Source organism: Curtobacterium oceanosedimentum (genome assembly GCF_040545555.1).
In the GTDB taxonomy this organism is placed as follows: Bacteria; Actinomycetota; Actinomycetes; order Actinomycetales; family Microbacteriaceae; genus Curtobacterium.
Window position 1 is genome coordinate 1 of the sequence record NZ_JBEPMD010000009.1, and the last position, 55888, is coordinate 55888.

Annotated in this window: 61 protein-coding genes and 3 tRNA genes (1 of these 64 cut by a window edge); 24 read left to right on the top strand and 40 right to left on the bottom strand. The window is 70.2% G+C overall.

Annotated elements, in window-relative coordinates; all coding sequences use genetic code 11:
- Nucleotides 1-144: 144 nt before the first annotated feature.
- The 11 genes from lysS to tilS form a co-directional block, all read right to left on the bottom strand.
- Nucleotides 145-1680, bottom strand: coding sequence for a lysine--tRNA ligase (lysS, locus tag ABIC52_RS10950; protein ID WP_209675998.1), 1536 nt, complete (start codon nucleotides 1678-1680; stop codon nucleotides 145-147).
- Nucleotides 1681-1759: 79 nt separating this feature from the next.
- Nucleotides 1760-2452 carry a Rossmann-like and DUF2520 domain-containing protein gene (locus ABIC52_RS10955; protein WP_354027316.1) on the bottom strand — a complete coding sequence of 231 codons (693 nt, stop codon included), beginning with the start codon at nucleotides 2450-2452 and terminating at the stop codon, nucleotides 1760-1762.
- A complete protein-coding gene (locus tag ABIC52_RS10960) occupies nucleotides 2449-4212 on the bottom strand; it encodes a PH domain-containing protein (RefSeq protein WP_354027317.1) in 1764 nt (587 codons plus the stop codon). The genes ABIC52_RS10955 and ABIC52_RS10960 overlap by 4 nt, the downstream gene beginning before the upstream one ends.
- 8 nt (nucleotides 4213-4220) lie before the next feature.
- Nucleotides 4221-4742, bottom strand: coding sequence for a PH domain-containing protein (locus ABIC52_RS10965; protein WP_209824324.1), 522 nt, complete (start codon nucleotides 4740-4742; stop codon nucleotides 4221-4223).
- Nucleotides 4743-4764: 22 nt separating this feature from the next.
- Nucleotides 4765-5250 (bottom strand): DUF3180 domain-containing protein, encoded by a 486-nt coding sequence (locus ABIC52_RS10970; protein WP_209675989.1) that lies wholly within the window; start codon nucleotides 5248-5250, stop codon nucleotides 4765-4767.
- The gene (gene folK, locus ABIC52_RS10975; protein WP_354027318.1) at nucleotides 5247-5888 is read right to left on the bottom strand and encodes a 2-amino-4-hydroxy-6-hydroxymethyldihydropteridine diphosphokinase; all 642 of its coding nucleotides are present in this window, start codon (nucleotides 5886-5888) and stop codon (nucleotides 5247-5249) included. The genes ABIC52_RS10970 and folK overlap by 4 nt, the downstream gene beginning before the upstream one ends.
- The gene (gene folB / locus ABIC52_RS10980; protein ID WP_202976577.1) at nucleotides 5885-6274 is read right to left on the bottom strand and encodes a dihydroneopterin aldolase; all 390 of its coding nucleotides are present in this window, start codon (nucleotides 6272-6274) and stop codon (nucleotides 5885-5887) included. Before folB ends, folK begins: the two co-directional genes overlap by 4 nt.
- Complete coding sequence (folP, locus tag ABIC52_RS10985) at nucleotides 6271-7275, bottom strand: dihydropteroate synthase (protein WP_354027319.1); 1005 nt, start codon at nucleotides 7273-7275, stop codon at nucleotides 6271-6273. The genes folB and folP overlap by 4 nt, the downstream gene beginning before the upstream one ends.
- Before the next feature lie 6 nt (nucleotides 7276-7281).
- Nucleotides 7282-9270 (bottom strand): ATP-dependent zinc metalloprotease FtsH, encoded by a 1989-nt coding sequence (ftsH, locus tag ABIC52_RS10990; protein WP_354027320.1) that lies wholly within the window; start codon nucleotides 9268-9270, stop codon nucleotides 7282-7284.
- 167 nt (nucleotides 9271-9437) lie between these two features.
- Complete coding sequence (gene hpt, locus ABIC52_RS10995; protein ID WP_354027321.1) at nucleotides 9438-9989, bottom strand: hypoxanthine phosphoribosyltransferase; 552 nt, start codon at nucleotides 9987-9989, stop codon at nucleotides 9438-9440.
- A 16-nt stretch (nucleotides 9990-10005) separates the two neighbouring features.
- On the bottom strand, nucleotides 10006-11028 hold the full coding sequence (tilS, locus tag ABIC52_RS11000) for a tRNA lysidine(34) synthetase TilS (RefSeq protein ID WP_354027322.1): 1023 nt from the start codon (nucleotides 11026-11028) through the stop codon (nucleotides 10006-10008).
- Nucleotides 11029-11079: 51 nt separating this feature from the next.
- On the opposite strand from tilS, the gene ABIC52_RS11005 reads away from it, so the two are divergent.
- Complete coding sequence (locus ABIC52_RS11005) at nucleotides 11080-11571, top strand: inorganic diphosphatase (protein WP_126891758.1); 492 nt, start codon at nucleotides 11080-11082, stop codon at nucleotides 11569-11571.
- Nucleotides 11572-11702: 131 nt separating this feature from the next.
- Here ABIC52_RS11005 and ABIC52_RS11010 read toward each other — a convergent pair whose 3' ends face one another.
- Together ABIC52_RS11010 and ABIC52_RS11015 are read right to left on the bottom strand one after the other, a co-directional pair.
- Nucleotides 11703-13160, bottom strand: coding sequence for a C40 family peptidase (locus ABIC52_RS11010; protein WP_354027323.1), 1458 nt, complete (start codon nucleotides 13158-13160; stop codon nucleotides 11703-11705).
- A 33-nt stretch (nucleotides 13161-13193) separates the two neighbouring features.
- On the bottom strand, nucleotides 13194-14471 hold the full coding sequence (locus ABIC52_RS11015) for a M23 family metallopeptidase (protein WP_354027324.1): 1278 nt from the start codon (nucleotides 14469-14471) through the stop codon (nucleotides 13194-13196).
- A gap of 255 nt (nucleotides 14472-14726) precedes the next feature.
- On the opposite strand from ABIC52_RS11015, the gene ABIC52_RS11020 reads away from it, so the two are divergent.
- From ABIC52_RS11020 to ABIC52_RS11035, 4 genes are all read left to right on the top strand, one after another.
- Nucleotides 14727-14799 (top strand) — tRNA-Glu (locus ABIC52_RS11020).
- A gap of 50 nt (nucleotides 14800-14849) precedes the next feature.
- Nucleotides 14850-14926, top strand: a tRNA-Asp gene (locus tag ABIC52_RS11025).
- Nucleotide 14927: 1 nt separating this feature from the next.
- A tRNA-Phe gene (locus ABIC52_RS11030) sits at nucleotides 14928-15000 on the top strand.
- A gap of 146 nt (nucleotides 15001-15146) precedes the next feature.
- A complete protein-coding gene (locus tag ABIC52_RS11035; RefSeq protein ID WP_354027325.1) occupies nucleotides 15147-15785 on the top strand; it encodes a hypothetical protein in 639 nt (212 codons plus the stop codon).
- Between the two features lie 427 nt (nucleotides 15786-16212).
- On the opposite strand, the gene ABIC52_RS11040 is transcribed toward ABIC52_RS11035, so the two are convergent.
- From ABIC52_RS11040 to ABIC52_RS11100, 13 genes are all read right to left on the bottom strand, one after another.
- Complete coding sequence (locus ABIC52_RS11040; RefSeq protein WP_354027326.1) at nucleotides 16213-16341, bottom strand: type II toxin-antitoxin system VapB family antitoxin; 129 nt, start codon at nucleotides 16339-16341, stop codon at nucleotides 16213-16215.
- A gap of 3 nt (nucleotides 16342-16344) precedes the next feature.
- Nucleotides 16345-16731 (bottom strand): hypothetical protein, encoded by a 387-nt coding sequence (locus ABIC52_RS11045; RefSeq protein ID WP_354027327.1) that lies wholly within the window; start codon nucleotides 16729-16731, stop codon nucleotides 16345-16347.
- Nucleotides 16728-17852 (bottom strand): tyrosine-type recombinase/integrase, encoded by a 1125-nt coding sequence (locus tag ABIC52_RS11050; protein ID WP_354027328.1) that lies wholly within the window; start codon nucleotides 17850-17852, stop codon nucleotides 16728-16730. Before ABIC52_RS11050 ends, ABIC52_RS11045 begins: the two co-directional genes overlap by 4 nt.
- Nucleotides 17836-18069 (bottom strand): hypothetical protein, encoded by a 234-nt coding sequence (locus ABIC52_RS11055; protein WP_354027329.1) that lies wholly within the window; start codon nucleotides 18067-18069, stop codon nucleotides 17836-17838. The genes ABIC52_RS11050 and ABIC52_RS11055 overlap by 17 nt, the downstream gene beginning before the upstream one ends.
- Nucleotides 18059-19420: a replication initiator gene (locus ABIC52_RS11060; protein WP_354027330.1), complete on the bottom strand. Its 1362-nt coding sequence runs from the start codon at nucleotides 19418-19420 to the stop codon at nucleotides 18059-18061. Before ABIC52_RS11060 ends, ABIC52_RS11055 begins: the two co-directional genes overlap by 11 nt.
- Complete coding sequence (locus ABIC52_RS11065) at nucleotides 19407-19814, bottom strand: hypothetical protein (protein WP_354027331.1); 408 nt, start codon at nucleotides 19812-19814, stop codon at nucleotides 19407-19409. The genes ABIC52_RS11060 and ABIC52_RS11065 overlap by 14 nt, the downstream gene beginning before the upstream one ends.
- Nucleotides 19811-21139, bottom strand: coding sequence for an FtsK/SpoIIIE domain-containing protein (locus tag ABIC52_RS11070; protein WP_354027332.1), 1329 nt, complete (start codon nucleotides 21137-21139; stop codon nucleotides 19811-19813). The genes ABIC52_RS11065 and ABIC52_RS11070 overlap by 4 nt, the downstream gene beginning before the upstream one ends.
- A 74-nt stretch (nucleotides 21140-21213) precedes the next feature.
- Nucleotides 21214-21612, bottom strand: a complete 399-nt coding sequence (locus tag ABIC52_RS11075) for a plasmid replication, integration and excision activator (protein WP_111083803.1) — start codon at nucleotides 21610-21612, stop codon at nucleotides 21214-21216.
- 81 nt (nucleotides 21613-21693) lie between these two features.
- Complete coding sequence (locus tag ABIC52_RS11080) at nucleotides 21694-22473, bottom strand: GntR family transcriptional regulator (protein WP_354027333.1); 780 nt, start codon at nucleotides 22471-22473, stop codon at nucleotides 21694-21696.
- Between the two features lie 593 nt (nucleotides 22474-23066).
- Complete coding sequence (locus tag ABIC52_RS11085; protein ID WP_354027334.1) at nucleotides 23067-23498, bottom strand: hypothetical protein; 432 nt, start codon at nucleotides 23496-23498, stop codon at nucleotides 23067-23069.
- A 531-nt stretch (nucleotides 23499-24029) separates the two neighbouring features.
- A complete protein-coding gene (locus ABIC52_RS11090) occupies nucleotides 24030-25448 on the bottom strand; it encodes a hypothetical protein (RefSeq protein ID WP_354027335.1) in 1419 nt (472 codons plus the stop codon).
- Nucleotides 25449-25455: 7 nt separating this feature from the next.
- Nucleotides 25456-26070: a hypothetical protein gene (locus ABIC52_RS11095; RefSeq protein WP_354027336.1), complete on the bottom strand. Its 615-nt coding sequence runs from the start codon at nucleotides 26068-26070 to the stop codon at nucleotides 25456-25458.
- Nucleotides 26071-26602: 532 nt separating this feature from the next.
- Nucleotides 26603-27613, bottom strand: coding sequence for an aldo/keto reductase family protein (locus tag ABIC52_RS11100; protein WP_354027337.1), 1011 nt, complete (start codon nucleotides 27611-27613; stop codon nucleotides 26603-26605).
- 146 nt (nucleotides 27614-27759) lie between these two features.
- Between ABIC52_RS11100 and ABIC52_RS11105 the strand changes: the two genes are divergently transcribed.
- Nucleotides 27760-27936, top strand: coding sequence for a hypothetical protein (locus ABIC52_RS11105; protein WP_354027338.1), 177 nt, complete (start codon nucleotides 27760-27762; stop codon nucleotides 27934-27936).
- Nucleotides 27937-27994: 58 nt separating this feature from the next.
- Nucleotides 27995-28990 (top strand): SDR family oxidoreductase, encoded by a 996-nt coding sequence (locus ABIC52_RS11110; protein ID WP_354027339.1) that lies wholly within the window; start codon nucleotides 27995-27997, stop codon nucleotides 28988-28990.
- A gap of 70 nt (nucleotides 28991-29060) precedes the next feature.
- Here ABIC52_RS11110 and rocD read toward each other — a convergent pair whose 3' ends face one another.
- Both rocD and ddaH read right to left on the bottom strand, forming a co-directional pair.
- Nucleotides 29061-30332, bottom strand: coding sequence for an ornithine--oxo-acid transaminase (gene rocD, locus ABIC52_RS11115; protein WP_354027340.1), 1272 nt, complete (start codon nucleotides 30330-30332; stop codon nucleotides 29061-29063).
- A 2-nt stretch (nucleotides 30333-30334) separates the two neighbouring features.
- Nucleotides 30335-31222: a dimethylargininase gene (gene ddaH / locus ABIC52_RS11120; protein ID WP_354027341.1), complete on the bottom strand. Its 888-nt coding sequence runs from the start codon at nucleotides 31220-31222 to the stop codon at nucleotides 30335-30337.
- 235 nt (nucleotides 31223-31457) lie between these two features.
- Here ddaH and ABIC52_RS11125 point away from each other — a divergent pair, with 235 nt between their 5' ends.
- From ABIC52_RS11125 to ABIC52_RS11160, 8 genes are all read left to right on the top strand, one after another.
- The gene (locus ABIC52_RS11125) at nucleotides 31458-31895 is read left to right on the top strand and encodes an Lrp/AsnC family transcriptional regulator (protein WP_058729711.1); all 438 of its coding nucleotides are present in this window, start codon (nucleotides 31458-31460) and stop codon (nucleotides 31893-31895) included.
- A 111-nt stretch (nucleotides 31896-32006) separates the two neighbouring features.
- A complete protein-coding gene (locus ABIC52_RS11130) occupies nucleotides 32007-32378 on the top strand; it encodes a hypothetical protein (protein WP_354027342.1) in 372 nt (123 codons plus the stop codon).
- 28 nt (nucleotides 32379-32406) lie between these two features.
- Nucleotides 32407-33237 carry a nitroreductase family protein gene (locus ABIC52_RS11135; RefSeq protein ID WP_354027343.1) on the top strand — a complete coding sequence of 277 codons (831 nt, stop codon included), beginning with the start codon at nucleotides 32407-32409 and terminating at the stop codon, nucleotides 33235-33237.
- Nucleotides 33234-34016, top strand: coding sequence for a YqjF family protein (locus tag ABIC52_RS11140; protein ID WP_354027344.1), 783 nt, complete (start codon nucleotides 33234-33236; stop codon nucleotides 34014-34016). Before ABIC52_RS11135 ends, ABIC52_RS11140 begins: the two co-directional genes overlap by 4 nt.
- An 89-nt stretch (nucleotides 34017-34105) precedes the next feature.
- Nucleotides 34106-35848 (top strand): hypothetical protein, encoded by a 1743-nt coding sequence (locus ABIC52_RS11145; RefSeq protein WP_354027345.1) that lies wholly within the window; start codon nucleotides 34106-34108, stop codon nucleotides 35846-35848.
- Between the two features lie 100 nt (nucleotides 35849-35948).
- A complete protein-coding gene (locus tag ABIC52_RS11150) occupies nucleotides 35949-37220 on the top strand; it encodes a phosphatidylserine decarboxylase family protein (RefSeq protein WP_354027346.1) in 1272 nt (423 codons plus the stop codon).
- Between the two features lie 87 nt (nucleotides 37221-37307).
- On the top strand, nucleotides 37308-38303 hold the full coding sequence (locus tag ABIC52_RS11155; protein WP_126891769.1) for an SDR family oxidoreductase: 996 nt from the start codon (nucleotides 37308-37310) through the stop codon (nucleotides 38301-38303).
- A complete protein-coding gene (locus tag ABIC52_RS11160) occupies nucleotides 38300-38665 on the top strand; it encodes a hypothetical protein (protein WP_209675964.1) in 366 nt (121 codons plus the stop codon). Before ABIC52_RS11155 ends, ABIC52_RS11160 begins: the two co-directional genes overlap by 4 nt.
- 10 nt (nucleotides 38666-38675) lie before the next feature.
- Here ABIC52_RS11160 and ABIC52_RS11165 read toward each other — a convergent pair whose 3' ends face one another.
- Nucleotides 38676-38888: a hypothetical protein gene (locus ABIC52_RS11165; protein WP_126891771.1), complete on the bottom strand. Its 213-nt coding sequence runs from the start codon at nucleotides 38886-38888 to the stop codon at nucleotides 38676-38678.
- A gap of 35 nt (nucleotides 38889-38923) precedes the next feature.
- Entirely contained in the window at nucleotides 38924-42526 is a 3603-nt protein-coding gene (locus ABIC52_RS11170; RefSeq protein WP_354027347.1) for a proline dehydrogenase family protein, read from the bottom strand.
- Nucleotides 42527-42644: 118 nt separating this feature from the next.
- On the opposite strand from ABIC52_RS11170, the gene ABIC52_RS11175 reads away from it, so the two are divergent.
- The gene (locus tag ABIC52_RS11175) at nucleotides 42645-43109 is read left to right on the top strand and encodes a MarR family winged helix-turn-helix transcriptional regulator (RefSeq protein ID WP_209675961.1); all 465 of its coding nucleotides are present in this window, start codon (nucleotides 42645-42647) and stop codon (nucleotides 43107-43109) included.
- A gap of 46 nt (nucleotides 43110-43155) precedes the next feature.
- Here ABIC52_RS11175 and ABIC52_RS11180 read toward each other — a convergent pair whose 3' ends face one another.
- From ABIC52_RS11180 to ABIC52_RS11210, 7 genes are all read right to left on the bottom strand, one after another.
- Complete coding sequence (locus ABIC52_RS11180) at nucleotides 43156-43338, bottom strand: hypothetical protein (RefSeq protein WP_126891421.1); 183 nt, start codon at nucleotides 43336-43338, stop codon at nucleotides 43156-43158.
- A gap of 54 nt (nucleotides 43339-43392) precedes the next feature.
- Nucleotides 43393-44133: a M23 family metallopeptidase gene (locus ABIC52_RS11185; RefSeq protein ID WP_126891422.1), complete on the bottom strand. Its 741-nt coding sequence runs from the start codon at nucleotides 44131-44133 to the stop codon at nucleotides 43393-43395.
- A 139-nt stretch (nucleotides 44134-44272) separates the two neighbouring features.
- Nucleotides 44273-45148 (bottom strand): serine hydrolase domain-containing protein, encoded by an 876-nt coding sequence (locus ABIC52_RS11190; RefSeq protein WP_354027348.1) that lies wholly within the window; start codon nucleotides 45146-45148, stop codon nucleotides 44273-44275.
- A 7-nt stretch (nucleotides 45149-45155) separates the two neighbouring features.
- On the bottom strand, nucleotides 45156-45911 hold the full coding sequence (locus ABIC52_RS11195) for an anti-sigma factor (RefSeq protein ID WP_354027349.1): 756 nt from the start codon (nucleotides 45909-45911) through the stop codon (nucleotides 45156-45158).
- Nucleotides 45908-46423, bottom strand: a complete 516-nt coding sequence (locus ABIC52_RS11200; RefSeq protein WP_209675957.1) for a sigma-70 family RNA polymerase sigma factor — start codon at nucleotides 46421-46423, stop codon at nucleotides 45908-45910. The genes ABIC52_RS11195 and ABIC52_RS11200 overlap by 4 nt, the downstream gene beginning before the upstream one ends.
- Nucleotides 46420-47118 (bottom strand): YceI family protein, encoded by a 699-nt coding sequence (locus tag ABIC52_RS11205; protein WP_126891426.1) that lies wholly within the window; start codon nucleotides 47116-47118, stop codon nucleotides 46420-46422. The genes ABIC52_RS11200 and ABIC52_RS11205 overlap by 4 nt, the downstream gene beginning before the upstream one ends.
- A gap of 132 nt (nucleotides 47119-47250) precedes the next feature.
- Entirely contained in the window at nucleotides 47251-47934 is a 684-nt protein-coding gene (locus tag ABIC52_RS11210; RefSeq protein ID WP_126891427.1) for an ABC transporter substrate-binding protein, read from the bottom strand.
- Nucleotides 47935-48237: 303 nt separating this feature from the next.
- Here ABIC52_RS11210 and ABIC52_RS11215 point away from each other — a divergent pair, with 303 nt between their 5' ends.
- Nucleotides 48238-48423 carry a hypothetical protein gene (locus ABIC52_RS11215; RefSeq protein ID WP_126892119.1) on the top strand — a complete coding sequence of 62 codons (186 nt, stop codon included), beginning with the start codon at nucleotides 48238-48240 and terminating at the stop codon, nucleotides 48421-48423.
- Between the two features lie 59 nt (nucleotides 48424-48482).
- Entirely contained in the window at nucleotides 48483-49340 is an 858-nt protein-coding gene (locus ABIC52_RS11220) for an NAD-dependent epimerase/dehydratase family protein (RefSeq protein ID WP_354027350.1), read from the top strand.
- Between the two features lie 24 nt (nucleotides 49341-49364).
- Here the strand turns inward: ABIC52_RS11220 and ABIC52_RS11225 are convergent, their stop codons facing one another.
- The 3 genes from ABIC52_RS11225 to ABIC52_RS11235 form a co-directional block, all read right to left on the bottom strand.
- Nucleotides 49365-49877 carry a GNAT family N-acetyltransferase gene (locus tag ABIC52_RS11225; RefSeq protein ID WP_126892121.1) on the bottom strand — a complete coding sequence of 171 codons (513 nt, stop codon included), beginning with the start codon at nucleotides 49875-49877 and terminating at the stop codon, nucleotides 49365-49367.
- A 102-nt stretch (nucleotides 49878-49979) separates the two neighbouring features.
- Nucleotides 49980-50168, bottom strand: coding sequence for a hypothetical protein (locus ABIC52_RS11230; protein ID WP_058750533.1), 189 nt, complete (start codon nucleotides 50166-50168; stop codon nucleotides 49980-49982).
- A 64-nt stretch (nucleotides 50169-50232) separates the two neighbouring features.
- Nucleotides 50233-51132, bottom strand: coding sequence for a DNA-3-methyladenine glycosylase family protein (locus tag ABIC52_RS11235; RefSeq protein ID WP_354027384.1), 900 nt, complete (start codon nucleotides 51130-51132; stop codon nucleotides 50233-50235).
- 185 nt (nucleotides 51133-51317) lie between these two features.
- Here ABIC52_RS11235 and ABIC52_RS11240 point away from each other — a divergent pair, with 185 nt between their 5' ends.
- The 6 genes from ABIC52_RS11240 to ABIC52_RS11265 form a co-directional block, all read left to right on the top strand.
- Entirely contained in the window at nucleotides 51318-52346 is a 1029-nt protein-coding gene (locus ABIC52_RS11240) for a 6-phosphofructokinase (RefSeq protein WP_126892122.1), read from the top strand.
- 48 nt (nucleotides 52347-52394) lie between these two features.
- Nucleotides 52395-53372 carry an MDR family oxidoreductase gene (locus ABIC52_RS11245; protein ID WP_209675948.1) on the top strand — a complete coding sequence of 326 codons (978 nt, stop codon included), beginning with the start codon at nucleotides 52395-52397 and terminating at the stop codon, nucleotides 53370-53372.
- 90 nt (nucleotides 53373-53462) lie between these two features.
- On the top strand, nucleotides 53463-54155 hold the full coding sequence (locus tag ABIC52_RS11250; protein WP_209675946.1) for a GntR family transcriptional regulator: 693 nt from the start codon (nucleotides 53463-53465) through the stop codon (nucleotides 54153-54155).
- Nucleotides 54156-54208: 53 nt separating this feature from the next.
- Entirely contained in the window at nucleotides 54209-54994 is a 786-nt protein-coding gene (locus ABIC52_RS11255; RefSeq protein ID WP_209675944.1) for an ABC transporter ATP-binding protein, read from the top strand.
- A gap of 169 nt (nucleotides 54995-55163) precedes the next feature.
- Complete coding sequence (locus ABIC52_RS11260; RefSeq protein WP_126892126.1) at nucleotides 55164-55610, top strand: hypothetical protein; 447 nt, start codon at nucleotides 55164-55166, stop codon at nucleotides 55608-55610.
- A gap of 84 nt (nucleotides 55611-55694) precedes the next feature.
- On the top strand, nucleotides 55695-55888 hold the start of the coding sequence (locus tag ABIC52_RS11265; RefSeq protein ID WP_148113367.1) for a L,D-transpeptidase. It continues 703 nt past the right edge of the window; 194 of the gene's 897 nt are visible here — the first part of the coding sequence; it begins with the start codon at nucleotides 55695-55697; its stop codon lies beyond the right edge, outside the window.

Sequence of the window (55888 nt, forward strand, 5' to 3'; positions counted from 1 at the left end):
TTATGACCCGGGACCCCACACCATCGGCCCCGGGACCTTGTAACCCCCCCCGGGGGGGGCCCCCGGCCCCGGGGGGGGGGGGGGCGGGCGGGGGGGGGGGGGCCCCCCCGCCCCCGCCCCCCCCGTCCGACGTCCGCTCGCGTCCTACTTGACCAGCGGGAACAGGATCGTCTCGCGGATGCCCAGGCCGGTGATCGCCATGAGCAGGCGGTCGACGCCCATGCCCATGCCGCCCGACGGCGGCATCGCGTGCTCGAGGGCACGCAGGAAGTCCTCGTCGACGCGCATCGCCTCGGGATCGCCGCCGGCGGCGAGCTTCGCCTGCTCGACGAAGCGCTCGCGCTGCACGACGGGGTCGACGAGCTCGGAGTACGCCGTCGCGAGCTCGAAGCCGCGGACGTACAGGTCCCACTTCTCGACGACGCCCGGGCGGCTGCGGTGCTCGCGGGTCAGCGGTGAGGTGTCGACCGGGAAGTTCATCACGAAGGTCGGCGCGTGCAGGTCGTCCCCGTGGAAGTGCTCCCACAGCTCCTCGACGTACTTGCCGTGCGTGGCGTGCGCGACCTCGACGCCCTCGGCCTCGGCGAGCGCCACCAGCTCGGACAGCGGGGTCTCCGGGGTGATCTCGCGCCCGGCGGCCTCGGACAGCGAGCCGTACATGTCCATGCGCGCCCAGTCGCCACCGAGGTCGTACTCGGAGCCGTCGGCGAGCGTGACGACGAGGGACCCGCCGGTCACGGCCTTCGCCGCGTTCTGCACGAGCTCCTGCGTCAGGTCGGCCATCTGCTCGTAGTTGCCGTACGCCTGGTACGCCTCGACCATCGCGAACTCGGGCGAGTGCGACGAGTCGGCACCCTCGTTCCGGAAGTTCCGGTTGATCTCGAAGACGCGGTCGATGCCACCCACCACGGCCCGCTTGAGGAAGAGCTCCGGCGCGATGCGCAGGTACAGCTCGGTGTCGAAGGCGTTCGAGTGCGTGACGAAGGGTCGAGCCGAGGCGCCGCCGTGCTGGGTCTGCAGCATCGGGGTCTCGACCTCGAGGTAGTCGTGTCCGGTGAACGTCCGTCGCAGCGAGGACATCACGGCAGCACGGGCGCGGACGGTCTCGCGGGCCTGGTCGCGGACGATCAGGTCGAGGTACCGCTGGCGGACCCGGGTCTCCTCGTTGAGCTCGTTGTGCAGGTTCGGCAGCGGCAGGATCGCCTTCGCCGCGATCGCCCACTCGTCGACCATGATGCTCAGCTCGCCACGACGCGAGGAGATCACCCGACCGTGCACGAAGACGTGGTCACCGAGGTCGACGAACTCCTTCCACCGGGCGAGGGACTCGTCCCCGACCTCGGCCAGGGAGACCATCGCCTGCACGCGGGCGCCGTCGCCGGACTGCAGCGTCGCGAAGCACAGCTTGCCGGTGTTGCGGGAGAACACGATGCGTCCGGCGAGCCCGACGACGTCCTGCGTCTCCTCGCCGGTCTCGAGGTGCGCGTACTGCTCGCGCACGGCCGGGATGGTCGTGGTGATCGGCAGCTCGGCCGGGTAGGCCTCGATGCCGGCGTCCAGGAGCTTCGCCCGCTTGTCGAGCCGCACCTGTCGCTGTTCGCTGGTCTCGGCGGCAGCGAGCTCCTCGGCGGAGGGGCCGTCGCCCGAGGGCTCGGTGGCGGATGCGGTCTCGTCGGTCATGCTGTGCGGCTCCGATGGGGTCGTGGGGATGCATCGATGGTACCGGCCGCACCGCTCCGGCCCGGAACCGCAGGGACGGCTACAGGGTCGCCTGGCCGTCGGCTGCGGCGAGCGCGTTGTCGACGGCGGAGCGCACGAGGGCGCCCAGCACGCGACCGGGGTGCTCGACGCCGATGCCGGAGAGCGTCCCGGCGGACTGGTCCACGATCGCGGTCGAGAACGACACGGCTGCACGCACGGCGTCGGCGTACGCGGGCCGGTCCTGCTCGGTCACGACGAACGGCTCCGCGCCCATCTCGACGACGAGCGCCTGGGCGATCGGCAGCACGGGCGCCGGGGCGGTCACCGCGCAGTAGGCGTCGCGGAGTCGCGCGAGGTCGACGCTCGTGCCCGTGAACGCCATCGCGGGGTGGATCGCGAGCGGGATCGCGCCGGCGGCCAGGGCGGGCCGCAGGACCTCGACGCCGTGGTCGGGGCTGGTGTGCACGACGAGCTGCCCGGGCTGCCAGATCCCGGCGTCCGCCAGGCCCTGCACGAGCCCGGCGAGCTGGTCGTCCGGCACGGCGAGCAGCACGAGCTCGCTCCGCTCGACCAGGTCGGGGGTCGCGAGGACGGGAGCACCGGGGAGCATCGCCTCGGCGCGGTCGCGGCCCGCGTCGGACACCGCCGTCACGCCGACGACGGCGTGCTCGGCGTTCGCCAGGGCCGCACCGAGCACGGGCCCGACCCTCCCCGCGCCGACGATGCCGACGCCGAGTCGTCCGGCCCTCACCGCACCGCTCCGGGCGGCGGCACGTCGGACCACCGGCCGGGAGGCGCTGCCCGCGTCCCCCCGTCGGCCCGCCACGTTCCCGTGGGAGCGGCGTCGGCGCCGGTCGCCACCACCTGTCCGTCCGGGGCGTGCGTGGCGGGGGCGCGGCGGGCCTCCCGGGCGCGCCAGCGGTGCGTGGTGTCGGCCGCGGCTGCCTCGACGGCGCGGTGCGCGCTCTCCGACCAGAGACGCTGGGCGTCGAGCGCGTCCAGCGCGCCGATCCGAGCGGACACCGGGCCGGCCACGGTGTGCACGTGTGCGGTGGCGAGCCGGAGCAGCCGCTCGAGCGGCCCCTGCTCCACCTTCACGCTCTGCACGCGCGGCAGCGGCACGATCACGAGCGAGCGCCAGACGGCCCCGAGCCGGAGCAGCACCGCGCCCTGCACGAAGCGGTAGCCGTTGCGGCGGAACGAGAGCGGACGGAGCCAGGCGCCGCGCCGCGGGGAGTGCACGAAGCCGCCGCGGTCCCCGGTGGTCGTGAGGCTGTCGTCGACCACGTTGACGGCCTCGGACGAGCCCTCGCGGAGTTCCTCGCGTGATGCCGCCGGCCCGGCCACCGCGGTGCCGACGAGCCCCGGCAGGATGATGTCGAGCACCTGGCGGACGTCCTCGGCGCGGCCGACCGGCAGCACGATCGACGAGACCTGCTGGTTGGTCGACGCCCCGTTGCCGGCGTTCGTCGCCCGGTTGATGCGGACGTCCCACCAGCCGAAGGGACGCCAGAGCAGCGGCTGCGCGACGCTCACGGCGTGGATGCGGCCCGGCGGGAGGGTCTCGTTCGAGGTCGAGACGAGCCCGAAGCCGATGCGGATGCCGTCACGGGTCTCCGCGATCGTGTACTGCAGCGATCGCGAGAACTTCCGGACGGTGTAGCCGCCGGCGCCGATGACCACGGGGAACAGACCGATCAGGATGCCGTACTCACCGGTGATCGCGATGCTGACGATCATCGCCACGATCACCACGACGAAGAAGACCGTCGTCCCCGAGAGCAGCATCGACGCGATGAGGCGGCCGGGGTGCACCTTCACGACCCGCGTCGCGTGCACGGCGGCCTGGTCGAGCTCGGGCGAGAACAGTTCGTCCACGCGGTCCTGCAGCACGCCGTTCGACGCCCGCACGTCGGTCCGTTCGTCGTCCTGGGCGCCCGAGGCGAGCACGAGGATGCGCTGCCGGAGGTCGTCGGCTGCCCGTGCCCCGAGGTACGCGAGCTGCACGTTGGCGTCGTTACCGGCCTGCGCGATCTCGAGCTTCGCCGTCCCGAGGATGCGCGGGACCACCGGCCGCGAGATGTTGATGCCCTGGATGCGGTCGAGCCGAGCCTTGCGGTGGCTGCGGAACAGCACGCCGGAGCGGACCTCGACCACGTCGCCGGTCACGCGGAACTCGTGCATCCGCCACGAGACGTAGAACAGTCCGATCAACACGACCAGGACCACCACCACCCCGAGCAGCACCCAGCCGACCGCCCCGTGCTCGTACACGTAGCGGACGGGGTCGCCGTCCTCCTGCGGAGCCGGGCCCGGGACGAAGAACTCGAGCAGCTGGTCACGCAGGTTGCTCAGCGTGTAGCCGAGCACGACGATGAGGAAGATGCCGCCCTTGAGCAGCGGTGTCAGCGGGTGCAGGCGGTGCCACTCGCCGTCGGTCAGCGGGGCCGCTGCGGCAGCGTTGCCCTGCCGGGGCGGCGCGGGCGGAGGCGGTCCGGGTCGGAACGTCACGGCGCCCCCTAGAGTCCGGCGCGGCGGGACTCGGCGAGCTCCACGAGCCGGTCGCGCAGTTCGTCGGCGTCGGTGGCGGGGATGCCCGGGATGCGGACGTTCGTCGCGGCGGCCGCGGTGACGAACTTCAGCTCGCTGAGCCCGAGGACCCGGTCGAGCGGGCCGCGGTTCACGTCGACCAGTTGCATGCGGCCGTACGGCACCGCGGTGAAGCGCTGCCACATCAGCCCGCGGCGCAGCACGAGGTCGTCGTCACGCAGGGCGTACCCGATGGCGCGGACCCGACGGGGCGTCAGGACGGCGGTGACCAGCGCGACGAGGGCGACCACGATGGCGACGCAGCTCCACACCGTGCCGGCTGCACCCCCGAAACCGCCGAAGAGCACCGCGAAGAGCACGCACCCGGCCGTCACGACCACCCCGACCACGATCGTGCTGACGAGTTCCGTCCAGACGAGCTTCGGCGACACCCGCGTCCACCTGGTCCCGGTCAGGCCGAGGCCCGGCTCGTCGAGTCGTTCGAGCGGCATCGCGGCCTCCTGCGGTCGTCGGTCAGTTCGCCGTCGTCCCACCCCGCGGCAGGTCGTCGTCGTCCTCCGGTGGCGGCGCCATGCACATGCGCTCGGCCACCAGGGCACACACCACGAGCACGAGACCGCCCCCGACCGCGACGGCGTTCGGCAGGACCGAGCCTAGCGGCGGCAGGGCGGAGCGGGTCAGGAGGTACAGCAGCAGCCCGGCCGCGAACGCCCCGAAGAGCGCACCTGCCAGGCTCGAGGCCTTGGCGAGGACGACCACGCGGGTGGCGTAGAGGGGGTCGACGGGGTGCTGCCGGCCGGCACCGTCGCGCGCGTGGCGGCGGACGGGTCGGGCCATCGCGACGACCGCGACGCCGATCAGCGCGAGGGTGATGCCGAGGGGGGTCGACAGCAGCAGCGTCGGTTCCTGCCGCGAGGCCAGGACGGCGTCGAGGGCGAACCCGGCGACGGCGGCGACGACCGCGACGCTGATCAGGGTGGAGGCGCGGGTCGGCTTCACGCGGCGGACTCCGCTCCGGCGGCGGGTGCGGTTGCGGCGTCGGGTGCGGCTGCGGCGTCGGGTGCGGCTGCGGCGTCGGGTGCGGCGGCGGGTGCGGCTGCGGCGTCGGGTTCGGTCCGGGTCGCTGGCGCCGGGTCGAACAGCCGCGGCTCGTCGACGCGCTCGGTGTCGTCGCCGACTGCGTCGAGCAGGTCCGCGACGCGCCCGACCCCGGGCAGGACGGCGTCCGGGTCGGCATCGAGCCAGGGGGCGAGCACGAACGCCCGCTCCCCCGCTCGTGGGTGCGGGACGGTGAGCGTGTCCGTGTCGATCCGCAGGTCGTCGACCGCGATCACGTCCAGGTCGAGCGTGCGGTCGCCCCAGCGGACCTCGCGGGTGCGCCCGTGGTCGTCCTCGATCCGGTGCAGGGCGTCGAGGAGCTCCTGCGGTGCCAGGTCGGTGTCGACGACGACCACACCGTTGCGGTACCGGGGCTTGGTGTCGTCGAGCCCGTCGAGCGTCAGGGCGACGGACTCCACCTCGTGGCTCGAGGTCACCGGGCGGATGCCCGGAGCCGCGGCGATCGCCTGCGCAGCGGCCCGCAGGGTGCTCCCGCGGTCGCCGAGGTTCGCGCCGAGGGCGACGACCGCCCGGCTCACTCTTCTTCCTCGGCGGACACCGAGCCGCCGCGGGTGCGGCGGATGGTGATCGAGACGTCGGTGAACGGCACCGTGATCGGCGCCTGGGGCTTGTGCACCGTGACCTCGACCGCGAGCGCCGCACGGTGGGTGAGCACCGCGGCGGCGATGCGCTCGGCGAGGGTCTCGATGAGGTCGACCGGCCCGCCCTCGATCTCGGCGACGACCTGCTCGGCGACGACCCCGTAGTGCACGGTGTCCGCCAGGTCGTCGGACCCGGACGACACCCGGGCGTCGACCTCGACCGCGACGTCGACGACGAAGTCCTGGCCGTCGGCGCGCTCGTGGTCGAACACGCCGTGGTTCCCCCGGGCACGGACCCCGGTCAGTCGGATGGTGTCCCTCACGATCGTGCTGCCCTCCAGGCATCCCAGACGTCGAGCACCGCACGGGTCGGTGCGGGGTCGTGCACGCGCACCCCCCACGCGCCGCGTTCGGCGGCGAGCAGGCTGATGGCGGCGGTGGCGAGGTCGCGGTCACGCGGGGGTGCACCGGCAGCGCTGCCGACCCCGTCGAGGAACCGCTTGCGGGAGGCGGCGACGAGCACCGGCAGCCCGATCGAGGCGAAGCGTTCGTAGCCGGCCAGGATCTCCCAGTTCTGCGCGCCCTGCTTGGCGAAGCCGAGGCCGGGGTCGATGACCACCTGCTCCTCGCGCACGCCCAGGACGATCAGCTCGGCGACCCGGAGCTCGACCTCGCGGCGGACCTCGTCCACGGCGTGGGCGTACACGGCGTTCCGGTGCATCCGGTCGCTGTGCCCGCGCCAGTGCATCACGACGAAGCCGGCCCCGGTGTCGCGGACGACTCGGGCCATGTCGTCGTCGGCGAGACCGCCCGACACGTCGTTCACGATCGCGGCCCCGGCCTCGACCGCACGCTCGGCCGTCGATGCGTTCATGGTGTCGACGCTCACCGCGATGCCCTCGGACACGAGCTGCCTGACGACCGGCAGGACGCGCTGCTGCTCGACCTCGACGGGCACCCGGTCGGCACCGGGTCGGGTGGACTCCCCGCCGACGTCGACCAGGTCGGCACCCGCCGCGACGAGGTCCCGGGCGTGGGTGACCGCCGCGTCGACCGCCAGGTGCAGACCACCGTCGCTGAACGAGTCCGGCGTGACGTTGAGGATGCCCATCACGCGGGTGCGGTCGTCGGATCCGCCAGCGGCACCGCTCGGGGTGCGGTCACGCCGACGACCGGTCACGATCTCCGGCACCGGAGCCGGTGCACGGAGGTCGATCGCGACGGTCGGCGGTTCCGCCGCGGCTGCGCGCGCCGCCTGGTCGGCGGCGCGCGCGTGGTCCGCCTCGGCGAGGCGACGCGAGCGTCTCGTCGGCAGGTCGGTCATGCCGGCCTACGCGGGGGCGATACCGGGGTTGCCGAACGGGCGGCGACGGGGCTTCGACGACGCCTCGGTGTCGCCCTGCTCCGCTGCGGTCGACGCGGCCTTGCCCGGGAACTCGATCGCGGGCAGGTTCGAAACCGGCCGACGGTCGCTCGAGAGCCACTGCGGGCGCTCCGGGAGCTTGCGGACGTCCTTGAAGATCTCGACGAGCTCCGGCGCGTCCAGCGTCTCCTTCTCGAGGAGCTCGCCGGCCAGGCGGTCGAGGATGTCGCGGTTGTCGTTGAGCACCTGGTAGGCCTCGTCGTGCGCGGCCTCGAGCAGGGCACGGGTCTCGGCGTCGACCGTCTCGGCGATGTTCTCCGAGTAGTCGCGACCGCTGCTGCCGCCCATCTCGCGACCGACGAACGGCTCGCTGGAACCCGAACCGAGCTTGACGGAACCCACCGCACGGCTCATGCCGTACTCGGTCACCATCTTGCGTGCGGTCGACGTGGCCTTCTCGATGTCGTTCGACGCTCCCGTGGTCGGGTCGTGGAACACGATCTCCTCGGCGACACGGCCACCCATGGCGTAGGTGAGCTGGTCGAGGAGCTCGTTGCGGGTCACGGAGTACTTGTCCTCGAGCGGGAGCACCATCGTGTAGCCGAGGGCACGACCGCGCGGCAGGATCGTGATCTTCGTGACCGGGTCGGTGTGGCGCATCGCGGCGGCAGCGAGGGCGTGGCCACCCTCGTGGTACGCCGTGATCAGCTTCTCCTGGTCGGACATGATGCGCGTGCGGCGCTGCGGACCGGCCATGACACGGTCGACGGCCTCGTCCAGCGCACGGTTGTCGATGAGCTGCGCGTTCGAGCGGGCGGTGAGCAGGGCGGCCTCGTTGAGGACGTTCGCCAGGTCGGCACCGGTGAACCCCGGCGTCTTGCGGGCGAGGAGCTCGAGGTCGACACTGGCGGCGAGCGGCTTGCCCTTCGCGTGCACCTCGAGGATCTGCTTGCGGCCGGCCAGGCTCGGGGCGTCGACACCGATCTGGCGGTCGAAGCGGCCCGGGCGCAGCAGCGCGGGGTCGAGCACGTCCGGACGGTTCGTCGCGGCGATCAGGATGACGTTCGTCTTGCCGTCGAAGCCGTCCATCTCGACGAGCAGCTGGTTCAGCGTCTGCTCGCGCTCGTCGTTGCCGCCACCGATGCCGGCGCCGCGGTGACGACCGACGGCGTCGATCTCGTCGATGAAGACGATGGCCGGCGAGTTCGCCTTCGCCTGCTCGAACAGGTCACGGACACGACTGGCCCCGACACCGACGAACATCTCGACGAAGTCCGAACCGGAGATCGAGTAGAACGGCACGCCGGCCTCGCCGGCGACGGCGCGTGCGAGCAGGGTCTTGCCGGTGCCGGGAGGGCCGTACAGCAGCACGCCCTTCGGGATCTTCGCGCCGACGGCCTGGAACTTCGCGGGCTCCTGCAGGAACTCCTTGATCTCGTGGAGCTCCTCGATCGCCTCGTCCGAACCGGCGACGTCGGCGAAGGAGACCTGCGGGTTCTCCTTGTTGTTCATCTTCGCCTTGGACTTGCCGAACTGCATGACCTTCGAGCCGCCGCCCTGGGCGCTCGAGAGCAGGAACCAGAACAGGGCACCGATGATCAGGAACGGCAGGATGATGCCGAGGAGCGACAGGAACCAGTTGCCCTGCTGCACGGTGTCGTTGTACCCGTCGGGCAGGTTGGCGTCGTTGACGGCCTTGATGACCTCTTCGCCACGCGGCGTGGAGTAGTAGAACTGCTCCTTCGCGTTGCCGTCCTTCAGCGTGAGGTCGACGCGCTGCTCGGTCGAGTTGACGACCACGGACGAGACCTTGCCGTCGGCGAGCTGCTCGAGACCCTTCTGGGTGTCGATCTGCTGCGTGCCGGACTGCGCGATGACGCTCCAGCCGATGAAGATGCCGACCAGCGCGATGAGCACGTAGAGGTACGGGCCGCGGAAGATGCGCTTGAAGTTCATGTGATCCGGGCGCGAGGGCCCGACACCTTTCTCTGCCGGAGTTGCGTGGAGGTCAGCATACGGCGGTGACTCTGTGGCGAGAATGGGTGTCCTCTGCGGGCGAACTCCACCCGTGCCCGGAGGGAGCCGTGCGGGCCGTCCGGCTCCCGGGACGGCCCGGTGGGCCTTCAGGAGTAGACGTGCGGCGCGAGCACGCCGATGCCCCGCAGGTTGCGGTAGCGCTCGTCGAAGTCCAGGCCGTAGCCGACGACGAAGGCGTCGGGGATCTCGAAGCCGGCGTACTTCACGTCGACCTCGACCTTGGCGGCCTCGGGCTTGCGGAGCAGCGCGACGATCTCGACGCTCGCGGCGCCGCGGGACTCGAGGTTCTGCTTGAGCCAGGACAGCGTCAGGCCGGAGTCGATGATGTCCTCGACGATGATGACGTCGCGGCCGTGCAGGTCGGTGTCGAGGTCCTTGAGGATCCGCACGACGCCGGACGACTTCGTGCCGGAGCCGTACGACGAGACCGCCATCCAGTCCATGCGGGCCTGCATCTTCAGGTGCCGCGAGAAGTCCGCCATGACCATGACGGCGCCCTTCAGCACGCCGACGAGCAGCGGGTCCTTGCCCGCGTAGTCACGGTCGACCACCGCGGCGAGATCGGCGAGCTTCTCGTCGATCTGCTCGGGGGTGAAGAGCACTTCGGACAGGTCTGCCTGGACGTCGGAGAGTTCCACCGGTCCAGGGTAACCGTCAGGACGGGGCGCTGAACGCCAGCCGGTCGCCGTCCCGGGCGGCACGGACACCCGGCAGGTCGATCGGTCCCTGCCCCCGCCAGTCGGTGACCAGTCGGCAGACCTCGAGGGTCTGCGTCCGCGACAGCGTCACCCCGAACTCCCCCTCGACGGCCAGCCGCACGAGTCGCTGCCGGAGTGCCGGCGGGTTCGCCTGCAGCTCGGGCACGGACAGCGAGATGCCCGCCTCGGAGTGCTCGGCGAGGTCCTCCGCCATCTCCTCGGCGAAGTGGTCGAGCGCCGCGGCGTCCTCGCGGAGCTGCTCGGCGGTGCGGGCGAGCGCCTCGGGCACCCCGGCGCCGAGCTCGCGCTCCAGCACGGGCATGAGTGCGGTCCGCACCCGCACGCGGGCGTACGCGGGGTCGTCGTTCTGCGGGTCGTCCCACGGCACGAGCCCGGCGGCGACGGTCGCCTGCCGCGTGGTGTGCCGACGGACGCCGAGGAGCGGACGGCCGTAGGCCGGTCCGGCGGTCCGCCGCACCAGCGGTGGCATGCCGGACAGCGCGTCCGGCCCGCTGCCGCGCAGCAGGCCGAGCAGCACCGTCTCCGCCTGGTCGTCGAGCGTGTGCCCGAACAGCACCAGGGGCGACCCCGTGGCGGCGGCGACCTGCGCGATCGCGGTGTGCCGTGCCTCCCGGGCGGCGCCCTCCGGACCACCGTCGGAGCCGACCGCGACCCGGCGGACCGTCACCGGGTCGAGACCCAGCGACGCAGCCGTCCGGGAGGCGCGGCTCGCCACCGCCTCGCTGCCCGCCTGCAGCGCGTGGTCGACGACGACCGCGCCGGCCCGGAGATCCTGCTTCGGCGCCTCGAACGCGGTGGCCGCGGCGAGCGCGAGCGAGTCCGCTCCGCCGCTCAGCGCGACGGTGACCAGGTCGCCGGGGTGCAGCAGTCCCTCGTCACGCGCCCGGGACAGCAGCGTGCGGACCGCCAGCCGGGTCGCGGCGACGGCCGGGTCCAACCGGGGACGCGGAGTGTTCACCCGGTAACGTTAGCCGCGCTTTCTTCCCGCACATGAGACCAGGAGCGCACCATGACCGCGTACGACGTCGTCGTCGAGATCCCCAAGGGCAGCCGCAACAAGTACGAGGTCGACCACGAGACCGGTCGCGTGTACCTCGACCGCGTGCTGTTCACCTCGTTCGTGTACCCGACCGACTACGGGTTCTTCGAGAAGACCCTGGCCGACGACGGCGACCCCGTGGACGCGCTGCTGCTGCTCGAGTTCCCGACGTTCCCGGGTGTCGGCGTGAAGGTCCGCCCGGTCGGCGTCTTCAAGATGAGCGACGAGGCCGGCAACGACGAGAAGGTCCTCGTCGTCCCCGCCAAGGACCCGCGCTGGGCACACATCCAGGACATCTCGGACGTGCCGGAGCAGACCAAGGCCGAGATCGCGCACTTCTTCGAGCGCTACAAGGACCTCGAGCCGAACAAGTGGGTCAAGGCCGAGGGCTGGGGCGACGCCGCCGAGGCCGAGCGCATCGTGCAGGCCGGCCAGGCCGCGTACGTACCCGCCGGTCACTGACGCCCGCACACACGACGACGGCGCCCGCGCTCCCCTCGGGGAGTGCGGGCGCCGTCGTCCGTGCGGGGTCGGGGTCCCGGTCGCGGGTTGCGGGTCGCTCGTTGCGGGTCGCTCGTTGCGGGTCGCTCGGGCTAGACCGAGCCGCTCGGGCGGCCGACGTACGGCAGGAGCTGGTTCGGCAGCCAGATGCCGCGCTCGACGACGCCGACACCGGGCCGGGCGGCCTCGACCATCGTGCCGTAGCTCGTGACGATGCTGTCGTGGTAGGCGCCGGAGACGCTGCCGTTCGACGAGTAGAAGAGGATGTCGCCGGGCTGCCGCTGCGACAGCGGGACGAGCCGCCCGACCGACTTGAAGTAGTTGTACTGCCAGACGACGTTGTGGCCGCCGGTCGCGATGCCCTGCGAGTTGTACGCCATCATCACGAGGCCGGAGCAGTCCCAGGTGTTCGGGCCCGCGCCGCCCAGCAGGTACGCCTTGCCGAGCTGGTTCCGCGCGTACGCGATGGCGCCGGCGGCCTTCGACGGGCTCGAGACCGGCTTGGGGGCAGGCGCCGGGGCGGGTGCGGGAGCCGGGGCCGGAGCAGGCGCGGGGGCCGGCGCGGGCGCAGGAGCAGGAGCAGGGCGTGACGGGGTCGTGTTCGGCTGCGTGGTGCTCGGGCGCGACGGGCTCGTGTTCGGCTGCGTCGTGCTGGGCTGGTTCGTGCTGGGCTGGCTCGTGTTCGGCTGGCTCGTGCTCGGGCGGGACGGCACGGACGGCGACGCGGGGTCGGTGCTGCCGGCGGACGCGGTGTCCCGGGAAGCGGCGGCGGTCCGGGCGGCGAGCTGCTGCTCGGCGCGTGCCGCCTGCTGCTCGTTCCAGTACGCCGTTTCGGTCGCCTTGCTCGTGCCCTTGAGGAACGCCAGCTGGTCGAGCACCTCGGACTGCTTGTCCTGCTGCTGCTGCACGCTGGCCCGGGCCGAGGCCGAGGCGTCGTTGGCCTCGTCGAGCGCCCGCTCGGACTTCGACGTCGCCGCGGCGAGGGCCTTCGTCGCCGCCGACTGCTGTGCGGCGATCGACTCGACGGTGTTCTGGTCGGTCTGCGCCTGGGCGAGCACCCGGGCCGACCGCTCGGAGAGGTGCGAGACCGTCCCCACGCGGTAGAGCAGGTCTTTCGCGTCCGAGGCATCGACGAGCATCGAGGTTGACAGGTCGCCGCCACCGGTGCGGGAGAGCTCCACGACGAGCCCCGCGACCTGGGCCGCCGACTCGTCCGCCCGCTGCTCGGCACGCTTCGCCTGTGCCGTCAGGTCGTCGAGGGACGCCTGTGCCTCCTGCTGCTGCGACACCGCCATCGCGTAGTCCTGCGCCGCCTGGAGCTCCGAGACCTCGGCGCTGTCCGCGGCGTCCTGCAGCGTCTGCAGTCGAGCGCTCAGCTCGTCCACGGTCGACTGGGCCTGAGCCGTGTCGGCCTTCGCCTGGCGCACGTCGTCCCAGCTCGGGGCGGACGGGGCTGCCTGCGCGGGACCGGCGACGACGACCGACAGGCCGATGCCGAGGACGGCGACGACCGCGGTGCAGCCGGACAGGGTGCGGGAGGAGGGCTTCATGTCTGGCTCAGGGCCTCTCGACGGCGCTGTTGCTCATACCGAGATCCCCCGCGCTGCCATGAAGGGGACCGGGTCGACGGCGGAACCGTTCACCCGGGTCTCGAAGTGGAGGTGGCACCCCGTCGACCAGCCGGTGGAGCCGATCTTCGCGATCTGCTGCCCGGCCTCGACGTGCTGCCCGACGGAGACGAGGATGCCGCCGTCGACGATGTGCCCGTAGGCGGTGGAGATGCCGCCGCCGTTGTCCAGCACGACCTCGTTGCCGTAACCGCCGCCGTTCGCGGCGAACGTCACCGTACCCGAGTGGGCGGCGTAGATCGGGGCGTAGCAGGCGGGCGCGAGGTCGACACCGGCGTGCAGTGCCCGGTTGTGCGTGTACGGGTCGACGCGGTAGCCGTAGGGGCTCGTCTGGTACCCGCCGGCGGGACGGACCCAGCCGGAGGAGTTCGGCGCACCGCCGCCCGTGCCGCCCTGGCTCGTCGCCCCGGCCTGCGCTGCTGCCTGCGCCGCCGCAGCTGCACGGGCGGCTTCCTGCGCCTTCGCCTCTGCGACGCCCCTGTCGTACGCCGCCTCGACGTCCTGCGCGTTGGTGGTCAGCAGGGTGAGCTGGGCCTCGAGCCGGGACTTGTTGTCCGCCTGCGCGTCGACGGCGGTCTGCGCGCGATCAGCGGCGTCCTGGGCGGCCTGCATCTTCGCCTGGGCCGCGTCGGCGAGGGCGCCGAGGGCCTCCTTGGCCTGCTCGGAGCGGTCGGCGAGGCCCTGCGCGACCCCGCGGTCCTGTGAGGCCTGCGAGTAGATGCCGTCGGCCTGCTCGGTGAGCTTCGACATCGCGCCGAGCTCGTAGAGCAGGTCGCCGGAGTCGGACGGGTGCGTGAGGATGTCGGTCGTCACGTCGTTCGCGCTGGCGCGACCGAGCTGCGCGGCGAGCTGCCCGGCCTGCTCCTCCGAGCGCTTCGCCGTGCGGTCTGCTTCGTCCGCCTGCTGCTGCAGCGTCTGCTGCTCGAGGGTCGCCGCGTCGTACTTCGTCTGCGCCGTCTGGTACGCCGCGCCGGCCGCCTCGGACTCCTGCTGCGCGGCCGATGCCTTCGCGGTCAGGTCCTGGAGGAGCGCCTTGATCTCGGTGACCTTTGCCTGCTGGGCGTCCTTCGATGCCTTCGCCTGCTCGACGTCCGACCAGCTGGGGTAGCTCGTGGCCGAGGCCGCGGCGACCGGGCCGACTACGGCGAGGGCCCCGGCGGAGAGCACGACGGCGACCGCGGCGGCGAGGACGCGGCGGCGGGAGCGGGGGATGCGGTGGGGTGCAGGCGACATGGTCTCGATCTCGTAACGGTGCGGCGAGGCTCGGACACGCCACACTGTCAACAGACGCAACAGTAACAACACGGGTCACGGCAGGGACACCCCCGAGCGAGGGTCCAGGCCGCCCATGATGGTCGCACCGGACCCCCGCCCGAGCAGCATCGGCAGGGCGCGACACGCCGGGGATGCACGCTCGGGGGCGTTCGATTTGTGCATCACGCGGACCGTCCGTATGCTTGACTCCCGGTAGCGCACGGCGCAGCTTGCGGCCCTATCGTTTAGTGGCCTAGGACACCGCCCTTTCACGGCGGCAGCACGGGTTCGAATCCCGTTGGGGTCACTCCACGTGAGTGAGCAAGCAGCAGTACGACACCGAACACAACACAATATGGCCCTGTAGCGCAGTTGGTTAGCGTGCCGCCCTGTCACGGCGGAGGTCGCGGGTTCAAGTCCCGTCAGGGTCGCCACGGCTGGATAGCTCAGTTGGTAGAGCGTTCGACTGAAAATCGAAAGGTCCACGGATCGATGCCGTGTCCAGCCACAGCAAGAAGCCCCCGGTGAAGCCGGGGGTTTTCTTGTTTCCGGGGTCGGATTCGATGCCGCTCCGGTGACGCTGTGCCGGTTCTGTGCCGGTTGCTCGTCGCCAGGCAACTCCCCCAGGGCTCCCGATCGAGCTACCGTCGGAGCATGGAAGCCGCACGAAGAGCACCCGATGCTGGAGCTCCGACGTTCGACTTCGATGCCGTCGACTTCGTCACCGCAGACCATCACTTCGGACATGCGCGGATCATCGGCCATGCGAAGCGCCCGTTCGGTGACGTCGAGGCAATGAATGCCTACCTCGTTGAGCGGTGGAACTCGATCGTCCCGCCGCAGGCCATCGTGCTGCACCTCGGCGATCTCCTCATGGCCTCGATGAACGACGTCGGTGATGCTCTTGCCCTCACCCGTCAGCTGCACGGCCGTCGGCTGCTCGTCCCGGGCAACCACGACTGGGTCTCGCGAGCGACGCAGACAAGGACTCGCATCCAATCAATGACGCCTCTGTACGAAGCCGCCGGCTGGACGGTGCTCCCCGAGGTGCTGAATGGGTCACGACACGGGCAACTGCTCCGTGCTTCGCACTATCCGTACGACGCTGTCCCGATCGACAAGCTCAAGAAGGTCCGCCCGGTGGACGACGGTGTTCCACTGCTTCACGGGCACACACACTCGACGGCGGTCTTCACGAATGACGACGGGATGATGCATGTGGGCGTCGACGCTTGGACGTTCGCACCGGTCCCGATGAGCGCGGTCGACACCTGGCTCCGAGAACGCGTCTGAGCGCGGCCGTGCGGATCACCTAGCTGCTCGAGACTGGATGACGGGGGTTCCACTTACGCTCACACCATGTCTTGGACTGAGAGCTATGGACTCATCTGCCAGGCGTGCTCGTTCGACAGCTCGGTCGTCTCGTTCACGCCGATTGAGAACGGTGGGGTCGTCTGTTCTTGTGGAGCAGCTTGGAGGGCGGATGGATCGCGACGCAGCGACTACACGCCCCCGGCATCCTTCGGGGACTACCCCGACCTGACATTGGCGGAGTGGGTGTCTCGCGGAGACGCCGGGACGCTCCCTACCGCCGCACGACGGGCCGATTGACACAGAGCCGCAGTACCCCTGGTCCCCCGCGCAGGAGGCCGCGAACCACTGTTCCCCTGTACCGACCGTCGCAATCGCCGAATCTGATGCAGCCTGGCGATCAGAGCGGTTAGCTACTGGTCCGGTGGACCGCGATCAAGGTCTCGAGAGCCAGGACAAGCACTTCACGGTCAGACTTGCTACCCGTGATTTGCCTCGCCTCATCGAGCAGCTCTCGCTCGATCGACACTCGGGCCATGGGCTAAGCCCCCTGCCAATGGGCCGACTCCGGATCGAGCCCGTCACGGAAGCGGTCGATCAACGCTGCGTCATCAAAATCTGCAACTGGCCGGTGCGCTCCCAACAGGAGAGTCTTAACATCGCGGTCCCTCTTCGCGTCATACCGGACCTCCCACATCGCTTCACGGAGGGCCACCCCGCCGACCTGCGGAGACATCCGCCCGCTGCGTACAAACGCAAAAGCGGGCTCTACAGCACGGAAGAAGAACCAAACCGTATGTAGCTTGGCCGCGAACCCAGGCGTGCGGACCAAGTTCTCTCGCTCTACTCGCCGCAGGAAGCCGTCCACCTCGACCACGTCATCCGGGAAGTCCCGCAGCGACTCCGCGAGGGTCATCTCACCGTTCACGGGCCCGTCCCTCCGAGAAACAGCTGGTCAAGTGCACCGGTTGCTCGCACTGCGGAGTCGGAACGTGCACGACTGTAGCGCTCCGTGACCTGCATCGAAGAGTGTCCCAGGATCGCCTGCACGTCGTTGGCCGCGCTCCCGGCATCGAACAGGAGCGTTGCGAGAGTGTGTCGGAGGTCGTGTATGCGCAGATCTGGTCGGTCCAGGGTGCGTCGAAGGTTCGCCCAGTCGACAGCCCGACGGACGTTCGACACCTGCAGGCGTCCCCCCTTGGGACCGGTGAACACGAGATCGTTGCGGCGTTTACCCTCGATCTGTTCGGTTATCGAGGGCAGGAGCGTCCCTGGCAGCGGAACCGTTCGCTCCTTGTGACTCTTGGGACTCTGTTCGATCAACTCGCCATTGCGTCCAGGGGAGAAGCTCCGCCGGACGTGGATCACTCGTCCCGCGAGATCGACATCGGACACCCGCAGAGCGCTAGCCTCCCCCGCCCGCATACCGGTGAACACGAGTGCCGAGAGATATGCACGGTATGGACCGTCCTCCACAGCGGCGAGAAGCGTCCGGACCTCATCAGACGACAGCGCTCTGGACCGAAAGCTCCGTGCCCCGTCTTCACGAGGTCGGCGAACGAGCCGTGCTGGGTTCCCATCGATCACACCGAACCTGAGGGCACCGTCGAGAAGCCTGCTGAGCATCGCAAGAGCGTCGTTGCGCGTCGAAGCCGATCCGCTCCACTGTCCGATTGCCTCATCGATATCGCCGGCAGAAATCGTCTCCAACTTGCGGTGCCCGAACCACGGCTGCACGCGGCGCCTCCAAGCAACGTCGTAACCACGAGCCGTAGCGGGACGGATACTCGATTCGATCGTCGGCCAGTAGCGCGAGTGCCAAGCGTCGAGGGTCATACCGCCGTCTGGCTTGATTCGAGTTCGAGCCTCACTCCGCACACGCTTCGCTTCGGCAAGCGACTCAACGAGGAAGCTCCGCTCTCGATCCTCGCCGTTCAGACCTGTAGCCCATACACGGACCTGGTACTTCCCGCGGTCAGCCCGGTACCTGATTCCTTCGGGGAGCGGCTTGCGAGTCCGCGGGTCCAGCCGCTCAGTGCGCTCGGTCACTGGTACCACCCGATTCGAGGAAGCCGACGATGGTCGAGGTCTTCCAGAGCATGTGTTTCCCCATGCGCGCGTCCGGGTACGGAACCCTGGACTGGCGGCGGAGGGCATCGAAGGTCGAGAGTGGGACACGGCAACGCGCAGCCGCCTCACGTCGCGTGAGGTAGACGTCCTCCTCGACGAGTGTCGTCTCTTCGTGAGCTTCCTGATCAGCGAACATCGCCGTCTCCTTTGTCTGGCCTCTTGGTGTTTCGCGAGTCTCTCCATTCCCTCGCCGCACGGGCAGCCTCGATCGCGAGAGCCTTGTCGCCCTGCGAGGTCCACCCCATCCCGGCGTAGGACCAATTCCCAACGACGAGCACGCTCTCGACTTCTCCCGCGTCAGGCTCACGCGCAGCCGCCGCGATGCGTTCAAGTCGCCACTGATGTCGTGCGTCCCGGAGAGAGCCGAGCGTTACCGAGTAGCGCCTGGACTTCGTCGAGAAGTGGCCACGAAAGCCGAGCATCCGCGACCAGCGTTCAAGAAGCACGTAGGGCGACTGCGGTTCTGCAGCGACGCCGATCTGCTCGGCGATATCGCGGAGCATGACGAGGTGTGGACGGGGCGAGGCCCCCGCATCCAGATCCTCCGTCGCCTTGGTCGCGTACTTGGCGATGTAGGCCGCGACGGCACGATCCGATAGCCGTCCATCGAGACCTTCGCTTCGGACGATCGGCTTCACGTCGATCTGCCGCCCCCAACGGAGCACGTGCGGTAGGCGTCCGGAGGGAAGGCTGGGCGGTTGATAGCGCACCGCACGGGCGGCCTGGCGGATCGCTTGCGTCAGGTGAGCGGTCGTCATGCGATCATCTGGCGCTGGGAAAGCATCATCGCTGTCGACACCGTCGAGTCGGACGATCGCGTGGAAGTGGACGGCGCCCCGCTTCTGGAACTCCGCCACTTTCGCGAACTGTGGTCGAACGAGGGTGGAAGCCTCTCGCTGACTCATGCCGAGGACTCTGGCGAGCTCCCTTCGAAGCTGGATGGTGAATCGCCTCCACAGCTCGGACGCGAAGTACTGCCACACCACGTGGCCCTCGTAGTCGTAGCAGTCTGGGCAGATCGCATCGCCGAGCTCGGGACCGCCTCCTCCGTGTCCGGTCCCGCATTCCGATCGACGACCGTGTCTGCAGGGTTTGACCCGGGCGCAGGCCGCGCCGTGTACGGCTCCGAACGAAGGAGCGGTCAGTGTGAGGAAGACCATTGGGTGGGCCGCGACTGAGTTCGGGACGCCCTTCATGCCACCGGCTGCGCCAGCCATGATCATGTGCCAGGTGTCGCCCTTGTACTCGTGGCTGCACGAGGCGCAGCGTTGTGCGCGGCGGTTGCCGCAGCGAGTGAAGAGGACGTGGTCCGGCTGGTCGGCAGAGGAGAACCCGGCGCGCTCCTCCCCGGTCTCAGATCCGAAGGTCGTGGATGCTCCGACCAGCCGAACCGGGTTCGTGCAGAAGCCCACCCGGGCGGCACCCCGCATCCAACGGTCGAACTCCGGACTACGGAGACGGCGCGCGACTGACTCAGCGAGGCCCATCAGACACCACCAGTTCGGGGACCGCGCATCCGATCGGGTACACGTACCCAGTCACGTCGTCTGTGCGCAACACTGGACGGCAAACGTCGACCGCGGCGTGCTCCTTGCGTCGTTGATTGATCCAGTCGGTGAGCTGCGCGTCGGTGCACGACTGGTTCGCGATGTGCCCGTACCGCTGGACGAGTGAACGGTCTGCAGGACCTGGCGCAACGTAGATTGCGTGCTCTGCACCGTTCGTCGTGTCCCACGGGATGCGCAAGTTGCACATCGACGGTTTTGCCTCGTCCGCGGCTGGAGCGTGTTCCGCTGCAGTGAGGTGGCCGAGGATCGCACCGCCGGCGACGAGCACCCCAGCGACGACGATGACCAGTGCAGATCGTGCGATGTTCTTCATGACTCCTCCTTCGATTGAGCAGCGCTCCGCGTCCGACGTCGCGGACGGGCGGGCTCTCGAGCACTTTGTGTCTCAGGTACGACCACCGGCTTGAAGCGCGGCGCTGCGAAGGCTCGTGCCGTGTGCGTGATCAGGGCATCGTCCGCGTATCCAGCCCGCACCCGCTGCGGCGTCGCGAGCTCGTCGGACAGGACGTAGGCGGTGCCGGGCGCGCCGATCGGGATCTCGTGGCAGAGCGCACCGGCAGCGACAGAGCCGTCGCCGAGCACCATCGACGTTTCGGTCCGGTCACGGAGACGAAGCCCGATCGTCTGGGTGAAGAGCCCCCGCGCGGGCAGCGTCTCCTTGCGTGGATCCTGCAGGCACGCGATCACCACGAAGCCGACAGCACGCCCTTGTGACGCCAGCGATGCGATGCTGGCGTTCGCCCGGCGCTGCAGATCCCGGTCTGATTCGTACGCCGTCAGAGCAGCGAGTTCGTCGATCAGGACGATCACGAGGGGAGCCTCGGTGGAAGCTTGGTGCTGCCGAGTCGTCCCGGCGAGGTCGCGAGCCCGTGCCTGCATCTGAGCGACGGCCTCCTCGAGCATGGTCACCGCGTGCACCGAGTCGTTCGCGAAGCGAGTCAGGAGAGGCTTACCCATCCCGAGCTCCATGCCGCCCTTGAGGTCGACGCCCCACACTTCGACCATCCCGGATCGGACTGCGCCGGCGAGCCCCAAGAGGAGCGCCCAGACGATCGACGCTTTGCCGCTTCCCGAGGCACCAGCAACCAGCGTGTGCGGGCCAAGTCGGAGCCTCCAATCGTCGCCCTCTTCAGTCCGGCCCATCGTGACCGCTCGTCCGTCCCACTCATCGCTTGGAGCAAGTACGAACGGTTCGGCAAGAGGGTCGGAGTAGTACAGGCGAAGTTCGAGCTGATCGATCCGCGTCCCGGACAAGGTGGCGCGACGCGCCCCGAATGCTGCCGCGATCCGGTCCAGGTGAGCTCCGACATCCCCGGACGTGAGACCGCTCGGGAGATACAGCGGCACAAGACACGCGTCTGCGTCCCAGCTCGGTGAACCGATACCGGCTGCGATACGCGATCCACTCGAACCATGCGCTTCAAGCCGGAGTGTCTGCGCAAGAGCTGGCCAGGCGGCCACGATGTGCCGGGAGATCGAGCGCTGCTGCGCTCGGTGGACGGCTTCGTCGATGTTGCCCCACACCCGCAGACGGCGAAGCACGAAGATCAGTGCCACGAAGCCGTTGAGCCACCAGACGAGTGGCAACCAGGTGGTCAAGAGATCCACGAGGGTGAGGATCATCAGTCCGATCAGCACCCACCGGAAGCGTCGGGCGAACCCCTCGAACTCGTCAGCCCAGTAGCGGACCTCCTTACGAACGGACCAACTCATCACTCACCACCCCGTGGCTTCGCGGCGGCCTTCATCTCGCGAGCCCGGAGCGAGTACGCGACGCGTGGTCGACCGCCGTTCTCCTTCACGTACGGGGTGACCGACAGACCATCGAAGACGACCGGCCGGAACGGGAGGCCTTGGATCTCCGGCGGGGCAACCGGCTCGCTGATGCTGATGATCTTGACCGTGACCTCGTTCTGGCCCTTGCGCGCGTCAGGATCAGCGTCGATCACGCGCACCTGCCACATCGGCTGACCGGAGTTCTTGTCGAGGTCCTGTCCCTGACGCTGGCCGTCGTCGGACCACTTCACGACCGGCTCGACCTCACCCACCATGAACGCGCCCTTCGGGAAGTACGCGTCGAAGCTCACCGGGATTGCTGTCTGGAGTGCCATGGCATTCCTCTCTAACTTGGTCTATCTAGATAGGTTGCAGTAAGCGCCCACCGGCACCTACTGAGGCCAACGGTAACTTGTCTAGATAGGCAAGTCAACCAACGTGACCGGCGTACGGCCGTCACGAACGGTCTCCGACCGTATGACCTCAACCCCGTCGCTCAGTCCGACATGCCGCGTGACAAGCACAGGCTGCTCCCTCGGCAGAAGCAGATCCGCAGCCTCGCTCCGAGTCGGCATCCTGCTCAGGACCTCCTCGTGCAGTCCATCCACCGAGTCGGCCACCGCGCACAAAGTCGCTACGGATTCGGTGACAGCGTCGCCATGCGGCGAGGCCTCAGGGAGGACGTAGCGGCTCACGGCGAAGACCTGACTGGAGTGCTTGTGGAAGATCTCCAGCACTCGGCCCTCACCCAGCCACTGCGGAGCGGAAACCAGCCCTCCTCGATCAGACAACGCGCGCGAGTCGGTCAGTCGAAGATCACCCGCGGCGAGCATCGCCAGCACGTCAGCGAGGTCCGGCAGCTTCGGCAGCGCACCAGTCAGCGCAGGCAACGCTGACGCGTCGAAGGAGAGCGTCCTCATGGCCACGCGCAACGGCGGTGGCCCGTCCACGTACACACCCTTGCCCTTCTCCGACACGATCCGACCGGCTGCGCGAAGGACGTTCAACGCCTCGCGGATCGTCATGGGTGCCACGCCGAAGTGCCGAGACAGCTCGGGCGTCGACGGCAACATGTCCCCGGAGGCCAGCGCGCCGGTCTGCATGAGATCGAGGAGCCGGTCGGCGATCTGGCGATACAGCGGATCGCCAGAAGCTCGGTCGAGCTCGCCGAGGTCAGAAGCAGCCAGACGGTTCATATCTAGACAGGTTACCCGACTGCCCGGCCAGCGCTTGAGCCCGAGCTGTGAGAACTTTCTCTACTCGTTCAAGGGAGGCCTAGCGGCCGCGCTACGGAGTGACAGGCTCCGGTGCGTCCGGTCCTCGCTCCGCTGCGGTCCGGGCGCTCCTCCCCTGTCATTCCGTAGCAGCGAGAGCCGCAGAGGTTAGAACCGGTAGTAGATGGTCGATGCTCGCGACAGAGACCAGCGGCAGCCGCGCGCGCCGCTCGCGGATCGTCGACTGCGAGAGTCCGAGCGTGCCTCCCCCGCCCCGCTCACCGGTACCGCGTTACCGTAGAACCTGTGATCTCGCGAGCTCATCGCGTCCTGTATGCGTCTGTTACTCTCCTTAAGCGGACCCGCCCCACACTCGTGGAATGGCGGGTCTTGCTGTTTCTCAGATCGCGCTCACGTCATGATCGACCCACCATTGCAGATGCTGCCGCGTAGTTCTTCGCCCTCAGGTCTCACGCCGAGACGAACCACTACAAGAAGCGACGACGACAAACCGAAGCGACGGATACTATCGCAGATCGCCAACGCTACGGCGGCAATCAGACAAGGCGTAGTTCCTAGAATTCGAAGACTATACCGTCGAAGTCGCCTCGATACTCTATAGCCTCGTCACCCTCTTTGATATACGAATCCTTCGGGTCAAGCTCCTGCTGCAAGCGATGAGAGTCCGATCGAAGGGTCTCAACCCGGTCCCGCGGCCCAAAATCCAGGCCAGCCATTACGGAGAGACCAGTCCGTTTCGTTCTGAAAGTGCGGGCAACTGCAAGCCGGGGCGTTACCGAGACCACCTTGACCACTGTCTTCGCGATCTGAACGGAGTCTAGGACATCCCCAGTATCTGGATCAAGAATGTCGTGCCCGCGGTTATCAAGAATTGCAAACCGAGTCCCAACTTCAACACCATCGTTTGCACCCTTATTGAGCGCTAGATCAGTAGCGTTAAGAAGCCGGGCCACCTTCGCACGGACAAGGCCCTGTGACTCACTCATACTTTATTTCTTCCTCAAAAGCCAGCAGTTTACGATTCAATTCGAGCCACTCAAATGCCACGTCTTGATGATCCGATTCCAGTTGGGATAATCGCACACTGAGCTCCCCCATCGCCGACCGCAACTTGGAAGCGGTGCCGTCATCGAAAGCAACTTCCGCAAGCGTTCGCGCGGCATCTACCTGCTCACCTAGCCTAACGTGCCGGCGGAGCAGGTTCCGAACGCCCGATGCACTCGGCATTCGCTTCGAGAAAAGCCAAGCGGACGTGATTTGGAATAGCCCTGCGATAATCACGTAAACTGCGCTTTGCGCAGCATTGGGCGGCTCAACACTCGAGGCCGCGTAGGCCAACAAGATTGAGGCTCCGAAACCTACAATTGCAGAGCAAACACCCGCGACCGGATACACGTAGTGCGAAGCGGCACGCCGGAACCTCGTCCAGATGTCCCCAACAGGCTCACTCATTATTACTCAGCTTCAACATGACCGGTGATCAAAAAATCCCGAGCCGTCGAGAACGGCGCACGTGGTCACGAATCTTCCGAGCCAATCCCGCTGGATGCGTCTTCTCCGGCAATAGTGTCCAGGTCGAAGACGTCGACCAGCTGACCGCGCTCCTGTTCATTAAGGTCCGCAATAAGCGGCACCAACGAGCGAACGAGTGAAGAGACGTAGAACACTGATCGCGTCCTGCCAAATCCGGTGGACGTTTCCAGATTGATTCCCAGATCACGCCCTTCCGCTCCGACTACCGCGCGCGACACAACCGAACCATCGAACTCATCCGCAATGTTCTGAATGCGCTCGTCATTAACGACCGAGGTGCCGTCCTCGCTGGCGTATTCAAGACTGCGATCTTCATTCGACAGAACCACGCGAAGCACGTTTATTTCAGCATTGACTGCACGCTTGACGAACGACGAGACCGTGGGACTCGCGTCGATACCACTCGCCTTGAACTCCTCAACGCTCCTTGGAGCAAAGTCGACCCGAGCTCTGCCGATATCAAGGGATAGAATTCCCGCGTTCAAAGCCCAGATAACACCTTGAGATTCCTCGGTTTCACGGAGGCCAACAGTCCGAGCCGCCTTCGCTTTTAGCCGCGGAGCCGCAGCTCGCATGAGCTGTTGGAAGCCTTGATTTTCCCCGGAAACAGTGAGGCCGGCAAAATGCTTGAATTCAAGGTTTCTCGACAGCCTCTGCCAGAATTCATCATCGTCGAAACTGACCGTGTCCAAGAGGAGCAGCAGGGCTTGCGGCTCCAATGGGCTACCGGCAAGTCCGAGACCTGGAAAATCTGTACTTACTTGCCCCCCACCGACCCAAGCAGCCTGTAGAAGTTCCGCCAACTGAGCTGTTCTCGCGGAGTCAAGAACATCGATACTGAGCCTCAACGCCTCACGTGTCGCATCCTCGTTCCCAACGAGCGCACCCCGGAAACCCTCCGCAACGGCGGCATTGAAAGAACTGGCGAAATTCGGGGAGATAACGCCGGCCCCGCCTTGCAGCACGGCGCGAGCACTGAGGGAGTTGATTCTCTCCGATTGCGGCGCGGCGACCGACAATGCTCGGATACTGGCGGGGCCCGTCACAAGCGCGTGCGCGCTGACTGATGCCTCTTGGAGCAACGCGTCTGCCGACCCTGAAACATCATCAGTGTCTTCGCGAGCAAGAAGCCCGTTTAGTGGCACAAAGATTGAATATTTGTCGTTCAGTAACCCGATGTCCTCGCGCAGGTAGGCTTCGTTGTCGGACGCGCGAAGGAAGACCTGCCTTTCTTCGCTTTGGCCCGGCCACCGAATGACTACATCGGGAACATACGTATGGTTGAAATAACCGGTAGTGCGAAAGTCAAGTCCGGGGTCAGCGTCTCGAAACGAGTCGATGACTTCTTCTTGAACAGCAGCGATGGAAGACGTGGCGTCGATGGATGTGCGAAAGTCAGCCAATTTGCTATTACCCCTCTTGGAGCGCGCGGAGCTTGAGGACCTCAGCGCGGTCTTCCTTGCTAATGACGAGAGTTTCTTGGCGATCGGAGAGGACAATGACCCAAACGCGCTTAGACAGGTCGGCTACAATCGTATCATCGATTGATCGACGAGCGTCATCCTCGGTGACACCTCCGAAGATGCGGGCCCTTTCAGAAACAATGGCGTCACGAATTTTCTGCTCACTCCACAATTCGTTCCAAGTTTTCAGCCGGAAAGGGTGCCAAGTGATCCAGAGGAAATGGTCCGCTAACTGTGGATGATCTTTAAGTGTGACGTAGCTCTGCGCAAGGAACTTGTCGAACGGTTCCCCTTGATTGTCATTTGAATACTTCTTGCATTCGACCAGAAACGCCTGCTGATGCAGATCTCCGCCGTGGAAAATGCCTCCCAGATCGTAGGAATATGCCTTCCCACCCTCGGGCCACGGGTACAAGAGTCGCGGCACACCGAATTTGTCGTACACGGACCACGTCGACATGACGCGCGTCGTGGCGTCGAGCCAGAGCTTGGCACGTCTCGCCCCGTCTTCGCCGATCTTCTGGTAGAGCTCGCCGGGTAGCGCGTCGATGAGAGCAGGCACAGACGGAGTGTATAGCGAGCGATGATCAGGTGCTGCGACCACGCCGACACGCGTAGGCCAAAAACAGGTGCCGTGCGCATGTGCGCCCCACTGCCCACTCCAGTCCTGCCCTCACGGACCGCCCTGGCCCCAAAGCGCCAGCTCAGCGCACAGACAACCTCGTGGGGCCGGTTTTGTGCCGGAAACCCAGCTGGTCGGATGAGGAGGAACTAGCACCATGGAGGCTTCAAGTCGCCTACGGTGCTGAAAATCGGCGTTGCCTCGGTCACGTTCCCGATCCCTGATCCAACTGAAAATCGAAAGGTCCACGGATCGATGCCGTGTCCAGCCACGGTGAAGAGCCCCTCACGAGAGTGAGGGGCTCTTTTGCGTTCCCGGCCGGGTGCGCCCGGCCGACGGCCGCACCCGGCGCTCGTCGCACTTCGGCGGCTCGACCTGCTCGCGCACAACGGGAAGCACGTCGCGCCACGGACTTCCCTGGCGCGACGTGCTTCCCGTTGTGCTGACCGCGAGCCGCCGGCGCTTCGCGGCCTCAGGCCTCGCGGGTCTTCGGGCTGCTGTCGTTCGTCTTCGCCGGGTCGCGCTCGACGACCGACCCGAGGGCGTCGTCGATACGGGACATCAGCTCGGCAGGGATCTGCACCCCGGCCGCGCCGGCGTTGTCGTGCACCTGCTCCGGACGCGAGGCGCCGATGATCGCCGACGCGACGTTCTCGTTCTGCAGCACCCAGGCGACGGCGAGCTGCGCCATCGACAGGCTGAGCTCGCCCGCGATCGGCTTCAGCTCCTGTACCGCCGACAGCGTCTCGTCGTTCATGAACCGCTCGATCATCTTCGCGCCGCCCTTGTCGTCGGTGGCACGCGAGCCCTCGGGCAGCGGCTGACCGGGCTGGTACTTGCCCGTCAGGACCCCCTGGGCGATCGGCGACCAGACGATCTGCGAGATCCCGAGCTCCTTCGACGCGGGGACGACCTCGCCCTCGATGACCCGCCAGAGCGCCGAGTACTGCGGCTGGTTCGAGATGAGCTGGAACCCGAGGTCCTTCGCCAGTGCCGCGCCGGCCCGGAGCTGGTCCGCAGTCCACTCCGAGACGCCGACGTACAGGACCTTGCCCTGCCGCACGACGTCGGCGAAGGCCTGCATCGTCTCGTCGAGCGGGGTCTCGTGGTCGAAGCGGTGTGCCTGGTACAGGTCGACGTAGTCGGTCTGCAGCCGCTCGAGCGACCCGTCGATCGACTCGAGGATGTGCTTCCGGCTCAGCCCGGTGTCGTTGTGCCCCTTCGGGCCGGTGGGACCGAAGACCTTCGTGGCGATCTCGAGCGACTGGCGACGCTCCCCCTTGAGTGCTTCGCCGAGGACGGTCTCGGCGCCGGTGTTCGCGTAGACGTCGGCAGTGTCGAACGTCGAGATGCCGACGTCGAGGGCGGCCCGGACGCAGGCGATCGCCGCGTCGTTCTCGACCTGGGATGCGTGGGTGAGCCAATTGCCGTAGGTGATCTCGGAGACCTTGAGGCCCGAGTTGCCGAGGTAGCGGTACTCCATGTGCGTGTCACTCCTGTCGTGGAGCGCGTCGGTGCGCCCCGACCCGCGACGGTAGTCCGCAGCGGCCCGACGGCTTCCACTCTTCGCCGATGGGCCGGTACGGTGATGTATCAGTAGCAGACCGCGCAAGACGAAACCCCGGCGATGTGGCGTTCGCCAGGGATCGTTCCGGGGTCTTCGTCGTCGAGTGTACAGAGCGCAACGTCCACCGCGACCTCCAGGACGCACTCGACCTGCTCGGCTGGGTCCACCCCGCAGCCGCCGAGTGGGCGGCGGACGTGACGTCGCTCGGCGCGGTCCTCGACGCCCGACCCAGCGGCTGAGGGGCAGGATCGCAGGGGCGCGGTGCACAGCGGCACCGCCGGGAGCGAAGGAGCATCCATGTCGGGACCGAGCGTGTTGTTCATCGGCGGCAGCGGCATCATCAGCGCCGCGTGCGTCCGCGAAGCCGTCGAGCAGGGGTTCGACGTCACCGTGCTCAACCGGGGCGCGACGGACAAGCGGCCGATCCCGGATGCCGTGACGCGCCTCCAGGCCGACGTCTCGGACCGCACCGCGCTGGAAGCCGCGATCGGCGACCAGCACTGGGACGTCGTCATCGACTTCGTGGCGTTCACGCCCGACCAGGTGCAGCGGGACATCGAGGTGTTCACCGGTCGGACGAACCAGTACGTCTTCATCTCGTCGGCCTCTGCGTACCAGACGCCCGCGACGCACCTGCCGATCACCGAGTCGACGCCGCTGAAGAACCCGTTCTGGCAGTACTCGCGCGACAAGATCGCGTGCGAGGACCTGCTCGTCGAGGCGTACCGCGACGACGACTTCCCGATGACGATCATCCGGCCGTCGCACACCTACGACGAGACGCTCGTGCCGTTCTCCGGCGGGTGGACAGTGCTCGGACGGATGCGTGCGGGGAAGCCGGTCGTGGTGTGCGGGGACGGCAGCTCGCTGTGGACGATCACGCACGCGCGGGACTTCGCGGTCGGTTTCGTCGGGCTGCTCGACCGGGCCGAGGCCATCGGCGAGGCCTTCCACATCACGGGCGACGAGGCGCCGACCTGGGACCGCATCGCGCACGAGCTCGCGGTGGCTGCGGGGGTCGACGACCTGCAGATCGTGCACGTGCCGAGCGATGCGATCGACGCGCTCGACGCCGACTGGGGTGCGAGCCTGCTCGGGGACAAGGCGAACACCTCGGTGTTCGACAACACGAAGGTGCAGACGCTCGTGCCGGAGTTCGCGCAGACGACGTCGATCCGGCAGGGCGCGCGGGAGATCGTCGCGTGGTTCGACGCCGACCCGTCGCGCCAGGTCACGGACGAGCGGCTCGACGGGCTGATGGACCAGCTCGTGGAGCGGTGGCAGGTGCGTTGACGCGGAGCGCAACGGACGGGAGGCGCGTGGCGGACCCGCCACGCGCCTCCCGTCCGACAGGTGGTCGCGTCTAGCGCGCGGCCAGCACCTCGCCGAGGGTCCCGATCGCCAGGCGCACCTCGTCGTCGGTGACGACGAGCGGCGGCGCGAAGCGGATCGTCGACCCGTGCGTGTCCTTCACGAGCACGCCCCGGTCGGCCAGGTCGTGCGCGATCTCCTTGCCGGTGCCGAGCGCGGGGTCGATGTCGATCCCCGCCCAGAGCCCGGCGACGCGGTGCGAGACCACTCCGTGCCCCACGAGCTCGTCCAGCAGCCCGCGGAGCAGCGGTTCCCCGTCGAGCGCGCGCTGCTGGAAGGTGCCCTCGCCGAGCATCGCGACGACCTCGGACCCGACGGCGGCCGCGAGCGGGTTCCCGCCGAACGTCGACCCGTGCTCACCCGGACGCAGGACGCCGAGCACCTCGCGGGAGCCGACGACCGCGGAGACCGGGACGATCCCACCGCCGAGGGCCTTGCCGAGCGTGACGAGGTCGGGGCGGACGTCGACGCGCTGGACGGCGAGGGTGTGCCCCGTCCGCCCGAGGCCGGACTGGATCTCGTCGGCGACGAACAGCGCGCCGAACTCGTCGCAGATCCCGCGCACAGCCGGCAGGTAGTCGGAGGGCGGGATGACGACCCCGCCCTCGCCCTGGATCGGCTCGAGCAGGACGGCGACGACGGTCTCGTCCATCGCCTCCCGCAGGGCCGCGGCGTCGCCGTACGGCACCGTCCGGAAGCCGGGCGTGTACGGCCCGAAGTCCTCGCGGGCGGAGGGGTCGTCCGAGAACGAGACGATCGTCGTGGTGCGGCCGTGGAAGTTCCCGGACGCGACGACGATCGTGGCCTGCCCGGCCGGCACGCCCTTGACCCGGTAGCCCCAGGCGCGGGAGACCTTGATCGCCGACTCGACGGCCTCGGCACCGGTGTTCATCGGGAGCACGAGTTCGGTGTCGGTCAGCGACGCCAGAGCGGCGGCGAACGGGCCGAGCCGGTCGTTGACGAACGCGCGGCTCGTCAGGGTCACCCGGTCGAGTTGGGCCCGGGCGGCGTCGAGCAGCCGGGGGTTGCCGTGGCCGAAGTTCACCGCGGAGTACGCGGCGAGTCCGTCCAGGTAGCGCTTGCCGTCGACGTCGGTCACCCACGCGCCCTGGCCGGACGCGATGACGACCGGCAGCGGGCTGTAGTTGTGGGCGAGGGAGCGGTCCTCGACGGCGAGCGCAGCGGCGGTGGCACCACCGAGTGCGGCGGCGTCGCCGGACGCGCCGGTACCCCTCTGGGTACCGGCTCCGGTCGCGGCGCTCACGGCTACCGCGCGACCGAGGTGCCGGTGCCGACGGGGTGCAGGTCGAGCGTGCAGCACTTCACGCCGCCGCCGCCGAGCAGGAGCTCGGACAGGTCGACGCCGATCGGGTTGTAGCCCTTCTCGCGCAGCTGCTCGGCGAACCGGACAGCGCGCGAGGCGATCACGACGTTGTAGCCGTCGGAGTACGAGTTGAGTCCGAGGATCGCGGCGTCCTCCTCGGTGGCGATGATCGCGTCCGGGAAGCGCTCGTGCAGGATCGCCAGCGAGGCCTCGTCGAAGGCGCTCTCGAGATAGGCGATGTTCGAACGGCCGGACGCGTCGGGCTCCGGGTCGAGCACGGCGATGGCGGTGTCGAGGTGGTAGAAGCTCGGGTTGATGAGCTTCAGAGTGACGACCTCGCGGCCGTAGATGCGGGCGAGTTCCTCGTGCGAGGTGCTGTCCGAGCGGAAACCGGTGCCGGCGAAGATGGTGTCGCCGATGAGCAGGAAGTCGCCCTCGCCCTCGTTGGTCTCCTCGGGCTCGGCGACGGTCAGGCCGGCGCTGCGGAACCAGTCCATGTACGCGGGGCCCTCGGGCTGGCGCTCGGGGTACTGGAACTTCGCGCCGTACGCGACGCCGTCGAGCACGAAGCCGCCGTTGGCCGCGTAGACCATGTCCGGCAGGCCCTCGATCGGCTCGATGTACGAGATGTCGAAGCCGAGCTGCTCGTAGACGTCGACGAGCGACTGCCACTGCTCGACGGCCTTCGACGTGTCGGTCGGCTCCTCCGGGTGCATCCACGGGTTGATCCGGTAGCTGACCGTGTAGTGCGTCGGCTTGCACATCAGGATCGTGCGCTTCGTGGCGACACGGGCCGGTGCGGCCTGCGGTTCGGTTGCGGTGTTCGACATCAGTCCTCCTGGGACTTCTGGCCCGAGCCTGCCAGGAACCACCACGGGAGAGCTCCGGCGAGACGCAGGCTCACTCGCCGGAGGCGGACCAGGTCGACGCCTGCCCAGAGTCTTGCACGAACGGTCCGGTCGGTGCAGTACCGCGTCCACGAGCGGGTGGCACCCGTTCGGGTGACGCACGATTCCTGCGTCGGACCCACCCGGCTCGCAAGAACCCCGCGTACGATTGACGAACATGGACACGCTCGACCACCGCATCCTGGACCAGCTCCGGGAGAACGCCCGAGCCGGCTACGGCGACATCGGGTCGGTGGTCGGACTCTCCGCGTCCGCGGTCAAGCGTCGGGTGGATCGCCTGGTCGCCGACGGGGTCATCCAGGGCTTCACGATCAAGGTCGACCCCGCGGTCGAGGACCGCGGCACCGAGGCCTGGGTCGAGCTGTACTGCCGCGGCACGGTCTCACCCGACGAGCTCCGCACGCTGCTCGACACCGTCCCCGAGGTCGTCGACGCGGGCACGGTCACGGGCAGCGCCGACGCCGTGGTGCACATGCGGTCGCGGGACCTGCCGGCGCTCGAGCTGGCGCTCGACCGGGTGCGCCTGGCCCCGCAGGTGGACCACACCCGCAGCGCGATCGTCCTGTCCAAGCTGGTCAGCCGCGAGTCCGCGTAGCCCCCATCTCTTCCGCGAAACGCAACGTCGGCGACAGTGCGCAGCGGCACAGCGCTGCGAGGGAGCGCCCACGTTGCGTCTTGCGAGTGTTCTGCGCGTAGGGTCGCGGTGGTGGGGATCGGGATGACGGCCTGGAGGCGCGGCACGGCCCCCGCACGTCGGCCGGCGGCCCGCCGCCTGGTCACCGCGGCCGCCGTCGCGTACGTCGCGAACTGCCTCTGGGGCACCGCCGTCGCGGTCCGGATCATCCGGACGAAGAAGCTCCGCGTCGTGCACCACGGCCTCTTCGTCGTCACCGCGACCCTGACCGGCGTCGCCGCGACCACCCCCGTCTGGACCCGCGACCGCTCGGCACTCTTCCTGCTGCCGGCCCTGGTGCCCCTCGCACTCGCTCCACGCACGAACCCCCGCTCGGGAGCACACTGGAGAGTCGCGGTCGCCGCCGCACCGTCCTACCTGGGGGCGCTGCTCGCACGGCGCTGACCACGACCACGAGACACGAGGGACGCACGTGGAGCTCTTCGAGGCCATCCGACGCCGACGCACGACCAACGGGGCGTTCCTGCCCGACCCGGTGTCCGAGGAACACCAGCGGTTGCTCATGGAGCTCGCCGGGCGGGCACCCTCGCAGCTGAACAGCCAGCCGTGGCGGTTCGTGATCGTCGAGGAGCGGGACACGATCGATCGCATCGCCGACATCAGCGGCCGGTCGATGACGAGGACGATGGCCGAGGGGTCGTTCTTCGCGCGCTACCGGCCGTACTTCCGGTTCTCGCAGGCCGAGATGGACGAGCGGCGCGACGGGATGCTGTTCGACAAGCTCCCCGGGCCGCTCAAGCCCTTCACGAAGCAGGTGTTCACGAAGCGCGGGCAGCTGCTCATGAACACGCTCCGGGTGCCGCAGACCCTCGGCGAGGAGAACCGGAAGCTCGTCGCCGGGTCACCGCTCCTGCTCGGGGTGATGCTCGACCGCGACGAGTACCGGAAGGAGGCGCGCAACGCCTTCTACTCCGTGTTCAGCATGGGCGCGGCGATGGAGAACGTCTGGCTCGCCACGACCGAGCTCGGCCTGGGGATCCAGTTCGTGTCCTTCCCGATGGAGATCGAGGAGGCCTGGGCCGAGGTCGAGCAGCTCCTCGCGGTGCCGCCGGAACTCGAGCTGATGGCCGTGTACCGGATCGGGTACCTGCCGCCGGAGCGTCGGCGTCCGGCCATCGACTGGGTGTCGAACGAGCGGAAGCGCCCGTCGCAGTACGTGTTCCGCGGGACCTGCGACACCCCGCAGCAGGGGTGGGACGACGTGCCGGACGCTGCACGCGCGACCGACGGGACCGTCTCGTGACCGCAGGACGGCCTGACGGGGGCGAGCGGGGCCTCCCGGCCGTCTCGCCGGAGGCGCCGCCCCTGCGCGGTGTGCCGTGGATCTCGCAGGACTGGCTCGACGTGGTGTTCGTGCACTGGCGCGTCGACGTGTCGGCGGTGGCACCGCTGCTGCCCGACGGGGCCTTCCCGGACACGATGGCGCTCGACGGGACGGACGACGGGGTCACCACGTGGGTGGGCCTCATCGGCTTCCGGTTCACGGACACGCGCTTCCCGCCGCTCGGTCGGCTCGGCCGAGCCGGCAGCGTCGGCGACTTCGTCGAGGTCAACGTGCGGGTCTACACGCGCGACGACCAGGGCCGGCGGGGTGTCGCGTTCCTGTCGCTCGACGCCGGGAAGCTGCTGCCGACGGTCGGCGCGCGGGTGGCGACGGGTCTGCCGTACTGGTGGGCGCACGCGGCGATCCGGAGGACCGACGACCGGGTCGGGTACGCGATGCGGCGGCACGGGACGCACCTGCGATCGACCTTCGACGTGCGCGTGGGAGACGTCGTCGAGGAGCCGACGCCGCTCGAGACGTTCCTGACGGCACGGTGGGGCATGCACGTGCGGCGGGTGGGTGCGACGCGGTACTGGCCGAACGAGCACGAGGCGTGGCCGTTGCACCGCGCGTCCCTCGTGTCGCTGCGGGACGACCTGGTGGCGGCTGCGGGGCTGCCCTTCGGGCTGTCCGGGCTGGAACCGGACTCGGTGCTGTACTCGCCGGGGGTGACCACGCGCTTCGCGCGAGGGCGCTGAGGTAGTGCTCGCATTCAGCATTGTATCGATGTACAACATTTCGACGCCGTCATCATTCGGAGACCCAGTCCGTCTCCGAAAGGAACGCCATGAACTTCCGTCCCATGGTCATCGGATCCGCAGTGGTCCTCTCGAGTTGCTTGGCCGTCGGCGCCAGCGCGAGCGCGTTCGCCGCTCCCGGTCAGCACACGTCGCCCGCAGCGTCCTCCCGCTCGACGACCGCGACCACGATCACCGATGTGCAGCAGGAGCAGCTCGGTCGCGACGCCAGCCAGTACGTGAAGGTGACCATCGCAGTCAGCGGTGACACCGTCGTCCGGCTCCTCGATCCGACCGGCGAGGTCGTCCGGGTCGAGGACGGCAGCCCCGCTTCGCCCGTCAGCTTCCTGGTGAAGCCGACCGGTGCGGACATCGCGCGGTACACGGTGGACACCGGGGAGGGCTCGACGCCCCGCGCGGTCGACCTCGACTTCCGGGGCATGCCCCTCTCGGCACCCGAGAACCTCATCTCGGAAACGGAGACCGACCGGATCTCCGCCGCGGTCGCCCGCGGCCAGCTGACCCACGAGGTCGAGTTCGAAGCGCTGCCGGGCGCCGAGGTGACGGTCGTCGTCAACGGCCGCTCGACGGTCGCGCGTGCGTCCGAGTACGGGGTCGCCACGGTCGTGGTGGAGTTCCGCAAGGGTGAGAACGAGGTGCGGGCGAAGCAGGTGCTCGGGGCGAAGCAGTCGATCGAGTCCGTCGAGTCCTGGACGTTCGGCGGCGGCGAGCAGCCCGGCGACGGCAACGAGGGCGGCGAGCAGCCCGGCGACGGCGACCAGGGCGGCGAGCGGCCCGGCGACGGCGACCAGGGCGGCGAGCGGCCCGGCGACGGCGACCAGGGCGGTGAGCAGCCCGGCGACGGCAACGAGGGCGGCGAGCGGCCCGGCGACGGCGACGAGGGCGGCGAGCACGTCGATCGCGGGTCGCTGCGCATCGATCAGGAACAGGGCGCCGAACTCACGCCGGAGGACGGCAAGGTCACCATCTCCGGCCGCGCCTCCGGCGGCTGGGTGACCGCGACCGACGACGAGCGCAACGTCCTCGCGACCACCAAGGTGGAGAACGGCCGCTGGTCCGTCGAGGTGCCGGCAGCGCCCGGACGACACTTCGCGATCATCAGCCTCTCCGCCACCGAGAACGGCACCCCCGTCGCCGACGACACGCTCAACTACACCGTCGCCGGCGACCAGGGCGGCGAGCACGTCGACCGCGGGTCGCTGCGCATCGACCAGGAACAGGGCGCCGAACTCACGCCGAAGGACGGCAAGGTCACCATCTCCGGCCGCGCCTCCGGCGGCTGGGTGACCGCGACCGACGACGTGCGCAACGTCCTCGCGACCACCAAGGTGGAGAACGGCCGCTGGTCCGTCGACGTACCGGCAGCGCCCGGACGACACTTCGCGATCATCAGCCTCTCCGCCACCGAGAACGGCACCCCCGTCGCCGACGACACGCTCAACTACACCGTCACCGGCGACGGCAGCGGCAGCGGTGGTGAGCAGCCCGGCGACGGTGGTGCCGTGCTGCCGGTGACGGACCTCACGGTCGACCAGTCAGGGACGGTCCACCTCGACTCGCACGGCTTCGCCACGTACACCGGCACCGCTCCGGGAGACTCGGTGCGCGTCCTCGTCAACGGGAAGCAGGCCGAGGAGTTCCCCGTCACCGACGGGCGCTTCACCGCGGACCTGTACCAGCGACCGGGCGCGTGCCGACTCACCTTCATGGCGAAGTCGCACGGCAACGTGTGGGACGTCGTGAAGACGATCAGCATCACCGTCGAGGGCTGACGCGGAAGCGGCCCGAGGAACCCCGCCGGTCGGTCGACCGGCGGGGTTCCGTCGTTCCGCGACGGAACGCTCCCTTCCGCAGCTGAGTAGCGTCCCTGACGTGACCGGTGGAACGCAGCAGCAGGACGTCCGACGTCGAGCGGGATGGCTCCCGCAGGACCAGAGCGGGCTCGAGGCCTGGCTCCGCGGGCGTCGCGAACGCCGCCAGGAGCGCGACCCCGACCGGGCCCTGCACCCCGCGGTCTCGGCCCTCCGCGACCTCGTCGAGGGCGACCCCGTCCTGCGCATGCACGCACACCAGATGATCGAGCAGGTCCCCGCCGGTCGTGCGTACCAGGACCGGCACCTCGAGTCGTTCGCGGAACTGCTCGAACTCGTCGACGAGGTCATCACGACCGCGCCCGAGTACAGCGACGAGCAGATGGTGATGACCCCGCTCGACGGCGTGCTCGACTGGACGAAGGCCACCCCGGCGGGCTTCGCCTTCTACCGGGACCCGCGCGTGAACGACGCGCTCCGGACGATCCTGCAGGGGTGGTGCGACTTCCTGTCGAGCGACAAGTCCCTCGAGGTGCTCGTCGACGCGCCCTCCGGGTGGTGCAGCGACGCTGCTCGGCGGGCGGTCGGCATGGACCGGTTCGAGCACGACGCCGATGCCGAGCACTGGGGCTTCGGGTCGTGGAACGACTTCTTCACGCGGCGCTTCAAGGACGGTGAGCGGCCGGTGGCGTCTCCCGACGACGACGCCGTGGTGGTCAGCCCGTGCGAGGCCACCCCGTACCGGATCGCGAGCCGCGTCCACCGGCTCGACGAGTTCTGGGCGAAGGCCGAGCCGTACTCGGTCGAGGAGCTGCTCGCCGGCGACGAGACGGCCGACCTGTTCGTCGACGGCACCGTCTGGCAGGCCTTCCTCAGCGCGCTCGAGTACCACCGCTGGCACAGCCCGGTGGCCGGGACCGTCCTGCGTGCCTGGGTCGAGCCGGGCACCTACTACTCCGAGGCCTCCTCGCAGGGCGCCGATGCCGCCGAGCCGCAGCTGTCGCAGGGGTACCTGGCACACGTCGCCACCCGCGCGATCCTGCTCATCGACGCCGACGATCCGACGATCGGGACGATCGCGGTCGTGTTCGTCGGGATGTCCGACGTGTCGTCGTGCGTGATCGGCGAGGGGATCGAGGCCGGTACGCGGGTCGGCAAGGGCGACGAGCTCGGGTACTTCCAGTTCGGTGGATCGTCGGTGTGCGTGCTGTTCGGGCCGGACGTGGTCGAGTCGTTCTCGCTCGGGGCGCTCCCGCAGGCGCCGGAAGAGGAGCCGTCGGTGCTGCCCGTGCGGTCGCACCTAGCGACGGCGCGGCAGCGGTCCGTGGGCTGATCCCGCTGCGCGAGCCCGGCGGCAGCGCAGCGCCCGGGGGACACCGGCTGGACCGGCGTGCACACGGACCTGCGTACAACGGACAGCATGACGCGCGTGGCAGTGGTGACCGGTGGTTCGGCAGGACTCGGGCGGGCGACCGTCCGCGAACTCGCGGCCCGGGGGTGGGACGTCGCCGTCCTCGCCCGTGGACGTGACGGTGTCGACGCCGCGGTCGCCGACGTCGAGGCCGTCGGTCGCCGTGGGCTCGCGCTGATCGCCGACGTGGCCGATCGCCAGGCCGTCGAAGCCGCCGCCGACCGCACCGAGCAGGAGCTCGGGCCGATCGACCTCTGGGTGAACTGCGTGATGGTCGGGGTCTTCGGGCGCTTCACGGACACCGGGCCCGACGACTTCGAGCGCGCCGTCGACGTCAACTTCCTCGGCTTCGTGAACGGCACCCGCGCGGCGCTCGCGCGCATGGTCCCCCGTGACCGCGGGCACGTCATCCAGGTCGGCTCGGCGCTGGGCTTCCGGGGCATCCCCCTGCAGGCCGCCTACTGCAGCGCGAAGCACGCCATCGTCGGGTTCACCGAGTCGGTGGTGTCCGAGCTCACGGAGCAGGGCAGCAGGGTGGCCGTGAGCCGCGTCGACATGCCGGCACTCAACACCGTGCAGTTCAACTGGGTGAAGTCGCTGCTGCCGCACCACCCGCAGCCCGTCGCACCGATCTACCAGCCCGAGGTCGGCGCCCGGGCGATCGCCGTCACCGCCGAACGGCCGCGCCGTCGCACGTGGGTGGGCGAGTCGACCGTCTACACGATCCTGGGCAACCGGATCAGCGGCCGCTTCGCCGACTGGTACGCGGCGAAGACCCTGGTGAGCGGGCAGCAGGCCGAGCAGAAGGACGGGCAGTCGCTGCCGACGAACCTGCACGAGCCGGTCCCCGGCGACCACGGCGCGCACGGCGTCTTCGACGACTCGGCGCACGCCTGGTCGCCGCAGACCTGGTGGGTGGAGCACCGCCGGCTCGGCAACGGCATCATCGGCGCCGCCGTCGGTGTCGCGGGTGCGATCGCCCTGGCCGCGGGGAAGCGCCGGTGAGCCGCCGCACCCGCAGGGACCGTCGGCAGCGAGCTCGGTGGGTCGAGGGGCTCCGCGCCGCCATCGGTGTCGCCCACCTGCTCGCCTCGCGCGGGTCGACGGGCCGGGTCGCCGTGTTCGGTCGCGTGCTCGGTGTGCGTCAGCTCGTGCAGGCCGCGCTGCTCACCCGTGCGGCCGCACCGGAGGCACACGTCCTCGGTGCAGCGGTCGACGCCACGCACGGTGTCACGATGGTGCCCCTCATCGCCCTCGACCGGCAGACGCGCGGGTTCGCCGCTCGCCAGCTCGTGGTCGCGGTGGTGCTCACCGCGCTCGAGATCGGCCTCGTCGGCACGGGACGCGGACGCCCGCGCCGACGCTGACCGGGACGGACTACTCGACCTCGTCGATCGGGTGCTCCTCCTCGACACCCGTCTCGTCCATGCGGTCGCGCAGGTGGTCGGCCATCACGCCGGCACCCTCGTGACCGTGGTCGTGCTCGACCTGCTCGACCAGGCCGTGCAGCTTCTCGTCGTTGGTGGCCTCGGTCGCGCCGTCCATCACGGGGGCGGTCTGGACCTCGTCGTCGTTCGCTCGTGCGTTCATGCTCCGGACGCTACGCTCGCGTCCGGTCCCGTCCCTCAGAGCCGCAGTCGACTGAACGCCCGGGAGACGTCACCGTGCCGGTGCGCGACGACGGACACCGTCTGCTCCCGCAGGAAGTGCAGCATCTCGACGATGCCGGACTCCACCACGGGATCGTCGTGGATGGTCGTGTCGGTGCCGGCGCCCAGGGCCTCCTCGAGGGCCCGGGCGTCACCGCCGAGCAGCCGCACGCGCGACCCCGGGCCGCCGAAGGCGACGTTGCGCCGCGGCTCCGCCCCCTGCGCGAGCACCATGTCGATCGGGTCGAGTTCGGGCTCCGTCCCGTCCGACCAGCCGTCCTGCAGCAGGGTGCCCGCTGCCGCACGGCCGAGGAACGTGGCGTCGTCCTCGACGACCTGGTCGACCACGTCGAGGGGGGACCGGGCCCTCGAGAACAGCGGCAGGAGTTCGGCGGGCAGGGGTCGGGCGGTGCTGAGGAGCACGTGCGCGCGGGCTGCGGTCGCAGCGACGAGCACGCGGACGAGCTCGCCGGCCCCGACGCCGGAGGACTGCCGGACCACGACCGACTGCGGGCGGAAGCGGATGACGTTGCGCTCGACCACCAGGTCCGCCGTGTCGCGCGACCGGCCGTACAGCGACGCCCGGGCCGCGGCGTCGCTCTCGGCCCCGGCGCGGACGCGGTCGAACTCCTCGAAGGACAGTCCGGCCCGCGCGGCCTCGATCACCGCGGTGACCCGGTTGCCGAGTCCCTGCAGCTGGATGTTCCGGTGCGGCTGTCGTCGGGTCGGGTCCCAGCGGTCCGCACCGATCACGGCCAGCGGGCCGCCGCGGTGCACGGTCGGTCCCACCGCGGTCCCCCGCCACCCGCCGACGGGCTGGCGTCCGGGCCGGGCTCCGGTCGTCGGCCGGCCGACGACGAGCACGCCGGCGCGGGTTCGGTCGGACCAGGTCGCGACCTCGTCGGGGTCCAGTGTGTGGAGTGCCGCGACGGAGCCACCGTCGACGGAGTGCTGCAGTGCGATCGCCTCGTCGAGGGTCTCCACGCGCACGACGTCGAGCACGGGTGCCGGCACCGCGGAGCGCGACAGGTCGGCGGTGGCACGGACCCCGTCGCGCACGCCGGGCGACCAGAGCCGGCCGGTGTCGTCGAGCGCGACCGGTTCGACGAGCCAGGACTCCCCCGGACGCAGTTCGGTGAGTGCGGTCCGGACGGCGCCGGTCGGCTCGGCGACGAGCGGGCCGACCTGGGCGGTCGGGTCCGTCGGCCACGCGGTGCGCAGGCCCCGGACGGCGTCGGCGAGCTGCTCGCGGAAGCGCGGGCTCTCTCCCACGGAGCCGACGAGCACGAGCAGCGACACCGCCGACGCCGCCTGTCCGGCTCGGGCGAAGGCGGAGGTCACGACGTCCCGCACCGCCTGGTCGAGGTCGGCCGAGGGGGTGACGACCGCGGTGACGACCCCGGTGGTCTCCGCCACGAGGGGCAGGTCCGCGCGCCACCAGCGGTAGGAGCGGGCGGTGTCGGGGGTACCGGTGAGCACGACGCGGTCGACGGCGGGGTGCGCCACGAGGTCGCGGGAGAGGTCGCTGCCGTCGAGGTCGACGAGCTGGAGCAGGGAGTGCGGCACCCCGGCGTCCCAGAGCACGTCGGCGAAGACGGCCCCGGTGCGTCGGGCGGCGGTGGCGGGCTGGAGCACGACCCCGCTGCCCGCGGCGAGCGCGGTGAGCACGCCGTCGGCGGCGTCGAGGAGCGGTGCGTTCCACGACGCCACGACGACCGTCAGGCGCGGCGGCACCGGGACGGCGCCGGTGATGTCGTCCAGGTGCCGCGTCCGGTCGGCGGCGTGCGTGGCGGCGTCGACGGCCCGGCTGACCTCGCCGTCGGCCTCGCTCAGGGTGAGGCCGACCTCGGCGATCATCGTCTCGACGAGTGCGCCTCGGTGGGTCTCGAGCGCGTGGCCGATCAGGTCGAACAGCTCGGCGCGGTCCTCCGGGTCCTGCCGGCCCCAGTTGACGCCGGCCTGTGCGGTGCGGGCGACGAGTCGTTCGAGGTGTCCGCGGTCGGTGATGCGGGCGGCGCGGATGGTCCGGACGCCCCGCTGCGACTCCGGCACCCGCCCGAGCAGCTCGGCCGCCCAGGCGCGGTTGCCCGACGTCGAGGGGTCGGTGTCCGGGGTGTTCTCGGCAGCCGAACGCAGCACCGGGTCACCCGGCGGCCGGCGGCGGTCCTGCGTGCGACGGGTGGCCGGCGCGGGACGGACGAGGGCGGCCACGGCGTCGACGTGCTCGGCTGCGGCACGCTCGACGGCGGCGTCGTCCTCCGAGCCGGGAGCGCCCGCCGCGGCCGCAGCGGTCGTCGCCGCACGAGCCGGCCCCACAGCTCCGGCAGCGGCCACCACGGACCTGGGGTCGGCGACCTCGCGCAGGCGGCGGGCGAGGTACGGGACGGCGGCGTCGAACTCGTCGGGTCGCACGAGCGGGACACCGAGGACCACGGTGCCGAACGCCCTGCGCAGCACCTCGGCGTACCGGGTCGTCCCGAGGAACACCTCGGGTCCGACGGCGTCGAGCACGCCGCGGCGCTCGGCGAGCACGTGCGCGGTCGCGAGGGCGAACGGGTCGTGGGTGGCGACGCCGACGTGCACGGCGTCCGTCCGTTCGGGATCGATCGCCGTGTCGAGCAGGCGCAGGAACGCGGTGTCCGTCGTGCGGGTGTCCGCGGTCACGGCGAGCGGCCGGCTCCCGAGCACGGCGTCGACCCGATCGGTGGCGAGGAGCGAGCCCTTGGTGAACCGGACGCGTACAGGCGCCCCGCCGGCTGCCCGTCGCTCCCGCGCCGCCGCCGTCACCCGGTCGAGCAGGTCGAGCGACTCGGGCAGCTCGGCGGGCAGGGTGACCCCGAGGGTGAGCGTGGCGGTGGCGTCCCGACCGAGCAGCGCCAGCAGCACCGCGACGGTGCGCTCGACGTCCTGTGCCCGCCCCGTCTGCAGGGTGATCAGGGGCGGGGTCGGTCGGCTCGCCGCGGTGTGCAGGAGCGGTGTGAGGTGCTCGACCGCGTCGGCGACGGCGGCGTCGAGGTCCCACGGGGACACCGGCGGCAGCACGGCGTCGAGGTCGACGGTCACGGCGGCGACGTCCTGGCGCAGGAGCTCGTCGATCGCCGCGAGCCGTCGGTCACGTCCGGCCGGTCCGAGCACGGCGGGGCCGAGCAGGTCGACGTCGACGCAGGTGTCCGGACCACCGACCTTCGCCAACGCTGCCGGGGTCCGCGCCGGTGTGGCATCGACGACGAGGTGTCCCGCGAGCCGCCGCAGCACCTTCCGCGCCGAGGGGACGACCGCCCACGGTGCCATGGTCGCGAAGCCACCGCCGACCGTCACCGCGCCGCGGAGGTACCAGGCGAGGTCGTCCGGCACCGCTCGGCTCGCACGCTCGAGGTTCCGGGCGACGACCTTCGGGTCCTCCGGCCGGACCACGACGTCGACGAACGTGCGGGCGAACTCCGCGCCGCGATCGTCGGCCAACAGCTCCGCCAGACGCGCGGCGGCGGGCTCCGGCTTCACGGCGCGGGCCGCCTCGATCCACCCCTGTGCCAGCGTGACCACGTCGTCGGTGCAGTCTCGGAGGTGCGGGGTCGGCATGGAGTGATCGTATGCCGGGCGTCCGACGTGACCTCTGAGCGCGCCGAGTGCCGTCCCGGAGTCAGCCGAACGGATGATCCTCGTGCCCGTGGCACCACCGCTGGTTACGCTGGCCGACATGGCGGAGCAGGGCGGCGAGGGGCACGACTGGGCGACCTGGGACGCCTTCCACGACGTCTGGCGTCGGCTCGACCGGGCGCTCGACCAGGCCGTCCAGCAGGGGGCCGGCATCTCGATCCCGGAGTTCGAGATCCTGATCGGCCTGCAGCGCGCTCCCGACCACCGGTTGCGGGTCCGCGACGTCGCGGCAGGCATCGGGTGGGAGAAGTCGCGCGTGAGCCACCAGGTCACCCGGATGGTCGGGCGCGGGCTCGTCGAGCGTGCGGACTGCCCAACGGACGGGCGGGGCAGCTGGGTGACGATGACGACCGAGGGTCGACGCGCGGTGCTCGCCGGCATCCGCGCGCACACCGCGGCACTCGAGGAGCTGTTCTGGAGGCCCGTTGCGACCGATGCGGACACCCTGCGGTCCGTCTCGCACCGCGTCCTCGAGGCGCTCGGCCCGGTCGAACCACAGGACTGAGGCCCGTCGGTACGGAGCGTCCCGACGGGCCTCGTGCGCGACCGGATCAGCCGGCGGTCGTGCCCTGCAGCGCGATCGCCTTCCAGACGTCGAACTGCCGGTCGTTGCCGATGGTCGGGCTGCCCCAGAGGTTGACGGCCTGGGTGACCTCTTCGCCGGCACTCAGGCCCTTGAAGTAGCCGGGGCCGATGATCGCGATGCCGCGGTTGGTGGACTGGATGAGCTTCATGGTGTCGTTCCTTCGTCAGGGCGTGTCTGCGTACAGGGGGACAGGAAGGGCCGGTCAGGCCTTGGTGCCACCGATGGCGGTGGCCTTCCAGAGGTCGAACTGCCGGTCGTTCCCGTCGACCGGGTCGCCGAACAGAGCGATCGCGCACTGCTCGAACTCGGCCGTCGGCAGGCTGCGGAAGTACCCCGCGCCGAGGACGGCTGCGCCGCGTCCGGGTGACCGGATGATCGTGAAGTCGTCGTCGAGCTGCTGCGGAGGCGCGGAGTCCCCGGGGAGCGGAGCGTTCACGATGAGCGGCGCCGGATCGATGAAGGTGCCGTTCAGCGTGATACCGAGGTGCAAGTGCGCCCCGGTCGAGTTCCCGGTACTCCCGACCCGCCCGATCTTCTGACCGGACGAGACCTTGGCGCCCTTGCTGACCTGGAACGCACTCTGGTGGCCGTACCAGCTGACGTACCCGTCACCGTGCTGGATCTTCGTCAGCCAGCCGTAGCCCGTCGTCGTCGACTGGTCGATCACCGTCCCCGCGGCGATCGCGTAGATCTGTGTTCCGGTACCGGCGGCGAAGTCGATCCCCTGGTGGTTCGTGCTGCCGACCCCGCCCGGCGACTCGCGCGGCCCGAACCCCGACGAGACCACGTGTCGCTCGCGGAACGGGTACCGCCAGGCCACCGCCGCGAAGGCCGGGGCACCGGAGAACCCGATCCCGCCCAGCGCTGCAGCCCCTGCTGCTGCACCGGCGAGTGTGAGGAGCTGGCGCCTGGTCGGCGAGCCCTCGTTCGATGTGGTGTCCACATCTCCCCTCTCCGGAGGACGACCCCTTCGTCCCCCGTGGACGACCGTACGAGCACCGGGCTCGCGGTTGTAGTCGGCAACTCAACCGACCGTTCCGTCCCCCCTTCGCGGGGTGCGACGCGACCTCGCCCGGGTCGGCTCAGCGGACGGCTGCGAGCACCTCCGCGACCGCTGCGGCCGTCACGTCGGCTCGCTCGTGGTCGTCCGCCGTGAGGGTCACGACGGCGTCGGCGACCGGGTCCAGGAGCACGAGCTGCCCGTACGCCCCGTGCAGCCGCCAGGTGCGGCCCGGGCCGCCCCACCCTGCGAGGGCGTAGTGGTCGTACGACGGGGACGACCCCGCCACGACCCAGTCGGTGTGCATCGCGTCGACGACCGCCGCGGGGACGAGCTGCCGACCGTCCGCCGCGCCGCGGTCGCGCAGCAACCGGCCGATGCATGCGACCTCGGCGGTGCGGAGCCACAGCCCGCCGCCGGCGACGACGTGGCCGAGTGGGCAGCGGTCCCACCGGACGTCCTCGATGCCGAGCGGACCGAGGAGACGCTCCTGCACGAAGGAGCCGACGTCACCGATCCGGGCGCCGAGGGCTCGTGCGGCCGTGTAGGTGCTCGCGTTGGCGTACTGGAACGACCGTCCGGCGGTCGGGCGCCCGAGGAACTCCCGCGCCAGGTCCGGCCAGTCGCTCGTCTCGGTCGGCGACCACGGCATGTCGATGCCGCTCGTCATCGTCAGCAGGTGTCGGAGCGTGACGTCCTGTACTCCCGGTCCGAGCACGACGTCGGGCAGCAGCGCGCCGACGGGCTCGTCGAGCGAGAGCACCCCGTCGTCCGCGGCGATCCCGGCCGCCAGGACGACCACGCCCTTCGCGATCGAGTGCACGTCGCGGCGGACGTCGGCCGACCAGTGGTGGTGGGCGGTGTCGTCGCCGACCAGGACGTGCAGGCCGTGGGCGCGGAAGCCCGTCCGCTCGACCTGACGGACGACGTCGTCGAGCACGGGCACGGCGCGGTTCACCCGGCCATCATCCCGCGTGCTCGGCGAGGTCGGTGCTCGCCAGGGACCCGCGTTCCCCGCGCAGCCGGACCTGGACCTCGGCGATGTCGTCGCGCGGCACGTCCGTCGACGCCGACAGCCCGCGGGCCTCGGCCCCGGCGGCCGACCACGACGCGACGGTCTGCACGGAGCCGTCCTTCCGGACCACCACGAGGTCGTACATGACCGAGCCGTCCGCCGACCACTGCTTACCGCCGTAGGAGCAGCCCCAGTCGAAGCGCGTGCCCCACTGCTCGCGACGCACGGCCAGGTCGACGTCGAGGCCCTGCGAGCCAGTCATCGTGTAGCGGGCACCTGCTCCCGAGGTCGTCGGTGCGGACGTCGTCGGCGCGCCACCGGCCTGCACCGTGCCACCGCGGTCACCGGCAGTGCCCACGGCGAGCCCGCCGAGCACGGCGGCGACGACCGCCAGCCCCGCGGTGGCGGCGATCCAGACCCGACGACGACGCCGACGGTGCCGGACGCGGTGCGCGACGGCGGCGAGGGAGCCCTCGGAACGCGTGTCGGGCCTCCCGTCCGGTTCCGCGATCTCGACCGCCTGGTCGGCCGGCAGCTTCGCGAGCAGGCCGGGCAGGCCCACGAGCTCGGCGACGGCCGCCGTGCAGCGGTCGCACGTCTCCAGGTGCCGCTCGTACTCGAGCCGTTCGTCGGGCGGCAGCGAGCCGAGGACGTACGCGGCGTCCCACTCGGCGTAGCGGTCGTGCGCGGTCGGGTCCACGCTCATCGGGTCACTCCTCGTTCCTGCAGTGCGAGCCGGAGGGCCCGCAGCCCGTAGTGCAACCGCGACTTCGCGGTGCCCTCGGGGATGTCGTGTCGTCGTGCGATCTCCGGCACGGTGTGGCCGAGCCAGTAGGCGTCGACCACCACGCGGCGGTGGTCCGGGCTGAGCGAGGCGAGCGCGTCCGCGACGACGATGCGGTCGAGCACCGCGTCCGTCCGGTCGGCCTCGGCACGGTCGACCGGGTGCTCGGAGCCCTGCTCACGCCGGTTGCGTGCGGAGCGGGCGTCGTCGACGACCAGGTTCCGGGCGACCGTGAACAGCCAGGCGCGGGCACTGTCGGGTGCTCGTTCGAGCACGGCCGGTCGCTGCCAGGCGCGCACCATCGTCTCCTGCACGACGTCCTCGACGATCGAGCCGTCCCGCGTCAGGTGCCGGACGTACCGGGTGAGCGCGTCGCCGTGCTCGCGGTACAGCGTCGCCAGCAGCTCGTCGGCGGAACGGCTCGTCACGGTCACTTCGCCAGGTCGAGGGAGAACTCGACGGAGCCCTTCCCGTCCACGGTGACGAAGCCGAGCGACGGGGCCTCGACCCCGTAGTCGGCGAAGGTGATCGGGACCGAGCCGACGACCTGGACGCCGCCGTCCTTCGTCACCGCGACCTGCGCGTCGGCCGTGACGGGCTTCTCGACGCCGTGCAGGTCCATCGTGCCGGTGAGCGTGACGTCCTGCGTGCTGCCGTCGAGCGCGCCGGAGACGTCGACGGGCTCGGTGAGCGCGAACGTCGCCGTCGGGTAGCGGTCGGTCTGCAGGGCCTTCGTGCGGAAGTACTCGTCGCGGGCGGACTCGGGCGTGGTGATCTTCGCGACCTGCACCGTGACCGTCGCCTTCGTGAGGGAACCGCCCTCGACCGTCGCGGTGCCCTGCACGTCCTTCGTCCGTCCGACCACGTTCACATCATTGCCCTGCAGGACCTCGTGCACGCGGTACCCGGCGTACGAACTGCTCGTGCTCGTCCAGGTGCCGTCGGCCTGCGCGGTGTCGAGCGTCCCGCCGGAGCCGGACGGCGCGGCGCTCAGCGAGGGGGCTGCTGCGGCCTGGCCGTTGACCGTGTTCGCGTAGATGACCGGGCCGGCGATGACGGCGGCGGCGCCGATGACGACGACACCGGTGGCGATGCCGATGATGACCTTCGTGCGTGTGCGGAGTCCCATGCCCAGACGACGAGACAGGGGGCCGGATCGTTCACCCGGGTACGGCGGAAGGCGCCGTCCCCGTGGTCGGGGGCGGCGCCTTCGCGTCGTGGGGTGCGGTGATGTCCCGCGGGGGTGTTCCTCGATCTGCGCTTACTTGATCTGGGCGGTGATGGTCGCGGTGCCGACCAGCAGGCCACCCTTGACGGCGTCGGTCTTGAAGGTCTGGTTCAGCAGGCCCGCAGCGTCGTCGGAGACGTGGACGGTGGTGCCGGTCAGGATCGCGTTGTCACCCTCGAGCTGGAGCGGCTTGAGCGTGCCACCGTGCAGCGAGAACAGGTACGCGTTCGACGCGGCGACCTGACCGTTGACCAGGACGTCACCGTAGAGCTTGGACGAGCCCGGGTTCACGACGAAGTTCTCCAGCGTCACCGTGGTGTCACCGGCCTTGAGCGTCAGACCCGAGTCGTCGTGGTTCAGCAGACCCTGCACGTACGGGCGGTAGTTGCCGTCCGGGCTCCAGTACGTCACCGAACCGGCCGTGATCGGGAACGACACCGACCCGTCCTCGAGCTTGGCGTTGCCGGACACACCCGGGGTCAGCCCCAGCGAGGTCAGCGCGTCGGTGAAGCCCTTGTCGAGCGCGACGGCGGTGTTGCCACCCTTGACCTCGGGCACCGACGCGACCGGGGCCGGGATCTTCGACTCGGACGACGAGGACACCGTCTGCACGTTCGGGGTCGCAGCGTTCGCGGTGCTGATGCCGAACGCGGCACCACCCAGCACGAGAGCGCCGGTGGTGGCGAGGGTGATCGAGGTCTTCATGGACTTGCGCATGATGGGTTCCTTCCGTTGTCGCGCTCGGCGCGATTCCCTGAGTGCGCGCCGAACACACCCCGCACAGGGGTGGAGAACCAGCTACCTGCGGCTGGTGAGCGCTCCGGGTGTTTCCCGGCTTGTGACAGTGTTTCGACGCCCTCGGCCGAAGGGTTTGGACGAGTTCGGGTTCGTTACCTCTCCGTTACAAACTCGGGGGACGTGGTGCCCCTCCCGACACTCGAGCAGTGCGATCGGATCCCGATCGCGGGGGACGCTCCTGGCCGGACGGCGGCGGAGGCGCTCCCGCGTAGCGTCGGCCCCATGAGCGACCAGCAGCACGAGACCACCCCGACCGACGGCTCCACGGACGCCCCCGAGAGCGAGTTCCAGCGCACCGAGGACCTGCCCGACGGCTCGTCCACCGGCAACGCGACCGAGGACCCGCAGCAGGACAGCGACGTCGACTCCGGCGGCGAGCCCGAGTCGCCCGACAACGAGCAGGTCTGACCGCCGCGGCCCGGGCACCCGCTCGGGCCGCTCCGACCAGCACCTGACAAGCTCGGAGCATGCAGCACCACTCCCCCGTCGTCATCGCCGGCTGCGGCGACCTCGGCACCGAGGCCGGCCTGCGCTTCGCGGCGCTCGGCCACCCGGTCACCGGACTCCGCCGTCGCGCCGAGCGCATCCCCGCGCCAATCATCGGCCGGAGCGTCGACCTCCGACACGAGGTGCCGTCGATCGACGCGGACACGGGCATGGTCGTGGTGGCCTTCGCCGCCGGGTCCCGCGACGTGGACGAGTACCGCGCGACCTACGTCGACGGCCTGCGGAACGTGCTCGACGGCATCGCGGCGTCCGGTGCCTCGCCGCGCGTGATCGTCGTGTCCTCGACCGCGGTCTACGACGTCGATGACGGCAGCGAGGTCACGGAGGAGACCCCGGCACGGGCGAGCACCCCGACCGCGGGCGTCCTGCTCGAGGCCGAGGCACTGCTGCGCGACCGAGCACCCGAGGCCGTGCTCGTCAGGCTGTCCGGCATCTACGGGCCCGGGCGCGAGCGACTGATCGACCAGGTGCGGTCCGGGCAGGCCAGGCTGTCGTCCCGCACCTCGCCGCACACGAACCGCATCCACCGGGACGATGCCGCCGCAGCGCTCGTCCACCTCGCGACCGTGGACGACCCTGCGCCGACGTACCTCGGGACCGACGACGAACCGGTCCGGCTCGACGACGTCCTGACGTTCCTGGCGGACGAGCTCGGTGTCCAGCAGCCGCCGGTCGCGGAGCCCGAGGGACGGCAGGCCGGCGGCGACAAGCGACTCGCGAACGCCCTGCTCCGCTCGACCGGTTGGGAGCCGCGGTACCCGACGTTCCGCGAGGGCTACCGCGCCGTACTGGCCGGCGAGGGCACCCGGCACCCGTAGGTCATCGGACGATCGACGCAGCTCCTACTGACGCGGGTGCCCGAGGGGTGCGCTCATCTGCACCCGTCGCCCGTACCGATCGAGACCGTGCTGCGCCTCGGCCTCGATCAGCGACCGGTGGAAGGGCGTGGCGGGCTCCTCCTCGAGGAAGCCGACCGTTGCGTAGAAGGGCGCGTTCCACGGCACGTCCGCGTAGGTGCGGAGGGAGATCCGGTCGTACCCACGCTCGCGGGCTCGGTTCTTCGCGGCCTCCACGAGCGCCCGACCGAGTCCCCGCCGCGAGGACACCGGGCGGACCGAGAGCTGCTCCAGGTGACAGGTGCCGTCGACCTCGAGCACGTGCACGAAGCCGGCGATCTCACCCTCGACCTCGGCGACGAGCAGGAAGCCGGACTCCGCGAGCCGCGCGCTGCCGTGTGCAGCCGGAGCCCAGACGTCAGCGTGGAGGTGATCGATCAACAGCTGGTCCGCGTCGTTCTCGATCCGCTCGACGGCATCCGCATCGCATGATCGAGCGGAGCGGATGATCGTCGTCATGCGGCCAGCGTAGGAGGCGTACGACCGCACGGCGAACGGCCGGGAGGCACGTGGCGGCTCCGCCACGCCCCTCCCGGCCGTCGTCGGTCGCGTCAGCGACGCTCAGTGCTCGTCGTAGTGGTCCTCGTGACGGGCGTGACGGTGGCCGTCGTGCACGAAGTCGACGTGGTCGCCGTGCTCGACGGTCTCGTGCTCGCCGCCGTCCTGCTCGTGGTCGTGGTCGGCGACGTCGTGCTCGGCGACGCGGTGCTCCTCCGCCTCGGCGGCGGGGGTGGTGTTCGGGTCCGACATGGTTCCTCCTTCGTGAGATCGGTTCTCACATGGAGCCTACGACGCGGCTGCGCCCCTGTCCGGCTCAGTGCCAGCGGTGGTCCTGGATCGTCATCCGCGGGCCGAACGCCGGCTTCCGGAAGCCCGAGCCCCCGATCAGCCGGACGACCCGCTCGCGGTGCCCACGCCAGGGTTCGAGCAGCTCGAGCATCCCGTCGTCGTCCACCGGACCGCCGGTCAGCGCCCACCCGACGAGCGCCGGCACGTGGTAGTCCCCGACGCTCGGCGAGTCCGGGTCCCCGTGCGCCCGCTGCGCCGTCTCAGCCGCGGTCCACTGCCCGATGCCCGGGACCGACTGCAGCCGCTGCGACACGACCGCACCGCCGCGACCGAGTGCCAGCGTCCGCTCGAGCGCCGGCGCGACCTTGACCGCCCGCATCACCGTCGCCGAACGCCCGGGCTCGATGCCGGCCTTGTGCCACTCCCAGCTCGGGATCTGCGCCCACTGCTCGGGGGCCGGCGGGACGAACATCTCCGCGGGCGCCGGACCGGGTGCCGGTTCGCCGAAGCGCCGGAGCAGGTACCGCCAGGCGCGCCAGGCCTGCCGAGAGGTCACCTTCTGCTCCATGATCGCCGGCACGAGCATCGCGACGACGGTGTTCGTCCGGAGCAGCCGTAACCCCGGCTGCCGGTGTCTGGCCTCGGCCAGGAAGGCATGGGCGCTGACGTCGAGCTCGGACCAGTCGTCGTCGCGTCCGAGCAGGTCCGGCGCGTGGGTCACCGCCCACGCGGCACCGTCACCCCACGCCGAGACCGCGATCGCGTCGGTGCCGGCACGGCGGACCAGCACCGAGGCAGCCCCGGCCGGCGTGCGCAGCGCGAGCCACGTGTCGGACCCGACCACCTGGAAGGCCGGGTCGCCGGAGCCGCGCTGCAGGGGCCGGAGGGTCGCGCGGACGTCCACCGCGCCTCCAGGCCGGTACACGGTGTCGACGCGGACGGCCGCAGCGGTGGCGCGGCCCGTCCCGACACCCCGGCCGGACGCACCCGGACGCCGACCGGACGGGCCGGACGTGACGGAGGACGGCAGGGACACACGGGGATGGTAATGCCACACCACCGTCAGACATTATGGGGAGGTCCCCGCAACCCGACGACGTTGGAGTCTCCGTGCGCATCGGCATCCTCACCTCCGGAGGCGACTGCCCCGGCCTCAACGCGGTCATCCGCGCCATCGTGCTCAAGGGCATCGCGATCCACGGCCACGAGTTCGTCGGGTTCCGTGACGGCTGGCGGGGCGTCGTCGACGGGGACATCGTGCCCCTCGGCCGGAAGGACATCCAGGGCATCGCCAAGCAGGGCGGGACCATCCTCGGCACGAGCCGCACGAACCCCTTCGAGGGACCGAACGGCGGCGTCGAGAACATCACGAAGACCCTCGAACGGCACGGCATCGACGCCATCGTCGCGATCGGCGGCGAGGGCACCCTGGCCGCCGCGAAGCGCCTGACCGACGCGGGCCTCAAGATCGTCGGCGTGCCGAAGACCGTCGACAACGACCTGGGTGCGACCGACTACACGTTCGGTTTCGACACCGCCGTCGCCATCGCCACCGAGGCCATGGACCGCCTCCGCACCACCGGCGAGTCGCACTCGCGCTGCATGGTCGCCGAGGTCATGGGCCGACACGTGGGCTGGATCGCGCTGCACTCCGGCATGGCCGCGGGCGCGCACGCGATCCTCATCCCCGAGCAGAAGACGAGCATGGAGCAGATCGCGGCGTGGGTGCGGGCGGCCTACGACCGCGGGCGGGCGCCGCTCGTGGTCGTCGCCGAGGGCTTCGTGCCGGACCACGAGGACAACGCGCACACCGAGCGCGGTCTCGACGCGTTCGGGCGTCCGCGTCTGGGCGGGATCGGCGAGCGCCTCGCGCCGATGATCGAGGAGATGACGGGCATCGAGACCCGTGCCACCACGCTGGGGCACATCCAGCGCGGTGGGACCCCGACCGCCTACGACCGGGTGCTGTCGACGCGGCTGGGGCTCGCGGCGATCGACTCCGTGGTCGAGGGACGCTGGGGACGGATGGTCGCGCTCCAGGGCACGGAGATCGTGCACGTCTCGTTCGAGGACGCCCTCGGCGAGCTGAAGACGGTGCCGCAGGCGCGCTACGACGAGGCCGCCATCATGTTCGGCTGAGCAGGTTCCGGCACGCCCGGCCGGGAGGCACGGGGTAGCGTCCGACGCATGACGCGCGCAGTCCTCGTCTCCCGCTCCACCCCACCCGCGATCACGCAGGTCGACCTCCCCGACCCCACCGAGCGCGAGGCCACGGTCGACGTCACGTACTCCAGCGTGAACTACAAGGACGGGCTCGCCCTGGCGGGCAACCCCGGCGTCGCCCGGATCGACCCGCTCGTCCCGGGGATCGACGTCGTCGGCACGGTGTCGGCGCTCGGCCCCGGGGTCCACGACGTCGCGATCGGCGACCGGGTCGTGTGCAACGGCGCGGGCCTCGGGGAGACGCGGCACGGTGGGTGGGCCGAGCACGCGGTCGTCCCGAGCGGGTCCCTCGTCGTGCTGCCGGACACGATCGAGGACTCCTTCGCGGCGGCGATCGGCACCGCGGGCTTCACCGCGATGCTCTCCGTCCTCGCCCTGGAGCGGACGGTCTCCCCCGAGGACGGACCGGTGCTCGTCACCGGGGCCTCCGGCGGCGTCGGCACGGTGGCGATCGCCCTGCTCGCCGCGCGCGGGTACCGGGTGACCGCCTCGACCGGTCGCCGGGCGAACGAGGCGTCGCTCCGGGCCCTCGGCGCGTCGGACGTGGTCGACCGTGCGGCGATCGCCGAGCTCGGCAGGCCGCTGCAGCGCGCGACCTGGGCCGGCGCCGTGGACAGCGTCGGCGGCGCGACCCTCGCGAACGTGCTCGCGGCGACGCAGTGGGGCGGCGCGGTCACGGCGTGCGGGCTCGCGCAGGACTCGGCACTGCCGACCTCGGTGATGCCGTTCATCCTCCGCGCGGTGTCCCTGCTCGGCATCAACTCGGTCGAGGCCCCGCTGCCGCTGCGCCAGCAGGCGTGGGAGCGGCTCGCGACCGACCTCGACCCGGCACTGCTCGCCGACGTCACCCGCACGGTCGACCTCGAGCACGCGATCGCGGTCGGCGCCGAGGTGGTGGCGGGCCGGGTGCACGGCCGGACGGTGGTCGACCTGCGACGCTGACCTGTTTCCCTTTCAGGTGATTTCCCGAACGCTTGCCAACTGACACGCTAGGTTTGGCACACGGAACACCCGAACCTGTGAGGAGCAGCCATGCCGGTACCCAAGTCGTCGGTGGAGTCGTCCCCCCGGAAGCTCCTGCGCGACGTCGTGCTCGAGAAGATGCTCGCCGCGATCCAGGACGGCACGCTGCAGGCCGGGGAGCGCCTCAACGACGACGAGCTCGTCGCGTGGCTCGGGGTCAGCCGGACGCCCATCCGCGAGGCCATCGCGAAGCTCGTCGACTACGGGCTCGTCGAGATGGAGGCCAACCGCTACACGCGCGTCGCCTCGCCGACCCGTGAGCAGTACGACGACGCGTTCCAGCTGCTCTTCGGGTTCGCCGAACTCGCCGCCCGCTGGGCCGTGCCGAAGCTCGACGACGCCGCGGTCAAGCAGCTCGGCAAGCTCCTCGACCAGGCCCGCAAGCACGCCGACGCCGAGGACCGTGCCCTGAACGACGACGTCGATGCGCTCATCGCGTTCCTCGTCGCACACTCGGGCAACGAGCTGCTCGTCAAGACCGCCGAGGGCATCGTCAACCGCGCGAAGTTCGTGCGCATCGGGCAGCCGGAGTTCGTGTTCTGGGACGTCAAGCACGGGCTCGACTCGTTCCGTGCAGCGGTCAAGGCCCGCGACGGCGAGGCTGCCGGTGCCGTGATCCGCGGCATGTCCCGGGCGATGGCCGAGCACATGGCGGAGATCCGGGCGTCGCACGCGAACGCCGACGCCGACGCGACCGCCTGACACGAGCGGGCCGCGGCATCCGGACGGGTGGCCCGACCGGGCAGACTGGCCGGGTGACCGACGTCCTGCTCAGAAGCGAAGCCCTCCGCGTCACCCGCTCCGGGCGGGACCTGCTGCACGACGTGTCGCTGACCGTCCGCAGCGGCGAGCACTGGGCGCTGCTGGGTCCGAACGGCGCGGGCAAGTCGACACTGCTCGCCGTCCTCGGCGCGACCGGGCACCCGACGGCGGGCACCGTCGAGCTGCTCGGCCGCCGACTCGGCCGCGTCGACGTCCGGGAGCTCCGCGAGCACATCGGGCACGTCGACCCGCGACACCGCATGCTGTCGCCGCTGACGGTGCTCGAGACCGTGCTCACCGGGCTGACCGGCACGACCGACCTCATGATGCGGTGGGAACCGAGCGCGGACCAGGTCGACACCGCGCGCCGGCACGTCGCCGACGTCGGACTGGAGGCGCGGGTCGACTCCCGCTGGCCGGTGCTGTCCCAGGGTGAGCGGGGCCGGGCCCTCATCGCGCGGGCGCTCATGAGCGAGCCGCGTCTGCTGCTCCTCGACGAGCCGGCCACCGGCCTCGACGTCGCCGCGCGCGAACACCTGCTCGAGACGGTCGACGCGCTCCGGCAGCGGCACCCGGACCTCGGCAGCGTGATGGTCACCCACCACCTCGAGGACCTGCCCGCGTCGACCTCGCACGCGATGCTGCTGCGTGACGGTGCCGTCGTGGCCCAGGGCACTGCCGACCAGGTCATCACGTCCGAGGCGGTGTCGCACGCCTTCGCCTTCCCGCTCACCATCGAGCGGACCGCGGGACGCTGGCACGCGCGCCGCGCGCAGTAGCCGAGCCGCGCCTCCCGTCCGGAACCACCCGTCGACGGGGAACCGCGCGCCGACTCGTCCGGAAGGCGGGGCGCGGAACCGGCCGTCGGGACGGTCCGCAATGTGATGTTCCAGCTGTTCACTGTTCACGTCGACGGAGAGACCGCCGACGGACCGAACGGAGCACATCGTGAACAGCATCGAGAAGACCCTCCTCGCCACCACGGCCGGGCTCGCCCTCGTGGGTGGGGTCGTCCTCGCCCCACTCACGGCGCACGGCGAACCGGACCGCGCAGGTGCGGATCGACCGACCTCCTCGCAGCAGCAGCGCCCGGTGCAGCAGCGCCCGGTGCAGCAGCGCCAGCAGCAGCCAGCCGGTGACGGGTTCACCTGCACGACGGGCACGAAGCCGACACCGGTGTACGGCAAGGACGGACGCCTCACGCCGGAGAGCGCTCGGCAGCTCCTCGCGGCCGGGTGCAGTGCGAACGACGGGTCGGAGCTGGAGGAGGTGGCGAACCCCGACCGTCACGCGGGGAAGAGCACTCCTGGACCGGGCACCTCGAAGCCGAAGGCACCGGTGGGGAAGCCGGGCGTCACCCAGCCCCCGACCAAGCTCCCGCGCGTCGCGGGCTGATCCGGCACGGGGCCGCGGTGCCACAGCGCCGCGGCCCCGCCCTGTCCCCGCCACTGATCCTCGGACCGCCGGAAGGACCGACCCATGACCCTCGACCGCCGCGCGGCGCTCCGTTGCCTCGGACTCACGGTGGGCGCCGCGCTCGTAGCACGAGCGTCGGCCTGCAGCACCACCTCCACGAGCCCGCGTCCGTCACGTCCGTCGTCGCCCGCGCAGGGACGCCCGACGCCGAGCGGACGCTCCACGCCGAGCCCCACGCCGGAGGCGACGACCACACC

Bases quoted from the DNA above. Each gene is read 5' to 3' on its own strand.
- lysS (WP_209675998.1), bottom strand. From the start codon at position 1,680: ATGACCGACGAGACCGCATCCGCCACCGAGCCCTCGGGCGACGGCCCC.
- ABIC52_RS10965 (WP_209824324.1), bottom strand. From the start codon at position 4,742: ATGCCGCTCGAACGACTCGACGAGCCGGGCCTCGGCCTGACCGGGACC.
- folP (WP_354027319.1), bottom strand. From the start codon at position 7,275: ATGACCGACCTGCCGACGAGACGCTCGCGTCGCCTCGCCGAGGCGGAC.
- ftsH (WP_354027320.1), bottom strand. From the start codon at position 9,270: ATGAACTTCAAGCGCATCTTCCGCGGCCCGTACCTCTACGTGCTCATC.
- ABIC52_RS11005 (WP_126891758.1), top strand. From the start codon at position 11,080: ATGACCGCGTACGACGTCGTCGTCGAGATCCCCAAGGGCAGCCGCAAC.
- ABIC52_RS11010 (WP_354027323.1), bottom strand. From the start codon at position 13,160: ATGAAGCCCTCCTCCCGCACCCTGTCCGGCTGCACCGCGGTCGTCGCC.
- ABIC52_RS11015 (WP_354027324.1), bottom strand. From the start codon at position 14,471: ATGTCGCCTGCACCCCACCGCATCCCCCGCTCCCGCCGCCGCGTCCTC.
- ABIC52_RS11035 (WP_354027325.1), top strand. From the start codon at position 15,147: ATGGAAGCCGCACGAAGAGCACCCGATGCTGGAGCTCCGACGTTCGAC.
- ABIC52_RS11040 (WP_354027326.1), bottom strand. From the start codon at position 16,341: ATGGCCCGAGTGTCGATCGAGCGAGAGCTGCTCGATGAGGCGAGGCAA.
- ABIC52_RS11055 (WP_354027329.1), bottom strand. From the start codon at position 18,069: ATGTTCGCTGATCAGGAAGCTCACGAAGAGACGACACTCGTCGAGGAG.
- ABIC52_RS11060 (WP_354027330.1), bottom strand. From the start codon at position 19,420: ATGGGCCTCGCTGAGTCAGTCGCGCGCCGTCTCCGTAGTCCGGAGTTC.
- ABIC52_RS11065 (WP_354027331.1), bottom strand. From the start codon at position 19,814: ATGAAGAACATCGCACGATCTGCACTGGTCATCGTCGTCGCTGGGGTG.
- ABIC52_RS11075 (WP_111083803.1), bottom strand. From the start codon at position 21,612: ATGGCACTCCAGACAGCAATCCCGGTGAGCTTCGACGCGTACTTCCCG.
- ABIC52_RS11080 (WP_354027333.1), bottom strand. From the start codon at position 22,473: ATGAACCGTCTGGCTGCTTCTGACCTCGGCGAGCTCGACCGAGCTTCT.
- ABIC52_RS11085 (WP_354027334.1), bottom strand. From the start codon at position 23,498: ATGAGTGAGTCACAGGGCCTTGTCCGTGCGAAGGTGGCCCGGCTTCTT.
- ABIC52_RS11100 (WP_354027337.1), bottom strand. From the start codon at position 27,613: ATGGAGTACCGCTACCTCGGCAACTCGGGCCTCAAGGTCTCCGAGATC.
- ABIC52_RS11110 (WP_354027339.1), top strand. From the start codon at position 27,995: ATGTCGGGACCGAGCGTGTTGTTCATCGGCGGCAGCGGCATCATCAGC.
- ddaH (WP_354027341.1), bottom strand. From the start codon at position 31,222: ATGTCGAACACCGCAACCGAACCGCAGGCCGCACCGGCCCGTGTCGCC.
- ABIC52_RS11125 (WP_058729711.1), top strand. From the start codon at position 31,458: ATGGACACGCTCGACCACCGCATCCTGGACCAGCTCCGGGAGAACGCC.
- ABIC52_RS11145 (WP_354027345.1), top strand. From the start codon at position 34,106: ATGAACTTCCGTCCCATGGTCATCGGATCCGCAGTGGTCCTCTCGAGT.
- ABIC52_RS11155 (WP_126891769.1), top strand. From the start codon at position 37,308: ATGACGCGCGTGGCAGTGGTGACCGGTGGTTCGGCAGGACTCGGGCGG.
- ABIC52_RS11165 (WP_126891771.1), bottom strand. From the start codon at position 38,888: ATGAACGCACGAGCGAACGACGACGAGGTCCAGACCGCCCCCGTGATG.
- ABIC52_RS11170 (WP_354027347.1), bottom strand. From the start codon at position 42,526: ATGCCGACCCCGCACCTCCGAGACTGCACCGACGACGTGGTCACGCTG.
- ABIC52_RS11175 (WP_209675961.1), top strand. From the start codon at position 42,645: ATGGCGGAGCAGGGCGGCGAGGGGCACGACTGGGCGACCTGGGACGCC.
- ABIC52_RS11180 (WP_126891421.1), bottom strand. From the start codon at position 43,338: ATGAAGCTCATCCAGTCCACCAACCGCGGCATCGCGATCATCGGCCCC.
- ABIC52_RS11195 (WP_354027349.1), bottom strand. From the start codon at position 45,911: ATGAGCGTGGACCCGACCGCGCACGACCGCTACGCCGAGTGGGACGCC.
- ABIC52_RS11205 (WP_126891426.1), bottom strand. From the start codon at position 47,118: ATGGGACTCCGCACACGCACGAAGGTCATCATCGGCATCGCCACCGGT.
- ABIC52_RS11210 (WP_126891427.1), bottom strand. From the start codon at position 47,934: ATGCGCAAGTCCATGAAGACCTCGATCACCCTCGCCACCACCGGCGCT.
- ABIC52_RS11215 (WP_126892119.1), top strand. From the start codon at position 48,238: ATGAGCGACCAGCAGCACGAGACCACCCCGACCGACGGCTCCACGGAC.
- ABIC52_RS11220 (WP_354027350.1), top strand. From the start codon at position 48,483: ATGCAGCACCACTCCCCCGTCGTCATCGCCGGCTGCGGCGACCTCGGC.
- ABIC52_RS11225 (WP_126892121.1), bottom strand. From the start codon at position 49,877: ATGACGACGATCATCCGCTCCGCTCGATCATGCGATGCGGATGCCGTC.
- ABIC52_RS11230 (WP_058750533.1), bottom strand. From the start codon at position 50,168: ATGTCGGACCCGAACACCACCCCCGCCGCCGAGGCGGAGGAGCACCGC.
- ABIC52_RS11245 (WP_209675948.1), top strand. From the start codon at position 52,395: ATGACGCGCGCAGTCCTCGTCTCCCGCTCCACCCCACCCGCGATCACG.
- ABIC52_RS11250 (WP_209675946.1), top strand. From the start codon at position 53,463: ATGCCGGTACCCAAGTCGTCGGTGGAGTCGTCCCCCCGGAAGCTCCTG.